General features: G+C 73.8%; 50 protein-coding genes, 2 tRNA genes, 1 pseudogene and 1 riboswitch (1 of these 54 only partly in view). Of the genes and pseudogenes, 27 read left to right on the top strand and 26 right to left on the bottom strand.

The genetic code is table 11. From position 1 onward, the window contains the following. The 3 genes from ABD335_RS02150 to ABD335_RS02140 form a co-directional block, all read right to left on the bottom strand. Nucleotides 1-1,004: the 5' portion of a hypothetical protein gene (locus ABD335_RS02150; RefSeq protein ID WP_344320261.1), read on the bottom strand. It extends 496 nt beyond the left edge of the window; 1,004 of the gene's 1,500 nt are visible here — the first part of the coding sequence; it begins with the start codon at nt 1,002-1,004; its stop codon lies beyond the left edge, outside the window. 19 nt (nt 1,005-1,023) lie between these two features. Then, a complete protein-coding gene (locus ABD335_RS02145) occupies nt 1,024-1,500 on the bottom strand; it encodes a hypothetical protein (protein ID WP_344320260.1) in 477 nt (158 codons plus the stop codon). A 90-nt stretch (nt 1,501-1,590) separates the two neighbouring features. After that, nucleotides 1,591-3,228 carry an acyl-CoA dehydrogenase family protein gene (locus ABD335_RS02140; protein WP_344320259.1) on the bottom strand — a complete coding sequence of 546 codons (1,638 nt, stop codon included), beginning with the start codon at nt 3,226-3,228 and terminating at the stop codon, nt 1,591-1,593. A 115-nt stretch (nt 3,229-3,343) separates the two neighbouring features. On the opposite strand from ABD335_RS02140, the gene ABD335_RS02135 reads away from it, so the two are divergent. Then, nucleotides 3,344-4,132: a PaaX family transcriptional regulator C-terminal domain-containing protein gene (locus ABD335_RS02135; protein ID WP_344320258.1), complete on the top strand. Its 789-nt coding sequence runs from the start codon at nt 3,344-3,346 to the stop codon at nt 4,130-4,132. Nucleotides 4,133-4,182: 50 nt separating this feature from the next. On the opposite strand, the gene ABD335_RS02130 is transcribed toward ABD335_RS02135, so the two are convergent. Continuing rightward, nucleotides 4,183-5,148: a DUF3048 domain-containing protein gene (locus tag ABD335_RS02130; RefSeq protein ID WP_344320257.1), complete on the bottom strand. Its 966-nt coding sequence runs from the start codon at nt 5,146-5,148 to the stop codon at nt 4,183-4,185. A 264-nt stretch (nt 5,149-5,412) separates the two neighbouring features. Between ABD335_RS02130 and ABD335_RS02125 the strand changes: the two genes are divergently transcribed. After that, on the top strand, nt 5,413-6,234 hold the full coding sequence (locus ABD335_RS02125) for a GNAT family N-acetyltransferase (protein WP_344320256.1): 822 nt from the start codon (nt 5,413-5,415) through the stop codon (nt 6,232-6,234). A gap of 7 nt (nt 6,235-6,241) precedes the next feature. Continuing rightward, nucleotides 6,242-7,294, top strand: a complete 1,053-nt coding sequence (locus ABD335_RS02120; RefSeq protein WP_344320255.1) for a lysophospholipid acyltransferase family protein — start codon at nt 6,242-6,244, stop codon at nt 7,292-7,294. On the opposite strand, the gene ABD335_RS02115 is transcribed toward ABD335_RS02120, so the two are convergent. The 7 genes from ABD335_RS02115 to ABD335_RS02085 all read right to left on the bottom strand — a co-directional run bounded on the left by ABD335_RS02115 (nt 7,207) and on the right by ABD335_RS02085 (nt 15,763). Next, nucleotides 7,207-8,625, bottom strand: coding sequence for a GH1 family beta-glucosidase (locus ABD335_RS02115; RefSeq protein ID WP_344320254.1), 1,419 nt, complete (start codon nt 8,623-8,625; stop codon nt 7,207-7,209). The two genes, ABD335_RS02120 and ABD335_RS02115, sit on opposite strands and share 88 nt — an antisense overlap. After that, the gene (locus ABD335_RS02110; protein ID WP_344320253.1) at nt 8,622-9,668 is read right to left on the bottom strand and encodes an ABC transporter ATP-binding protein; all 1,047 of its coding nucleotides are present in this window, start codon (nt 9,666-9,668) and stop codon (nt 8,622-8,624) included. The genes ABD335_RS02115 and ABD335_RS02110 overlap by 4 nt, the downstream gene beginning before the upstream one ends. Continuing rightward, nucleotides 9,665-10,699 carry an ABC transporter permease gene (locus tag ABD335_RS02105; protein WP_344320252.1) on the bottom strand — a complete coding sequence of 345 codons (1,035 nt, stop codon included), beginning with the start codon at nt 10,697-10,699 and terminating at the stop codon, nt 9,665-9,667. The genes ABD335_RS02110 and ABD335_RS02105 overlap by 4 nt, the downstream gene beginning before the upstream one ends. A gap of 4 nt (nt 10,700-10,703) precedes the next feature. After that, entirely contained in the window at nt 10,704-11,684 is a 981-nt protein-coding gene (locus tag ABD335_RS02100; RefSeq protein WP_344320251.1) for an ABC transporter permease, read from the bottom strand. Then, entirely contained in the window at nt 11,681-12,811 is a 1,131-nt protein-coding gene (locus ABD335_RS02095) for an ABC transporter ATP-binding protein (protein ID WP_344320250.1), read from the bottom strand. Before ABD335_RS02095 ends, ABD335_RS02100 begins: the two co-directional genes overlap by 4 nt. A gap of 152 nt (nt 12,812-12,963) precedes the next feature. Beyond that, a complete protein-coding gene (locus ABD335_RS02090) occupies nt 12,964-14,637 on the bottom strand; it encodes an ABC transporter substrate-binding protein (protein WP_344320249.1) in 1,674 nt (557 codons plus the stop codon). A gap of 124 nt (nt 14,638-14,761) precedes the next feature. Continuing rightward, nucleotides 14,762-15,763 (bottom strand): LacI family DNA-binding transcriptional regulator, encoded by a 1,002-nt coding sequence (locus tag ABD335_RS02085; protein ID WP_344320248.1) that lies wholly within the window; start codon nt 15,761-15,763, stop codon nt 14,762-14,764. A gap of 552 nt (nt 15,764-16,315) precedes the next feature. Between ABD335_RS02085 and ABD335_RS02080 the strand changes: the two genes are divergently transcribed. After that, the gene (locus tag ABD335_RS02080) at nt 16,316-17,641 is read left to right on the top strand and encodes an RICIN domain-containing protein (RefSeq protein WP_344320247.1); all 1,326 of its coding nucleotides are present in this window, start codon (nt 16,316-16,318) and stop codon (nt 17,639-17,641) included. 103 nt (nt 17,642-17,744) lie between these two features. On the opposite strand, the gene ABD335_RS02075 is transcribed toward ABD335_RS02080, so the two are convergent. Together ABD335_RS02075 and ABD335_RS02070 are read right to left on the bottom strand one after the other, a co-directional pair. Continuing rightward, nucleotides 17,745-18,071 (bottom strand): GNAT family N-acetyltransferase, encoded by a 327-nt coding sequence (locus ABD335_RS02075; RefSeq protein ID WP_344320246.1) that lies wholly within the window; start codon nt 18,069-18,071, stop codon nt 17,745-17,747. A 178-nt stretch (nt 18,072-18,249) separates the two neighbouring features. Further along, entirely contained in the window at nt 18,250-18,468 is a 219-nt protein-coding gene (locus tag ABD335_RS02070; protein ID WP_344320245.1) for a dodecin, read from the bottom strand. Between the two features lie 85 nt (nt 18,469-18,553). Further along, nucleotides 18,554-18,649, top strand: a riboswitch (ZMP/ZTP riboswitch). A gap of 30 nt (nt 18,650-18,679) precedes the next feature. Between ABD335_RS02070 and ABD335_RS02065 the strand changes: the two genes are divergently transcribed. Both ABD335_RS02065 and ABD335_RS02060 read left to right on the top strand, forming a co-directional pair. Beyond that, on the top strand, nt 18,680-20,146 hold the full coding sequence (locus tag ABD335_RS02065; RefSeq protein ID WP_344320244.1) for a glycine hydroxymethyltransferase: 1,467 nt from the start codon (nt 18,680-18,682) through the stop codon (nt 20,144-20,146). A gap of 58 nt (nt 20,147-20,204) precedes the next feature. After that, a complete protein-coding gene (locus ABD335_RS02060) occupies nt 20,205-20,882 on the top strand; it encodes a DUF1707 SHOCT-like domain-containing protein (RefSeq protein WP_344320243.1) in 678 nt (225 codons plus the stop codon). Between the two features lie 36 nt (nt 20,883-20,918). Here the strand turns inward: ABD335_RS02060 and ABD335_RS02055 are convergent, their stop codons facing one another. Further along, complete coding sequence (locus ABD335_RS02055; RefSeq protein WP_344320242.1) at nt 20,919-22,349, bottom strand: CoA transferase; 1,431 nt, start codon at nt 22,347-22,349, stop codon at nt 20,919-20,921. 133 nt (nt 22,350-22,482) lie between these two features. On the opposite strand from ABD335_RS02055, the gene mmpA reads away from it, so the two are divergent. Next, complete coding sequence (mmpA, locus tag ABD335_RS02050) at nt 22,483-22,647, top strand: morphogenic membrane protein MmpA (protein WP_344320241.1); 165 nt, start codon at nt 22,483-22,485, stop codon at nt 22,645-22,647. 12 nt (nt 22,648-22,659) lie between these two features. On the opposite strand, the gene ABD335_RS02045 is transcribed toward mmpA, so the two are convergent. Further along, on the bottom strand, nt 22,660-23,862 hold the full coding sequence (locus ABD335_RS02045; protein ID WP_344320240.1) for a saccharopine dehydrogenase family protein: 1,203 nt from the start codon (nt 23,860-23,862) through the stop codon (nt 22,660-22,662). Nucleotides 23,863-23,934: 72 nt separating this feature from the next. On the opposite strand from ABD335_RS02045, the gene ABD335_RS02040 reads away from it, so the two are divergent. Then, nucleotides 23,935-24,381 (top strand): MmcQ/YjbR family DNA-binding protein, encoded by a 447-nt coding sequence (locus ABD335_RS02040; RefSeq protein ID WP_344320239.1) that lies wholly within the window; start codon nt 23,935-23,937, stop codon nt 24,379-24,381. Between the two features lie 64 nt (nt 24,382-24,445). Here the strand turns inward: ABD335_RS02040 and ABD335_RS02035 are convergent, their stop codons facing one another. Both ABD335_RS02035 and ABD335_RS02030 read right to left on the bottom strand, forming a co-directional pair. Next, nucleotides 24,446-26,023, bottom strand: a complete 1,578-nt coding sequence (locus ABD335_RS02035) for a PQQ-dependent sugar dehydrogenase (protein ID WP_344320238.1) — start codon at nt 26,021-26,023, stop codon at nt 24,446-24,448. Nucleotides 26,024-26,232: 209 nt separating this feature from the next. Next, nucleotides 26,233-27,714 carry a tetratricopeptide repeat protein gene (locus ABD335_RS02030; protein WP_344320237.1) on the bottom strand — a complete coding sequence of 494 codons (1,482 nt, stop codon included), beginning with the start codon at nt 27,712-27,714 and terminating at the stop codon, nt 26,233-26,235. Between the two features lie 429 nt (nt 27,715-28,143). On the opposite strand from ABD335_RS02030, the gene ABD335_RS02025 reads away from it, so the two are divergent. The 4 genes from ABD335_RS02025 (at nt 28,144) to ABD335_RS02010 (ending at nt 33,944) form a co-directional block, all read left to right on the top strand. Continuing rightward, nucleotides 28,144-29,295 (top strand): CaiB/BaiF CoA transferase family protein, encoded by a 1,152-nt coding sequence (locus tag ABD335_RS02025; RefSeq protein WP_344320236.1) that lies wholly within the window; start codon nt 28,144-28,146, stop codon nt 29,293-29,295. Continuing rightward, nucleotides 29,292-30,467: an acyl-CoA dehydrogenase family protein gene (locus ABD335_RS02020; RefSeq protein ID WP_344320235.1), complete on the top strand. Its 1,176-nt coding sequence runs from the start codon at nt 29,292-29,294 to the stop codon at nt 30,465-30,467. The genes ABD335_RS02025 and ABD335_RS02020 overlap by 4 nt, the downstream gene beginning before the upstream one ends. 4 nt (nt 30,468-30,471) lie before the next feature. After that, entirely contained in the window at nt 30,472-31,686 is a 1,215-nt protein-coding gene (locus tag ABD335_RS02015; RefSeq protein WP_344320234.1) for an acetyl-CoA C-acetyltransferase, read from the top strand. A 74-nt stretch (nt 31,687-31,760) separates the two neighbouring features. Continuing rightward, nucleotides 31,761-33,944, top strand: a complete 2,184-nt coding sequence (locus ABD335_RS02010; RefSeq protein ID WP_344320233.1) for a 3-hydroxyacyl-CoA dehydrogenase NAD-binding domain-containing protein — start codon at nt 31,761-31,763, stop codon at nt 33,942-33,944. A gap of 77 nt (nt 33,945-34,021) precedes the next feature. Here ABD335_RS02010 and ABD335_RS02005 read toward each other — a convergent pair whose 3' ends face one another. After that, nucleotides 34,022-34,747, bottom strand: a complete 726-nt coding sequence (locus ABD335_RS02005; protein WP_344320232.1) for a MerR family transcriptional regulator — start codon at nt 34,745-34,747, stop codon at nt 34,022-34,024. Nucleotides 34,748-34,812: 65 nt separating this feature from the next. Continuing rightward, nucleotides 34,813-35,349, bottom strand: coding sequence for a class I SAM-dependent methyltransferase (locus ABD335_RS02000; RefSeq protein ID WP_344320231.1), 537 nt, complete (start codon nt 35,347-35,349; stop codon nt 34,813-34,815). Between the two features lie 124 nt (nt 35,350-35,473). Here ABD335_RS02000 and ABD335_RS01995 point away from each other — a divergent pair, with 124 nt between their 5' ends. After that, the gene (locus tag ABD335_RS01995) at nt 35,474-36,121 is read left to right on the top strand and encodes a TetR/AcrR family transcriptional regulator (protein WP_344320230.1); all 648 of its coding nucleotides are present in this window, start codon (nt 35,474-35,476) and stop codon (nt 36,119-36,121) included. A gap of 89 nt (nt 36,122-36,210) precedes the next feature. After that, nucleotides 36,211-36,813: a hypothetical protein gene (locus ABD335_RS01990; RefSeq protein WP_344320229.1), complete on the top strand. Its 603-nt coding sequence runs from the start codon at nt 36,211-36,213 to the stop codon at nt 36,811-36,813. Nucleotides 36,814-36,840: 27 nt separating this feature from the next. Here the strand turns inward: ABD335_RS01990 and ABD335_RS01985 are convergent, their stop codons facing one another. Beyond that, nucleotides 36,841-38,457, bottom strand: coding sequence for an ABC-F family ATP-binding cassette domain-containing protein (locus ABD335_RS01985; protein ID WP_344320228.1), 1,617 nt, complete (start codon nt 38,455-38,457; stop codon nt 36,841-36,843). 349 nt (nt 38,458-38,806) lie between these two features. Between ABD335_RS01985 and ABD335_RS01980 the strand changes: the two genes are divergently transcribed. Next, nucleotides 38,807-39,457 (top strand): nucleoside/nucleotide kinase family protein, encoded by a 651-nt coding sequence (locus tag ABD335_RS01980; protein WP_344320227.1) that lies wholly within the window; start codon nt 38,807-38,809, stop codon nt 39,455-39,457. Between the two features lie 31 nt (nt 39,458-39,488). On the opposite strand, the gene ABD335_RS01975 is transcribed toward ABD335_RS01980, so the two are convergent. Beyond that, entirely contained in the window at nt 39,489-40,280 is a 792-nt protein-coding gene (locus tag ABD335_RS01975; protein ID WP_344320226.1) for a family 43 glycosylhydrolase, read from the bottom strand. Nucleotides 40,281-40,467: 187 nt separating this feature from the next. On the opposite strand from ABD335_RS01975, the gene ABD335_RS01970 reads away from it, so the two are divergent. From ABD335_RS01970 to ABD335_RS01960, 3 genes are all read left to right on the top strand, one after another. Continuing rightward, nucleotides 40,468-40,540, top strand: a tRNA-Ala gene (locus ABD335_RS01970). A 12-nt stretch (nt 40,541-40,552) separates the two neighbouring features. Next, a tRNA-Gly gene (locus tag ABD335_RS01965) sits at nt 40,553-40,624 on the top strand. A 24-nt stretch (nt 40,625-40,648) separates the two neighbouring features. Then, entirely contained in the window at nt 40,649-42,040 is a 1,392-nt protein-coding gene (locus ABD335_RS01960) for an SDR family NAD(P)-dependent oxidoreductase (RefSeq protein ID WP_344320225.1), read from the top strand. Between the two features lie 162 nt (nt 42,041-42,202). Here the strand turns inward: ABD335_RS01960 and ABD335_RS01955 are convergent, their stop codons facing one another. Further along, entirely contained in the window at nt 42,203-43,039 is an 837-nt protein-coding gene (locus ABD335_RS01955) for a DUF1206 domain-containing protein (RefSeq protein ID WP_344320224.1), read from the bottom strand. A gap of 111 nt (nt 43,040-43,150) precedes the next feature. Here ABD335_RS01955 and ABD335_RS01950 point away from each other — a divergent pair, with 111 nt between their 5' ends. The 4 genes from ABD335_RS01950 (at nt 43,151) to ABD335_RS01935 (ending at nt 47,395) form a co-directional block, all read left to right on the top strand. Beyond that, nucleotides 43,151-44,281 (top strand): ABC transporter ATP-binding protein, encoded by a 1,131-nt coding sequence (locus ABD335_RS01950; protein WP_344320223.1) that lies wholly within the window; start codon nt 43,151-43,153, stop codon nt 44,279-44,281. Further along, the gene (locus tag ABD335_RS01945) at nt 44,278-45,126 is read left to right on the top strand and encodes an ABC-2 family transporter protein (protein WP_344320222.1); all 849 of its coding nucleotides are present in this window, start codon (nt 44,278-44,280) and stop codon (nt 45,124-45,126) included. Before ABD335_RS01950 ends, ABD335_RS01945 begins: the two co-directional genes overlap by 4 nt. 111 nt (nt 45,127-45,237) lie before the next feature. Next, complete coding sequence (locus tag ABD335_RS01940) at nt 45,238-46,011, top strand: ABC transporter permease (RefSeq protein ID WP_344320299.1); 774 nt, start codon at nt 45,238-45,240, stop codon at nt 46,009-46,011. 127 nt (nt 46,012-46,138) lie between these two features. Then, nucleotides 46,139-47,395: an alginate lyase family protein gene (locus tag ABD335_RS01935; RefSeq protein WP_344320221.1), complete on the top strand. Its 1,257-nt coding sequence runs from the start codon at nt 46,139-46,141 to the stop codon at nt 47,393-47,395. On the opposite strand, the pseudogene ABD335_RS01930 reads toward ABD335_RS01935, so the two are convergent. Continuing rightward, nucleotides 47,370-47,573: pseudogene (locus tag ABD335_RS01930) on the bottom strand (Scr1 family TA system antitoxin-like transcriptional regulator); the annotation flags it as partial. The gene ABD335_RS01935 and the pseudogene ABD335_RS01930 overlap by 26 nt on opposite strands. Before the next feature lie 416 nt (nt 47,574-47,989). On the opposite strand from ABD335_RS01930, the gene ABD335_RS01925 reads away from it, so the two are divergent. The 3 genes from ABD335_RS01925 to ABD335_RS01915 all read left to right on the top strand — a co-directional run bounded on the left by ABD335_RS01925 (nt 47,990) and on the right by ABD335_RS01915 (nt 50,119). Then, entirely contained in the window at nt 47,990-48,622 is a 633-nt protein-coding gene (locus ABD335_RS01925) for an ATP-binding protein (protein ID WP_344320219.1), read from the top strand. A gap of 70 nt (nt 48,623-48,692) precedes the next feature. Continuing rightward, nucleotides 48,693-49,388, top strand: coding sequence for an ester cyclase (locus tag ABD335_RS01920; RefSeq protein WP_344320218.1), 696 nt, complete (start codon nt 48,693-48,695; stop codon nt 49,386-49,388). Nucleotides 49,389-49,591: 203 nt separating this feature from the next. Then, nucleotides 49,592-50,119, top strand: coding sequence for a peptidase inhibitor family I36 protein (locus ABD335_RS01915; protein WP_344320217.1), 528 nt, complete (start codon nt 49,592-49,594; stop codon nt 50,117-50,119). 161 nt (nt 50,120-50,280) lie between these two features. Here ABD335_RS01915 and ABD335_RS01910 read toward each other — a convergent pair whose 3' ends face one another. Continuing rightward, complete coding sequence (locus ABD335_RS01910; protein ID WP_344320216.1) at nt 50,281-50,865, bottom strand: TetR/AcrR family transcriptional regulator; 585 nt, start codon at nt 50,863-50,865, stop codon at nt 50,281-50,283. A gap of 151 nt (nt 50,866-51,016) precedes the next feature. Here ABD335_RS01910 and ABD335_RS01905 point away from each other — a divergent pair, with 151 nt between their 5' ends. Beyond that, nucleotides 51,017-52,606, top strand: a complete 1,590-nt coding sequence (locus ABD335_RS01905) for an MDR family MFS transporter (protein WP_344320298.1) — start codon at nt 51,017-51,019, stop codon at nt 52,604-52,606. Nucleotides 52,607-52,708: 102 nt separating this feature from the next. Here ABD335_RS01905 and ABD335_RS01900 read toward each other — a convergent pair whose 3' ends face one another. Next, nucleotides 52,709-53,638: a glycoside hydrolase family 16 protein gene (locus tag ABD335_RS01900; protein WP_344320215.1), complete on the bottom strand. Its 930-nt coding sequence runs from the start codon at nt 53,636-53,638 to the stop codon at nt 52,709-52,711. 295 nt (nt 53,639-53,933) lie between these two features. Next, nucleotides 53,934-54,914, bottom strand: coding sequence for an acyl-ACP desaturase (locus ABD335_RS01895; RefSeq protein WP_344320214.1), 981 nt, complete (start codon nt 54,912-54,914; stop codon nt 53,934-53,936). 275 nt (nt 54,915-55,189) lie between these two features. On the opposite strand from ABD335_RS01895, the gene ABD335_RS01890 reads away from it, so the two are divergent. Beyond that, the gene (locus tag ABD335_RS01890) at nt 55,190-55,666 is read left to right on the top strand and encodes a hypothetical protein (RefSeq protein WP_344320213.1); all 477 of its coding nucleotides are present in this window, start codon (nt 55,190-55,192) and stop codon (nt 55,664-55,666) included. Nucleotides 55,667-55,743 lie beyond the last annotated feature (77 nt).

Raw genomic sequence — 55,743 nt, 5'->3', positions numbered from 1 at the left:
TCACGGATCTGATTCTCGACGTGGATCCTGAACCCCTCGTCGTCCGACATCATCTTGTCGACGGGGAGCTCGATGAACTCGCCGCTGTTGCCGAGGTAGTGGGCCATGTGGCGGGAGGCGTCGCCCATACCCTTCCAGTCGGCGCCCTCGACCAACAGTCTCATCTTCTGGTTCGTGACGAAGTCGTCCCAGCCGGGCTCCTTCGCGCCGTGCCGTCCGGAACCCCGGTCGGGTGCGACCTGCTTGACCGTGGGGTTCAGCAGCCCCGCCGCCAACAGGTCGTCCTTGTGCTTCGTCCACAGCTGGGCTCGTGCCTCGGGACTGAGCGACTGCCACAGTCGACGCAGTTCGGCCCGCTGCTTGTCGTTCGCGTCGTCACCCAGCGAGGCGAGCTTCATGGCACGCGGCAGCTGGTCCTCGTCGAGCGAGGTGTACTTGGCGTGTCCGGCGTTGTACGGGTCGCCGCCGTGGCTTCTCTTCAGGGCCCGGGTGACGGCGGCGTCCACCTCGGCGGCGTGGGCGACCAGGCCGGTGAGCGTGTCGGCGTACCACCGCATCATGTCCTTGGTGCGCTGGGAGGGCCCCTTCACGTCGCAGACGGCCTCCACCACCTTCACGGTGCCGTTGCCGCCATCCGTCACCAGCAGAGGCGGGTCCGGGTCCGGGGACCGGTTCGGGTTTCCCCGGCGGGCCTCGTCGGTCAGGTCCTTGGCCCGCTTCCGAAGGTGCGAGAGCTCGCTGTGCGCGTCGGCCAGGACGTTGTGGATGCTCTGCGCCTCCAGGTGCAGGTCGTCGAACTCTTTGGCGGTCTTGCGGACGAACTCCCTGGTCACGGTGGCGTCGACGCCCTCCCACCGGGCCTGCTCGGACTTCTTCAGCAGGCCGTCGCGGGCGTCGTCCTTGAGCTTGGCGAGTTCGCCGACCATGGTCTTCCAGTCATCGACCGCGGCGTTCAGCTTGCCGAGGTCCAGGGCGATGAGGTCGGAGTAGGTGAAGGCGCCCATGTTCCGCTCGCTCCCCCGGTCACTTCACGTACTTGGAGATCTCGGAGACCGACACCGCCGAGCCGTCCCGGTGCCGCATGGAGGCCTTGATCCGCTCCTCGTTCCGCGCGTGGGACTTCTTCGAGTGGTCCAGGTGGTTGGAGATGTGCGCGCACATCTGTAAGACCGTCTTGACCTGCGAGTCCCAGATCGAGAGCGTGGTGGACAGCTCGGTGCCCATGGTCATGTTGCGGCTCGACAGTTCCTTGGCGGCCTGCGCCGTCGAACCCGCCCCGCTCTTGTCTCCGCCAGCGCCGGCGATGTCCGCGCCCTTACGTAACCGGCCGTGCAAGTGGAACGCCTCGCTGCCGACGGCGCCCAGGTCGTCCTGGGTGACGACCAGATCGTGATTCGATCCGCCCGGCCCCGGGGCGGCCTGGTTGAGCCGCATCGCGGTCGCCTGCCGGCGTTCCTCGGCCGTGGCCGTCAAGGCGGACCACTCTTCGTCGAACGTCACTGGTGCCCCCCGTCCGTACTGCTCGACGCCAAATGCCCAAACTAGCAAGGACGTTGAGGCCCTGCCCCGGATATTCGGGGCAGGGCGGGGCTACTCGGTCCGGGCGCGCTCCAGGATCGCCCCGACGTCCGTGCCCGCCGGGAGGGTGCCGAAGGCGTGGCCCCACTCGCCGCCCAGCCGGGAGGCGCAGAAGGCGTCGGCGACGGCCGGGTGGCTGTGGCGCACCAGCAGGCTGCCCTGGAGGACCAGCGCCAGCCGCTCGGCCAGCAGCCGGGCGCGCGACTGGGCCTCGCTCGGGTCCTTCAGGTCGCCCAGCAGGGCCTTCACCCCGGCGGCGGCCGCGTCCAGCCGGGCGTCGGCGCCGGCGGCGGCGTCCACCTCGGCCAGGACGGCGTCCAGGGAGGCGGGCTCCTTGGCCAGGGCGCGCAGCACGTCGAGGGCGGCGACGTTGCCCGAGCCCTCCCAGATCGACAGCAGTGGCGCCTCGCGGTACAGGCGCGGCATGCCCGACTCCTCGACGTAGCCGTTGCCGCCCAGGCACTCCAGCGCCTCGGCCGCGTGCGTGCTGCCGCGCTTGCACACCCAGTACTTGGAGACGGCCAGGGCCAGGCGGCGGAAGGCGGCCTCCGACGCGTTCCCGGCGTGCGCGGCGTCCACGGCCGCCGCCAGCCGCAGCCCGAGGGTGGTGGCGGCCTCCGACTCGATCGCCAGGTCGGCCAGGACCGAGCGCATCAGCGGCTGGTCGATCAGCTCGGCGCCGAAGGCCCGCCGGTGGGCGGTGTGGTGGAGGGCCTGCCGCAGTCCGGCGCGCATGCCGGCGGCCGAGCCCAGCACGCAGTCCAGGCGGGTCATGTTGACCATCTCCACGATGGTGCGCACCCCGCGTCCGAGCTCGCCGACCGGCCAGGCCAGGGCGCCGTCGTACTCGACCTCGGAGGAGGCGTTGGAGCGGTTGCCCAGCTTGTCCTTCAGCCGCTGGAGGTGCATGGCGTTGCGGGTGCCGTCGGGCAGCACGCGCGGCAGCAGGAAGCAGCTCAACCCCTCCTCGGTCTGGGCCAGCACCAGGAAGACGTCGCTCATCGGCGCGGAGGTGAACCACTTGTGGCCGGTGAGCCGGTAGCCGCCGTCGCCCGCCGGAACCGCCCGGGTGGTGTTGGCCCGCACGTCCGAGCCGCCCTGCTTCTCCGTCATCGACATGCCCGCGATCAGGCCCGCCTTCTCCAGCGGGGGCCGCAGTCCGAAGTCGTAGGCGCGGGCGGTCAGCAGCGGCTCGTAGACGGCGGCCAGCTCGGGCTGGGCGCGCAGCGCGGGGACGGCGGCGTACGTCATGGAGATCGGGCAGCCGTGCCCGGCCTCGGCCTGGGACCACAGGTGGAACTTGGCGGCGCGCACCAGGTGGGCGCCGGGGCGGTCGTCGGCCCAGGGGGCGGCGTGCAGCCCGTGCTCCACGGCGGTGGTCATCAGTCGGTGCCAGGCCGGGTGGAACTCCACCTCGTCCACGCGGTGGCCGTAGCGGTCGTGGGTGCGCAGGCGGGGCGGGGTCTCCTCGGCCATCCGGGCCCACTCCTGGACCTCGGGGGAGCCGGCCAGCGCGCCCAGCTCCCGCACCTCGGCCTCCGCCCACGCGGCGCCGTGGCGGCGCAGCGCCTCCACCACGGCGGGGTCGTCGGCCGCGGTGAAGGACGTCAGCGGCGGGGGCTGGTTGATCACGTCGTGGGTGGCGCTCACGGCGACCTCCGGTGGAAGAAGGCGGCGGGACGGCGGTGTCCCCCCTCCGACATTACAGATCCCCGATACGCGGTGGAAGACTGTAATGCGTCCGCCGGCTAGGATGGCGCCGCTCATGAACGGCACAGACGGCACAGACGACCCCCGGGCCCCCGGCAGCGGCGACGCGTTCGCCCCGCGTCCCCTGACGGCCCGCTCGATCGTGCTCAGCACCCTGCTCGGCCACCACCCGCCCGCCCTGCCCGCCAGGGCGCTGGTGCGGGTGGGGGAGCTGTTCGGGATCGCAGAGGGCACGGTGCGGGTGGCGCTGTCGCGGATGGTCGCGGCCGGCGACCTCGTCCAGCGCGCCGACGGCACCTACGCCCTCACCCGGCGCCTGCTCGACCGCCAGGCCCGCCAGGACGACAGCCGCGCGCCCCGCACCCGCGACTGGCGGGGCGAGTGGGAGATCGCCGTCGTCACCGCCGAACGCCGCGCCGCCGCCGACCGGGGCGCGCTGCGCCAGGCCATGACCGTCCTGCGCCTGGCCGAACTCCGCGAGGGCACCTGGCTGCGCCCCGCCAACCTGGTGCGCTCCCGGCCGCCCGTCGTCACCGAGCAGTGCACGCTGCTCACCGGGAGGCCCGAGGGCGACCCCGCCGCCCTCGCCGCCACCCTGTGGGACCTGGACGGCTGGGCCGGACGGGCCCGCGCCCTGGTGGCCGCCGCCGACGCCGCCGAGGAGGCCGGGGACCTGGCCCGGCGCTTCACCGTCGCGGCCGCCGCCCTGCGCCACCTGCTCGCCGACCCCCTGCTCCCCGCCGAACTGCTGCCCGACGGCTGGCCGGGCGCGGAGCTGCGCGCCCGCTACGACGCCTTCGCGGCCGATCTGCGCGCCGTCCTCCGGCGCCACACGGCGTCCTGACGGGAGGGCGGCCCGCCCGGCGGCCGGGCGTGCGGCCGGTCGTGCGGCGGTCAGCGCGGGGCGAGGACCACCCACACCTGCCCCTCGGCGAACGCCATCCGCCCGCCGTCCGGCGTGGTGAACTCCGTGTCGCCCTCCGGCGCCGGCCGCGACCAGCGCGCCTCGTACGCCCGCCCGTCGCGCAGCACCGTCGCCTCGCCGGAGCCGACGGTCTCGGAGTAGGGGGTGACGTTGCCGCCGCTGTCCCGGAAGCGGGAGTCGCGGATCGTCACGTGCTGGACGACGACCGTCGGGGCGCCCAGCCGGTCGCCGTCGGAGGTGGTCGCGGCCCGGCCGTCCATGGACACCAGCCAGCGGTCCTCCCGGCCGGACCAGGCGAATGAGACGGTGGCGTTCGGGAAGCGGACGGTCTCCTCGGCGTCGGCCCGACCGCCCTCCGGCGCGGCACCGAAGCGGAACCCGATGTCGTCGGCGCCGCTCACCCCGTCGGGCGCGGCGTCCAGCGCGGCCTTCGGAGCCACGTAGAGGTTGTGCGGCGCGGGACGGTCCGTGCCGCGGGAGTACGCGTCGGGGGCCGCGCCGGGCGGCAGCAGGTGCAGCGGGGAGTCCTCCAGCACGGGGATCAGCCTGGACTGCACCCCGGAGTAGGCCAGCGCCGGTTCGCCGAACTGCCGCAGCAGCTCGATGTCGGACTCCCGGGCGCTGCGCACCGGGCCCACCGAGGGCGGCAGGTCGGAGGAGTACACGGCCAGCAGCCGGGTCAGCCCCGCCTCGACCTGCTCCACGTACACGATGTCGGCCCGCTCCAGCCCCGTGGGCGGACGGGCCGCCGGCACGTTGTCGACCTTCACCACGAGCACCGGCGCCGCGGGGTCCTCGACGCGCTCGCCGGTGAACGGGGAGCGCCCCTCCGGCACGCCGCCGTCACCGCCCTGGCAGCCCGCCAGCACGGCGACCGCCACCAGCAGCGCCGCCGACGCCCGCGCGAACCGCCGTCCGATCCGTCCGCTTCCCATCGCTCGCCGCCCTTCCGGCCGGGCACGCCCGCGCCGCTCGGCCCCTTCTTCCATCCCTTGACCGCGATGGGGTGTTTCATGTCCGTCCGTTCCGTCCGAAGGACGCCCTCCGGACGGAACGGGGGCGTGTGTTCAGACGGCGCACACCCCGGCTCCCCGAAGCGGTCACGCGGAAGCCGGCCGGCGCGGCGATGAAGGAGGGGAGCCGGGCGGCCCAGCGGCGGCCCGGTGAACCGTCCGCCGTCCGGACCAGGAGGGCCCGCCGTGTCCGTCCCCACCGCTCCCGCTGCCGTCCCCGTCGTCCCCCCGCCCGCTCCCGTCCCGGCCGCCGAGCGGGACACGGGCGGCTACACCGTCCACCTGGCCCGCGACGAGGCGGAGGTGCGGGCCGCGCAACGCCTGCGGTACGAGGTCTTCGCCGGTGAGCTGGGCGCCCGGCTCACCGGCTCCGAGCCGGGCCTGGACACCGACCCCTTCGACGCGTACTGCGACCACCTGCTGGTCCGCGAGCGGGCGACCGGCGAGGTGGTGGGCACCTACCGGCTGCTGCCGCCGGAGCGGGCGCGCATCGCCGGACGGCTGTACTCCGAGGGCGAGTTCGAGATGGACGGGCTGCTGGACGGCGCCGGACTCCGCGACGACCTGGTCGAGGCGGGCCGCTCCTGCGTCCACCCCGACCACCGCGACGGCGCCGTCATCGCCCTGATGTGGGCCGGCATCGCCCGCTACCTGGCGAGCACCGGACACAACTGGCTCGGCGGCTGCTGCTCCCTGCCGCTGGCCGACGGCGGAACCCTGGCCGCCGGGGTGTGGGAGACCGTCGCCGAGCGCCACCTCGCGCCCCCCGAGCACCGGGTGCGGCCCCGGCTGCCCTGGCGCCCCGACGGCGTCGACCGCGCCCCGCGCACCACCCCGCGCACCGCCCTGCCGCCGCTGCTCCGCGGCTATCTGCGGCTGGGCGCCACGGTGTGCGGCGAGCCCGCCCACGATCCGGAGTTCGGCGTCGCCGACCTGTACGTGCTGCTCTCGCTGCGCGACACCAACCCGCGCTACCTGCGCCACTTCCTCTCCCTCCTCCCGGAGTGACGGACGCATGGGACACCCGGGGGGAGGAACGGCGGCCGGCGGCCCGTGGTCACCGGTCTCGCCGTGCACCGTCGCCGCCTGCCTGCCCGGCCGCCCGGCGGTGGTCGGGCCGGCGCGGCGGGCGGCGCGCTGGGCGGCCCTGACGGCCGTGCTCACGGCCGGGGTGGCGCTGTCGCCCGCCGCGCGCCGGACGGCACCGGCCCGCCGCGCGCGGCTGGTGCGGTGCTGGACGGGCGCGATCGTGGCCGCGCTCGGCGTGCGGGTCCGCGTCGCCGGGACGCCCGCGGCCGGTCCGGCGCTGGTGGTGGCCAACCACGTCTCCTGGCTGGACGTGCCGCTGCTGGCCCGGGTCGCGCCCGGTCGGATGCTGGCCAAACGGGAGATCGGCGCCTACCCGGTGCTGGGCCGGCTCGCCGCCCGCGGCGGCACCCTGTTCATCGACCGGGAGCGGCTGCGGGCCCTGCCGGACACGGTCGGCGCGATCACGGCGGCCCTGCGCGCCGGATCGACCGTGGTGGCCTTCCCCGAGGGCAGCACCTGGTGCGGCGGGGAGCACGGCGCGTTCCGGCGGGCGGTGTTCCAGGCCGCGCTGGACGCCGGGGTGCCCGTCCAGCCGGTGGCGATCCGCTACCGGACGAGCGAGGGGCGGCCGGACGCGCGGCCCGCCTTCGTCGGCGACGACACGCTGGTGGCCTCGCTGCGCCGGGTGGTCGCCGCCCGCGGCCTGGTCGCCGAGGTGACCGTCCTGCCGCCGCTGCCGCCCGGCGCCCACCCCGACCGCCGCGCGCTGGCCCGCGCGGCCCGGAAGGCGGTGGAGGCGGTGAGGACGGTCCAGGCGGTGGAGACGGTCCGGGGGGCGGAGACGGTCCGGGGGGCGGAGACGGCGCCCGCGGGGAGGGGGCCCCGAACGGAGGAGGCGCCGGCGGACACCCCCCGGTGCCCGCCGGCGCCCTCCCGGGACCCCGCGCCCCGTCAGCCCGCGGCGGCCCGACGGGTGAGACGGATGGTGTCCCGGTACCACAGCCCGCTGTCCTTGACCGTGCGGCGCTGGGTGGCGTAGTCGACGTGCACCAGGCCGAAGCGCTTGGCGTACCCGTGGGCCCACTCGAAGTTGTCCATCAGGGACCAGGCGAAGTAGCCGCGCACGTCGGCCCCGGCGGCACGGGCCGCCGCCACCGCGCGGATGTGGCCGGCCAGGTAGGCGATGCGGTCGGCGTCGTGGACCGCGCCGTCGGCCGCCGGCACGTCGTCGAAGGCGGCGCCGTTCTCGGTGACCACCGTCGGCAGGCCGTAGTCCTTCTCCAGCCGCACCAGCAGCTCGGTCAGGCACTCCGGGACGATCTCCCAGTCCATCGCCGTGCGCGGCCTGCCCCGCGGGACGATCCGCGTCACCGGCAGACCGTCCTCGCCGGTGGTGGAGCCGTCCTCGGCGACCCCGGAGAAGACGTGGCCGGTGTAGAAGTTGACGCCCAGCACGTCCAGCGGTGTGGAGATCGCCTCCAGGTCGCCGTCCTCCACAGGCAGGGTCACCCCCCTGGCGGACAGGTCGTCCAGCACGTCCTGTGGATAACGCCCCCGCACCAGCGGGTCCAGGTAGATCCGCGCGCCCAGCCCGTCGGCGCGGCGGGCGGCCTCCCGGTCGGCGGCGCTGTCGCCGGCCGGGGTGGCGGTGCCCAGGTTGAGCGTGATGCCCAGCTCCTCGGGGGCGTTCGCCGCGGCCCGCAGCCGGCGCGCGGCCAGCCCGTGACCCAGCAGCAGGTGGTGGACGGCCCGCATGGCGTCGCCGAAGTCGCGGCGGCCGGGCGCGTGCACCCCCTGCTCGTAGCCGAGCATCGCCGAGCACCACGGCTCGTTCAGCGTCGTCCAGTGCCGGATGCGGTCGCCGAGGGCGTCGTGGGCGATCTCGGCGTAGTCGGCGAAGCGGTGCGCGGTGTCCCGCTCCGGCCAGCCGCCGGCGTCCTCCAGTTCCTGGGGCAGGTCCCAGTGGTAGAGGGTGACCCACGGGGTGATGCCGCGCTCCAGCAGCTCGTCGGTCAGCCGGTCGTAGAAGGCGATGCCGCGCGGGTTGGGCTTCCCGCGCCCGCCCGGCTGGATGCGCGGCCAGGCCAGCGAGAAGCGGTAGGTGTCGACGCCGAGGGAGGCGATGAGCTCCACGTCCTGCGGCATCCGGTGGTAGTGGTCGCAGGCCGTGTCGCCGTTCTCCCCGCCGACCACGGCGCCGGGCACGCGGCAGAAGGTGTCCCAGATGGAGGGGGTGCGGCCGTCCTCGTCGACGGCGCCCTCGATCTGGTACGAGGAGGTGGCCACGCCCCAGCGGAAGTCCGCGGGCAGTCCGGCGATGGGCTCGGCGGCGGGGGCGGTCGGGGCGGACGCGGATGTGGTGGCGGTCATGCTTCTCCAGATCGGCGGTCGTCGTTCAGCCAGCAGGCGACGCTGCGGTCGGTGTCCGTGCCGACGGGCGCCAGGTGGGGCACCCTCCGGTCGCAGGGGTCGAAGGCCTTCGGGCAGCGGGGGTGGAAGGCGCAGCCGGACGGCATGGCCTTCAGGTCGGGCGGGGAGCCGGGGATGCCGGTCAGCTCGCGGCGCGGGCCGCGCAGCGCGGGGAAGGAGTGCAGCAGCCCGTCGCTGTACGGGTGGCGGGGGTCGCGGTAGATCTCGGCGGCCCCGGCCTGCTCCACGATCCGGCCGCCGTACATGATGGCGATGCGGTCGGAGAACTCGATGAGCAGCGAGATGTCGTGGGTGATGAAGACGACCGAGAAGCCCAGCTCCTCGCGGAGCCGCACGAGCTGCCGCAGGATCTGACGCTGCATCACCACGTCCAGGGCGGTGGTCGGCTCGTCCATGATGACGATCTCCGGCTCCAGGGCCAGCGCCATCGCGATCATCACCCGCTGCCGCATTCCGCCCGAGAGCTGGTGCGGGTAGGCGCTCAGCCGGTCGGGGGAGATCCCCACCAGCGACAGCAACTCCCGCGCGCGCTCGACGCGTTCGGCCCGGGACGTCTGCGGCCGGTGGGCCTTGAGCACGTCGGTGAGCTGGGTGCGGACGGTGTGGACGGGGTTGAGGGAGTTCATCGCCCCCTGGAAGACGATGGAGATCTCCTGCCAGCGGAAGGCGCGCAACTGCTGCGGGGTCATGGCCAGGACGTCCACCGGGGCGCCCTCGCGCGGGTGGTAGCGGACGTCCCCGCCGGTGATCACCCCGGGCGGGGAGAGCAGCCGGGTGACGGCGTAGGCGAGGGTGGACTTGCCCGAACCGGACTCGCCCGCCAGGCCCAGCACCTCGCCGCGGCGCAGGGTCAGGTCGACGTCGTGGAGGGCGCGGACGGCGCCCTCCCCGACGCCGTAGTCGACGGACAGGGAGGCGATCTCCAGCACCGGGGGCGCGGTTTTCACGTCGGTGGTCACGGGGGTGGTCTCGGGCGTGCTCATGCGGGGGTGCCCTCCGTCCTCTCGGCGTCCTCGGCGTCCTGGGAGTCCCCGGGCCCCTCGGCCTTCCCGAGGGGCCGGCGCGGCGCGCGGGCGACGGGGGTGAAGCCCACCCGCATCCGGATCGCGCCGCGGACGCGGGCGGCGGTGCGCAGCCGGGGGTTGACGAACTCGTCGATGCCGAAGTTGATCAGGGACAGGGCCGTGCCGAGCAGCGCGATGCACAGTCCGGCGGGCACGAACCACCACCACGCGCCCTGGCCCAGGGCCTGGTTGCTCTGCGCCCAGAACAGGATCGTCCCCCAGTTCCAGTGGGAGATGTCCGCGACGCCGATGAAGGCGAGGGTGATCTCCGACAGCACCGCGAAGATCACCGTGCCGACGAAGCCGGAGGCGATGACGGCGGTCAGGTTCGGCAGGATCTCGAAGACGATGATCCGCCAGGTGGACTCGCCCGTGGCGCGGGCGGCCTGGACGTAGTCCCGGCCGCGCAGCGACAGCGTCTGCGCACGCAGCACCCGCGCGCCCCAGGCCCACGCGGTGAGGCTGATGACCACCGCGATCACCACGTCGCCGGAGTCCGGCAGGAAGCTGGCGATGATGATGATCAGCGGCAGTCCGGGGATGACCAGGAAGATGTTGCTGAACACGGAGAGCAGCTCGTCGGCGATGCCGCCGAGGAACCCGGCGCTCACCCCGACCAGCACGGACAGCAGCGTGGCGAAGAAGCCCGCGACGAAGCCCACCACCAGCACTCCCCGGGTGCCCACCAGCACCTGGGAGAAGATGTCCTGCCCGGTCTGGGTGGTGCCGAACGGGTGCTCCAGGGACGGCGGTTGGAGGACGTCGTCGCTCATCGCGGACGGGTCGTAGGGGGCCAGCCACGGCCCGGCGACGGCGAGCAGGACGAACAGGCCCAGGATCGCCAGCCCGGTCGCGGTCTTGCCGTTGCGCAGGAAGCGCAGTCGGTCGCGGCGGGCCACGGGGGGTGTGGCGGCGCCGACGACGGCGCTGTCGGTCGCCTGGACGGCCATCGGGTCAGCCCTCCTTTCGGGTGCGCGGGTCGAGGAGCATGTAGAGGAGGTCGGCGAGGAGGTTCGCGGCCAGGACGGCGAGCGTGATGATCAGGAACACGCCCTGCATCAGCGGGTAGTCCTTGGCGTTCACGCCCTGGAAGAGGACGTAGCCGATGCCGGGGTAGGAGAAGACCATCTCCACCAGCAGCGTTCCGCCGACGATGAAGCCCAGGGAGAGGGCGAAGCCGGAGACGTTGGGCAGGATCGCGTTGCGGGCGGCGTAGGAGAACATCACCCGGCGCTCCGGCAGGCCCTTGGCCTGGGCGACCGTCACGTAGTCCTCGGAGGAGACGGTCACCATCATGTTCCGCATCCCGAGGATCCAGCCGGCCATCGCGCTGAGCACGATGGTCACGCCGGGCAGCACCGCGTGGTACAGCGCGCTGGAGAGGAACGCCGCGTCGAGGCCGGGCACCAGGCCGGTGTCGTAGCCGCCGGCCGCCGGGAAGATCGGCCACTGCACGGCGAACAGGGTGATGGCGATCAGGCCCAGCCAGAAGTAGGGGATGGACGAGATGAAGGTGGTCACCGGCAGCAGCCCGTCCAGCCAGGAGCCGCGCCGCCAGCCGGCGAAGATGCCGATGCCGGTGCCGATCAGGAAGCTGATCAGGGTCGTGGTGCCGACCAGGGCCAGGGTCCACGGCAGGCTCTGGGCCATGACCTCCGAGACGGGGGTGGGGAAGAAGGTGAACGACAGCCCCAGGTCGCCGCGCGCCAGGTTCGCCCAGTAGTCCAGGTACTGCTGCCACAGCGAGCGGTCCTGGTCGAGCCCGAAGAGGGTCTCCAGGGAGGCGATGGCCTTGCTGGAGAGCTGGCCCTGGTAGCGGGCGATCAGCGACTGCACCGGGTCGCCGGGCATCAGGCGCGGAACGAGGAAGTTGATGGTGATGGCCGCCCACGCGGTCAGCAGGTAGAAGGCCAGGCGCTGGAGGACGAACTTCACGACGCGGCCTCCGATCCGGTGCCGGACGCCTTGGAGATCCCGCCGCGCGTCTCGGCGGCGGGGACGGCGGCCGGGGTGTCGTACAGCCAGCAGGCCGCCCACTGCCCGTCGTCGAGGTCGAAGCGCGGCGGCGTCCGGGTGCGGCAGCGCTCCATCGCCATCGGGCAGCGCGGGTGGAAGCGGCAGCCGGGGGGCGGGGAGATCAGGCTGGGCGGCTCGCCGCCGGCCGGGTCGACGTCCTCGTCCTCCGCCTCGGCCCCCTGGCCGGCCGGGCCGCCCGTGACCCGGTCCGGGTCGGGGGCGGAGGCCAGCAGCAGCCGGGTGTAGGGGTGGGCGGGGCGCTGGGTGACGGTCTCGCTGTCGCCGCCCTCGACCATCCGGCCCGCGTACATCACCAGGGTCGTGTCCGCGAAGTAGCGGGCGGAGGCGATGTCGTGGGTGATGTAGAGGATCGCCAGGTCCAGCCGCTCCTTGAGGTCGCGCAGCAGGTTGAGGACCCCCAGCCGGATGGAGACGTCCAGCATCGAGACCGGTTCGTCGGCCAGCAGCACCCGGGGGTCGGCGGCCAGGGCGCGGGCGATGGCCACCCGCTGGCGCTGTCCACCGGACAGCTCGTGCGGGAAGGCGTCCAGATAGCGCCCGGCGGGGGTGAGCTGGACGCGCCCCAGCAGCTCGGCCAGGGCCCTCTCCGTCTCCTGCCCGCCGTTCCCGGCCCGGCCGTGGATGCGCAGCGCCCGGGTCAGGTGGTAGCGGACGGTGTGCACGGGGTTGAGGGAGGCGAACGGGTCCTGGAAGACCATCTGGACGTGCCGGCAGTACGCGCGGAACGCCCGCCCCCGGCCCGCCCGCGCGGGCTTCCCGTCCAGCAGGATCTCCCCGGAGGTCGCCGGGTAGAGCTGGGCGAGCAGCCGGGCGACGGTGGACTTGCCGGAGCCGGACTCGCCCACCAGCGCGGTGACGGTGCCGCGGCGCAGCCGCAGCGAGACGTCGTCCACGGCGTGGACGGCCCGACGGGGGCCGCCGAACAGCGAGCGCGGGCCGCGCCGCACGGGGAAGTGTTTGCTCATCCCGCGGGCTTCCAGCACCACGCGCTCGTCGGCGGGGTGTGCGGTGTGTTCTTCGGACATGGCTGGTTCTTCCTGCCGGTGGCTGTCGTTCCTGCGTCCTGTGATCGCTTGGTCATCGCCTGGTCACCGCTGCGAGCGGGTGGGGTCCGCCCCGCCGCCGTCGCGGGGATGGTCGGGTCGTGCGGCGGGGCGGACGGCTTCCTCGCTCCTCGTCAGGAGGCGGGCCGCAGGTGCAGGACGACGTCCAGCGCGTTGGGCTGGGTGGGCTGCGGCGGGGCGTACGGGTCGGACTCCGACGGCCAGCCGACCCAGTTGCGGGTGGTGTACTCGGCGCCGATCGGGGCGGCGGCGGTGGCCACGAGCGGGACCTCCTCGACCATGATCCGCTGGAGTTCGTTCAGCGCCTCGGTGCGGGTCTCCTCGTCGCTCGCGTTCGCGTACTCCTCGAGGGCCTTGGTGGCGTCCTCGTTGCGGAAGCGACCGAAGTTGCCGCCGGGGGAGGCCTTGCCCAGCGGCTGGTACAGCTCGCCGTCCATGACGTTCTGGTACATGTCGTACGGGGTGGCGCCGCTGTTGGTCCAGCGCAGGCTGGCGTCGAAGTCGCCCTTGTTGAGCGCGGTGGTCCAGGCGTCCACCGTCTGGGTCTTGACCTTGGCCTCGATGCCGATCTGCTTGACGTTGTCCTTGATGATCGACAGACCGGTGAGGTAGTCGGACCAGCCGGCCGGGTCGGTGAGCGTCATCGTCACGGGCTTGCCCGAGGGGTCCTTCAGGACGCCGCCGGACAGGGTGTAACCGGCCTCCTTCAGCTCCTTCCTGGCCGCCTCGACGTCCACCGTCTGCTTCTTGCCCTTGTACTCGGGCGCGAGGAAGGGCTCACCGGCCGGCAGCGGCATGCCCGTGACGCTCTCGATCTTCGGGTAGAGCGTGGCCTGCGCCCGCACGTGGATGGCCTCGCGGTCGATCACGTGGTTGATCGCGCGGCGCAGCGCCGGGTCGTCGAAGGGCTTCCTGGCGGTGTTGAACCACAGGCCGTGGACGCCCAGGCCGGAGGGGAACCAGAGCTTGTTGTGCTTCGGGTCCTTGGCGACGTAGATCTTCTTGTAGTCGGGGGTGAAGACGAAGGACCACTCGCAGGACCCGTTGGCCAGGGCCGTGGTCTGCGCGTTGTTGTCGTTGTAGGAGGTGTAGCGCAGCTCCTTGACCTTCGGCTTCTCCTGCCAGTAGGTGTCGCGGGCGGTGAGGGTGACGGTCTGCGGCGTGAAGCTCTTGAGCGTGTAGGGGCCGGTGCCCACGGGCTCCTTGTTGGGCCAGGTCTCCGGGTTCTTCACCTTCGACCAGATGTGCTCGGGCACGACGAAGGTCGTCAGGATCTTGCTCTGGTTGACGAACTGCGACTCGGGGAAGGTCAGTTCGACGGTGTCGCCCTCGCTGCTGATGTCGCCGTAGGGGATGGCGTTGGTGTTCAGCGCCTGGTTCTTCTTGATCAGCTCGAAGGTGAACTCCACGTCCTCGGCGGTGAACTTCTCGCCGTCGGACCAGGTGGGCCCGGACTGGACCGTGAGCGTGAGCTTCTTGTAGTTGTCCGACCACGTCCACTCGCTGGCCAGCCAGGGCGTGCCCTTCTCGGCGGGACGGACGCCGTTCACCATGACCAGCGGCTCGTAGATCATGTGGCGGTAGCCCAGGGAGGCGCCGGCGGAGGTGCCCAGGAACGGGTTGCTGTTGTTGGTCTGCGGGCCGTTGGGCATGCCGACGGTCAGCACGCCCTTCTCCCCCTTGGCCTGCGGGCCGGTCTGGCCGGCGCCGGCGGTGCAGCCGGCGAGCAGGACGGTGGTGCTCAGGGCCGCCGCGGCTGCGGCTCTGGTCCGGGCTGGGACTCTCATGGCGTCTCCTCCATGGGCTTTCCGGTTGTCGCGATGGGTGAGGGTCCTGTCACCCACCGTTCTGAGAGCGCTCTCAAGACAGGTGGGGTACGGCTGTGGTTCTCGTCTCGGGGAGGGGGTGGGTCTATGGGTGCGGAGCCGAGGCCCGGACCACCAGTTCGGTGGGCAGGGCCACGGACGTCTCGGGCGGAGGGTGCCCGCCGACGTGGGCGAGCAGCAGGTTCGCCGCCGCCTCGCCCATCGCCCGCAGGGGCTGGTGGACGGTGGTCAGGGGAGGATCGGTGCAGGCGGCGAACGGGATGTCGTCGAACCCGATCACGGCGACGTCCTCGGGCACCCGCCGCCCGGCGGCGCGCAGGGCCCGCAGGGCGCCCGCCGCGCCGAGGTCGTTGTGTGCGAAGACGGCGTCGACGTCGAGGCCCTCGGCGAGCAGCTTCTCCACCGCCTCCTCGCCGGACCGCTCGGTGAAGTCGCCCTCCACCGTGCGGCGCGGGTCGTGCCCGACGCCGTGCTCCTCCAGGGCGCGCACGAACCCCGCCAGCCGCTCGCGCACGCAGCCGAACCGCGGCGGACCGGTGATCACCAGGGGCTTCCGGCGCCCCAGGGCCAGCAGGTGACGCGCCGCCAGTTCGCCGCCGAGACCGTTGGTGGTGGACACGGACGGGAACGCGGGGTGGCGGGCGCGGTCGTCGATCAGCACCACGGGCAGGCCCGCCCGGTGCATGGGGACGACGGCGCCGATCTCGTCCTCGGGCTCGACCACCAGCAGTCCGTCGAACGCCCGGGCCGAGACCTGCGCGGCGAACCGGGTCATCGACTCCCTGCCGCGGTTGCAGGTGAACAGCAGCAGCCCGTATCCCGCCGCCTCCACGGCGTCCACCGCGCCCTGGAGGACCTCGGACATCCAGGGCCAGGTGAGGGAGGGCGCCAACATGCCGACCGTGCGGCTGCTGCCCCGGGCCAGTCCGACGGCCCGCGAACTGGGCACGTAGCCCAGGCGCGCGATGATCTCGCGCACCCGGTCCGCGGTGCCGGCGTCCACCTCGGCCTTGGCGTTGAGCACCCGGGAGACCGTCGACTTGCTGACCCCGGCCGCACGGGCGACGTCGGCGATGGTGACGCGCATGGGCACTCCTCACGGGGGTTCGGCGCGGCGGCGGGCCGGGACGGGCGGACGGGCTGGACGGGCGAGGGCGGGGCCGGGCGCGGCGGGCACGACGCAGGGTCGCGACCGCGCTCCGGACACGGGACGGAACCGGTCCCGGGACCGGTACCGGGCATGGGCAGGGAGTCAAACGGTCGCGAGCGACGGCGTCAAGACTTCACGTCGGAATTGAAGCAGATCGTTTGAGAGCGCTCTCAAGAGCGCTCTCTCGTTCAAAACTTGAAGGGATTGGTCTCGTCCAAGCACTTGACGAGCCGCTTTCGGCGGGAGTTGACTCACCGTTTGAAACGAGCCTGGAAAGCGGGAGGGCGGCGCGTCGAGCGCTGCCCGACCGCCCTCACCGGCGTACGCCCCCACCGCGGACGAGGTGAGTCCACGCCCCACGGCACCCCCGGCCCACCCCGCCTCCCCGAGGTACCGCCGGTCGCCGTGTCGGGTTGTCATGGACGCCTCGTCTTCGGCGGTACGGCACCCCACCACCGGAACTCCCGGCCGACAGACGGAAGTGAACCCATGAGAACCACCCCCCACACCCATGGCCGCCCACCCCGCTCGCGGGGTTCGCGGCGCCGCACCCGCCCCTGGGCGTCGGCGGCCACGCTGCTGGGCCTGGCCCTGACCCTGACGTTCACCGGCGCGGCCTCGGCGGGGCCCGCGCCCGACGGCGCCGCTCCGAAGGCCGCCGAGGCCGAGCCGATGGCGGTGCTGTTCGAGGACACCTTCGACGGCCCCGCCGGATCGGCCGTCGACGGCCGCAAGTGGCAGATGGAGACCGGCGACAACAGCGGCAACAACCACGAGCGGCAGTACTACACCCCGGGCAACGCCAACGCCGCGCTCGACGGCAACGGCCGGCTGGTGATCACCGCCCGCAAGGAGAATCCGGGCAACTACCAGTGCTGGTACGGCCGTTGCGAGTACACCTCCGCCCGGATGAACACCGCGGGGAAGTTCACCACCACCTACGGGCGCATCGAGGCCCGCATCAAGATCCCGCGCGGCCAGGGCATGTGGCCCGCGTTCTGGATGCTGGGCGCCGACATCAACAACCCCGGTGTCGGATGGCCCAACAGCGGCGAGATCGACATCATGGAGAACGTCGGCTACGAGCCGGGCACGGTGCACGGCACCATCCACGGCCCCGGCTACTCCGGCGGCGAGGGCATCGGCGCCGGGTACACCCTGCCGAACGGCCGGGCGTTCGCCGACGACTTCCACACCTTCGCCGTCGACTGGGCGCCGAACTCCATCACCTGGTCGGTGGACGGCCAGGTCTACCAGCGCCGCACCCCGGCCGACCTGGGCGGCGACCGTTGGGTGTTCGACAAGCCGTTCTTCCTGATCCTCAACCTCGCCGTGGGCGGCGACTGGCCGGGCCTGCCCGACGGCAGCACCGTCTTCCCGCAGCAGATGATCGTCGACCACGTCCGCGTCACCGGCGGCGACAGCGGCGGCGGACGCACCGGGCGGATCACCGGCCTGGCGGGCAAGTGCCTGGACGTGGCCGGGGCGAACACCGCCAACGGCACCCCGGTGCAGATCCACGACTGCAACGGCAACGCCGCGCAGCAGTGGACCATCGGCACGGACGGCACCATCCGGGCGCTGGGCAAGTGCCTGGACGTCTCCGGCGCCGGAACGGCGGACGGCACCCCCGTCCAGATCTGGGACTGCAACGGCACCGCCGCCCAGCGGTGGGTCGTCACCGCGGCCCGGGACATCGTCAACCCCAACGCCGACAAGTGCCTGGACGTGAAGGACAACAGCTCGGCCAACGGCACCAGGACGCAGATCTGGACCTGCGCCGGAACGGCCAACCAGAAGTGGACCACGCCGTGATCCGACCCTGAGGTCCCGTCCCCGGGACCCGGACCGTGTTCCCTTCCGGCCGCGGCCGGCGGGCGGTCGGCGCCGAGGCGCCGCCCCCGTCGGCCGCGGCCGTTCAGGTGTCGCCCGGATGCTCCGCGTCCGACACGACCAGCTCCCGGTACTCCGGGTGCAGGTCGATCCACTTCTCCATGAAGGCGCAGGCCGGACGGACCCGCAGGCCGCGCCGTCGCGCGTCCTCCAGAGCGGTCCGGGCGAGCCGGTCGCCGACGCCCCGGCCCAGGAAGGGCCGGGACACCACGACCCTCGGGTAGGTCACCAGACCGTCGGTGCGGAGGTAGTCCGCGAAGCCGATGAGCGTCGTGCCGATCCGTGCCTCGAACCGACCGCGGGCGGGTGAGTCGCTGATCGTGACCGGGCTGTTGGTGGCTGCCGAGGGCATGCTGCGTTCCTCCCGGAGTGACCGCATCACGTGGTGTTCCGGTCGGCCGAGTGCCACGCGGCGGTGCCTCCTATCCCTTCCGGGGCAGGGCCGGAGGCGTGAATCCGGGACGCGCGCCCGGGGAGGGGCGGCGGGACGGCCGCGCGGAGGGAGTCGGCGCGGGAGGGGAGCGGACGGGTCAGCCCTCCCCGTCCTCCAGCCGGAAGCCGACCTTCAGGCCGACCTGGTAGTGCTCGATCGCGCCGTCCGCGATGTTGCCGCGGACCTGCGTCACCTCGAACCAGTCCAGATGGCGCAGGGTCTGCGAGGCGCGCTCGATCCCGTTGCGGATCGCCTGGTCGACACCCTCGTGCGAGCTGCCGACGATCTCGGTCACCCGGTAGACGTGGCTGGTCACGGTGGCCTCCTGTGGGGGGTTGGTCGCGAAGGGTTCCCTCCGTCCACCGTGCCCCAGGGCGGGGTGGCGCGCGAGTGCTAGGCTCCGACCGGGCCGTGACTGGCGCGTAGGGATGGGATCGACCATCGGGAAGCGGCCCTCGCCCCCGTGCGAAGAAGAGCCGTGCGCCTGGGCCACCCACACCGTCGTCGAGGACGTCAAGGAGGGGCCCATGGCCGCCGAACCCGCCCCGCACACCACCACCGCCGCGACCACCGCCTCCACGGCCTTCACCAGCGCCCTGGAGGTGATCCGGGAGGTCGAGCCGCGCGTCGCCGACGCCATCGGCGCCGAGATCGCCGACCAGCGCGCCTCCCTCAAGCTGATCGCCAGCGAGAACTACGCATCCCCGGCCGTGCTGCTGGCCATGGGCAACTGGCTCAGCGACAAGTACGCCGAGGGCACCGTCGGCCGCCGCTTCTACGCCGGATGCCGCAACGTCGACACCGTCGAGGCGCTCGCCGCCGAACACGCCCGCGAGCTGTTCGGCGCCGCTCACGCCTACGTCCAGCCGCACTCCGGCATCGACGCCAACCTGGTCGCCTTCTGGGCCGTCCTGGCCCGGCGCGTGGAGAGCCCGGCGCTGGAGCGCGCCGGGGCGAAGCACGTCAACGACCTCACCGAGGAGGACTGGGCGGCGCTCCGGCGCGAGCTGGGCGAACAGCGGATGCTGGGCATGTCCCTGGACGCGGGCGGCCACCTCACCCACGGCTTCCGCCCCAACATCTCCGGCAAGATGTTCGCCCAGCGCAGCTACGGCACCGACCCGGCCACCGGCCTGCTCGACTACGACGCGGTGCGCGCCGCCGCCCGCGAGTTCCGTCCGCTCATCCTGATGGCCGGCTACTCCGCCTACCCCCGGAAGGTGAACTTCCGGATCATGCGGGAGATCGCCGACGAGGTCGGCGCCACCCTCATGGTCGACATGGCCCACTTCGCCGGCCTGGTCGCCGGCAAGGTCTTCACCGGCGACTTCGACCCCGTGCCGCACGCCGACATCGTCACCACCACCACCCACAAGTCCCTGCGCGGCCCGCGCGGCGGCATGGTGCTGTGCGACGAGACGCTGGCCGAGCACGTCGACCGCGGCTGCCCCATGGTCCTCGGCGGCCCGCTGCCCAACGTCATGGCCGCCAAGGCCGTGGCGCTGGCCGAGGCCCGGCGGCCCGCCTTCCGCGACTACGCCCGGCAGGTGGTGGAGAACGCCGCCGCGCTCGCCGAGGGCCTGACGCGCCGCGGCGCGACCCTCGTCACCGGCGGCACCGACAACCACCTGGTGCTCGTCGACGTCTCCGGCTACGGCCTCACCGGTCGCCAGGCCGAGGACGCCCTGTTGGCCTCGGGGATCGTCACCAACCGCAACGCCGTGCCGCGCGACCCCAACGGCGCCTGGTACACCTCCGGCATCCGCGTCGGCACCCCGGCGCTGACCACGCGCGGGCTCGGCACGGCGGAGATGGACGAGGTCGCCGACCTGATCCACACCGTCCTCACCGCCGCCGAGCCGGGCACCAGCGCGGCCGGCGCCTCCTCCAAGGCGCGGTACGTCCTGGAGGAGAAGGTCGCCGAGTCCGTCGCCGGACGCGCCGCCGACCTGCTGGCCGCGCACCCCCTCTACCCGGGGATCGACCTGACCTGACCGATCCGGGCCCGCTCCGGACCGGTCCGGAGCGGGCCCGGGCGCGTAGCCTGCCGGTATGAGCGACGACCTGCCCGAGATGCGGGCCTCCGACGCCGACCGGGAGAGCGTGGCCGAGGTGCTGCGGGAGGCGCTGGCCGAAGGACGGCTCGACATGGAGGAGTTCCAGGAGCGGCTGGACTCCGCCTACCGGGCGCGCACCCAGGGGGAGCTGGCGCCACTGGTGAGGGACCTGCCCCGAGCCGCCGAGCCGCGGGAGGCCGAGCGACCCGGCCGCCGCTGGGCCGACCGCTTCGGAGGCACGGCCACCTCCCGCGGCGGAGTGGCGGTCATGGGCGGCTTCGTGCGCAAGGGCCCGTGGACCGCTCCCCGTCGCTTCACCGGCTTCGCCTTCTGGGGCGGCGGGGAGATCGACCTGCGCGAGGCCCGCTTCGAGGACCGCGAGGTGGAGATCCGCTGCTTCGCCGTCATGGGCGGCATCAACGTGATCGTCCCGCCGGAGGCCGAGGTCGACGTGCGCGGCATCGGCGTCATGGGCGGCTTCGACCACCGCGCCGCCGGCCTGGGCGAGCCGGGCGCGCCGCGGGTGGTGGTCAGCGGCTTCGCCTTCTGGGGCGGGGTCGGGGTCGAGCGCAGGCCCGGCCGGCGGGAGCGCAAGCACCTGAAGCCCGGCCACGGGTACGGTCACGGCCACGGGTACGGCCACGGCGGCCGGCCGGACGACGAGGACGGCTGACCCGGCGCCCGACCCTCGGCCCGCCCGTCCCCCGGCTCAGCGCCACACGGGCTCGTCCGCGCCCGGCCGCCCCGGCGGCCGGGCCCAGCCCTTCGGACCGCCTTCGTACCGCACCGGAGGGACGGCGTGGCGCAGCCGCCGCCACGGGGGCGCCTCCCCGCCGGAGGTCGGGGGAGGGCCGTCGGTCTCGGTGAGCCAGTCGGCGGGGTCGTACGGCTCCCACGGCCCGTCCGGCTCCTCGGGCGCCTCCAGCTCGCGCAGCAGCCAGTGCGCGGTCCGGGCCAGCGTCGGGCGCACGCGCCGGGTGCCGCCGTCCTCCCGCTGCTCGGTGAGCGACCGCAGCACCGCGGCGGCCAGCAGATAGCCCGTGCCGTGGTCCAGCGCCTGCACCGGCAGCGCGCCCGGACGGCGCTCCGGGTCGGTCTCGTCCGCCTCGGCCACCGCGATGCCGCTCGCCGCCTGCACCAGGCTGTCGAAGCCCCGCCGACCGCCCCACGGCCCGGTCCCGACCCCGCCCCAGGCGCTCAGCTCCGCCACCACCAGGCCCGGCCGCCGCTCCGCCAGCTCCCCGGCCGACAGCCCGAAGCGGTCCAGGGCGCCGGGACGGTAGCCGGTCACCACCACATGGGCGGCCGAGAGCAGCTCCTCGAAGGTCCGGCGGCCGGAGCGGGAGGCGAGGTCCAGCAGCGTCGAGCGCTTGCCGAACCCGGTGTCGGCGTGGGCGTCCGCGCTCTCGGGCAGGTCCGGCGAGTCGATCCGCAGCACGTCGGCGCCCAGCAGCGCGAGGGTGCGGGTGGCCACCGGACCGGCGATGACCCGGGTGAGGTCCAGCACGCGCGGACCGTCCGGAGGCGCCGGCAGCGGCAGCGGCGGGGCGCCGTCCAGCCGCTCGCGCCCCACCAGGGGAAGCCCGGCCACGGCCGCGCCCTGGGGGTGCGCCGCCCACTGTTCGGGGGTGCGGACGGCGACGGCGAGACCGCCCGCGGCGTACACCGCCTCCTCCGCGTCCTCGGCGCGGCGGCCGGCGAGGACGGCGGCGACGGCGTCCACCAGGGCTCCGTCGTCCCCGCGATCGGGCACGCCGAGGGCGGCCAACAGCCGGGCCCGGTGGTGCGGGTAGTTGGCGTGGGTGCGCAGCCACCCGCCGTCGGTGCGCCAGAACCGGGACAGCGGCGCGAACGTGGCGGCCGGACGGCCGTCGATCCGCAGCAGGCGCTCGCCGGCGAACGCGCTCGCCACCGCGCCGTCGTCCACCCGCACGGCCGGGACGCCGCCGCCCGAGCGCCGGGCCGCCAGTTCGGCCGCCGCCAGGGCGCACACCGCGACGGTGGACCGGGCCAGCTCCCGCACCGGCAGCCGCGCCGGCAGCACGGTCGCCGGGTCGCGGGGGAGAAGGCGGACGCGTTCGAGGAGGGCGGGTTCGCCGCCCAGCGCGGCCCACAGCCGGGCCCGGGACCGTTGCTCCATGTACGCACTGTACGCACGGTGCCGCTCGGGTCGTCCGACGTGCGATGTCAGTACCCGTGACTACGTTGATCGACAACACGTCCGAGTACTTGTACGGATGTTTGAACGCCGTCGTGGACGGCACGTTGGAGGCATGGAGCAGATCATGGAGAACACCTACGCCCACCCGGAAGCGACCTCCGTCCCCGCCGGCTTCGAGCGCGGTCTCGCCGTGGCGTTCGCACTGGCGGGCACGCTGGCCGTGGGCTGGCTGGTCGGCATGGTCTACGTCATAGCCACCTGGGCGCTGGGCGGCTGACCGGGCCGCCCCTCAGGCGCGTCCTCCCGAGGAGACGGTGCGGAAGACGATCCCCGCCCGCACCAGCCGCTCGATCAGCGCGTCCCCCATCGCGACCGCCGTGGTGACCTGCCCCGAGGTCTCGGGCAGCTCGTCCAGGGCCAGGCACAGCGCCGACTCCGCCAGCATCTTGGCCGTCTCCCCGTAGCCCGGATCACCGCCGGACACCTCGGTGACCACCCGCCGACCGCCGCCCTCCCCGAAGAAGCGGACCGTGAACCAGCTCTTCGCGCGCCGCTCCGGACTCGGCCCCTCGCCCGGCGCCAGCCGGGCCGACAGCGTGTGGCGGACGGCCGGAAGCAGGGCGAGAGCGGAGAGCGCCCCCATCCCGACGATGCCGCCCACGGCGACGGGCAGCCGGCGGACGCCCGCGTAGTGGCGGTAGCGGAAGTCCGGCCCGTAGCGCTCCAGGGCGGCGGCCGACCGGGCGACGACCCGCGGGTCGAGGGTGGGCAGCGGCACCGCCCACAGCCCGGCCTTGGCGCTGCGGCGCGGCCGGTCCAGCGGCGCGCTGATCCGCCGCCCGACCGGACGGGGCTCGACCCGCCGCCGCTCCCGGGCCGCGGCCTCCGTCTGCCGCCGCCGGGAGACGGCGGCCAGCGCGGAGGCGAGCGTCCCGCCGGAGATGGTGCCGGAGGCGCGGACGTAGCCGTCGATCCGCAGCGGCACCCCCTCGGGCAGCCGCTCGACGGTGTACAGCACACCCAGGTCGTGCGGCACCGAGTCGAAGCCGCAGGCGTGCACCAGCCGTGCCCCGCTCTCCCGGGCCCGCTCGTGGTGGCGCAGGTACATCAGGTCGATGAACTCCGGCTCGCCGGCCAGGTCCACGTAGTCCGTCCCGCTCTCGGCACAGGCGGCCACCAGCGGCGCGCCGTGGCGGATGTACGGGCCGACGGTGGTGGCGACCACGCGGGTGCTCTCGGCGACCTCGCGCAGCGAGCGGGGATCGCCGGCGTCGGCGTGCAGCAGCGGCAGGTCGGCGCAGGTCGGACGGGTCTCCGCCAGCCGCTCGCGCAGCCGGAGCAGCTTCTCGCGGTTGCGTCCGGCCAGCGCCCAGCGGAAGCCCTCGGGGGCGTGCGCGGCCAGGTACTCGGCCGTCAGCCCCCCGGCGAAACCGGTCGCGCCGAACAGCACCAGATCGTGGTCGCGGTCGGGGCCGCGGTCGTTCCGTGACACTCCTGCCTCCTGGGTCGGGGAAAGCGGGCGGGCGGTACGGGATCTGTCGGTGCCCGACCCTACGGTGGACCCATGGACGACCGTGCGACGGGACGGAAAGACGGTACCGGGCGGGACGCGGCGGCGGTGCGCGCGAGGGTGCGGGAGTTCGCCCTCGAACTGCCCGGCGCGTTCGAGGACTTCCCCTGGAACGAGTGCGTGATCAAGGTCAATCGGAAGATCTTCGTCTTCCTCTTCCTCGGACACCTGGTCGCCGGGCGGGGCGACTCCCCGCCCACCGTCACGGTGAAGCTCACCCACCCCGAGACCCACGCCCACGCGCTGTCGGTGCCGGGCGCCGTCCCCACGGGGTACGGGCTCGGCCGGGCGGGCTGGGTGACGGTGCCGCTGGCCGGGACGGACGCGCCGCCGGCGGAGCTGCTGTGCGACTGGGTGGAGGAGAGCTACCGCACCGTCGCGCCGAAGCGCACCGTCGCGCTGCTCGACGCCGAACGCACCCCGCCGCCGCCCGGCGCCTGAACGGCGGCGAGCGGCGGCGGGGGCGGACGGGAGTGCGCGGTGGGCGGGAGGGCGCTGCGGGCGGTCAGCCGCCGATGGCGCAGGCGTCCCCGTTGAGGGTGAACTCCTCGGGCGGGGAGGTGTCACCGGTGTGGCGGGCCACGAAGCCGACGGTGACACTGCCGCCCGGGGGGATCGTCTCGTTGTACGAGGCGTTGAACACCTCGACGGTGTCGGCCTCGGCGAAGGTGCCGTTCCAGCCCGAGATGATGTCCTGGCCGTCGGGGAGGGCGAAGGAGAGCGTCCAGCCGGTGACCGGCTCGGTGCCGGTGTTGGTGATGGTGATCTCGGCGGTCAGGCCGGTGCCCCAGGTGGTCGTCTCGTAGTCGACCCGGCAGGTGGGGACGGGCTCCTCGGCCTCCTCGAAGACCACCCGGTGCAGCCCGCCGGGCAGGTCGTTGACGGCGTAGAACTCGCCCTCCGGCGTGGTGCCGATCGCCGTCACCTGGGTGGCCGTCTTCCCGATCCGGGCGTGGAGGTAGCCGCCGTCGCCGTCCTCACGGAGCGCCCACACGGTGGACGAGCAGTAGTCGGTGGCGATGTAGGTGCCTCCCACCAGGTCGGCGAACTCCTTGCCGCGGTAGACGTGTCCGCCGATGACCGCGCAGTTGCCGTCGGTGCCCAGGGGGTAGGTGAAGACCGGCTCGGTGTACTCCGCGTCGGGCAGGCAGTGCTCCTGCTCGAACACCTCCAGGCCCTCGTAGCAGGACCAGCCGAGGTTCGCCCCGCCCTGTCCGGGCGCGAGGTGGTTGATCTCCTCCCAGCGGCCCTGGCCGACGTCGCCGATCCACAGCGAGCCGTCCGCGCTGTCGAAGGAGAACCGCCAGGGGTTGCGCAGCCCGTACAGCCAGATCTCCTCACGGGCGCCTTCGACGCCGACGAACGGGTTGTCCTCGGGGACGCAGTAGGGGAGGTCCCCGCAGCTCCTGCCGACGTCGATGCGGAGGATCTTGCCCAGCAGGGTGTCCAGCCGCTGTCCGCTGCGGAAGGGGTCTCCGGACCCGCCGCCGTCGCCGATGCTCCAGTAGAGGTGGCCGTCGGGACCGAAGGCGAGCTGGCCGCCGTTGTGGTTGCTGTACTCGGCGTGCTCCTGGGACAGCAGCACGTCGAGTTCGCCGCCGTCGAGCCGGTAACGGGCCAGGGTCACCGCGCCGTCCGGCAGCGCGGTGTACGCCAGGTACAGCTCCTGGCTGTCGGCGAAGTCGGGCGGGAGGGCGATGCCGAGCAGCCCGCGCTCGTTGTCCGAGGCGTCCACCACCGCGCCGATGTCGAGCAGCGGGTCGGCCGCGAGGCCGGTGTCCGGGTGGTAGACGCGGACGCGGCCGAGCTTCTCGGTGATGAACAGCCGCCCCGTCCCGTCGTCGGGCGCGACGAGGGCGGTGGGGCGGCGCAGCCCGGAGGCGACCTGGACGGTGGACGCGGTGACGTCCTCCAGGGGCACCGAGGCGGTGCCGGTCCGCCGCTCACCGCCGTCCGCGGCCCTGTCCGCCGCGGCGGCGGGCGGCGGGGGCGCGGCGGGCGGGGAGGCGGACGCGGCCGGGGGAGCGACCAGGGCCAGTAAGAGCGCGAGCAGTAACGAACCGGTCCAGCGGCGTCTCGACATGGGATCTCCAGGGTGTGGGGGTGTGGTGGCACGCCGGAACCGGGGCCGGACGCCGAACCCGCCGGTTGCCGCCGGTCGCGTCCGGCCGGAACCGGTGGGGCCGACGCGAACTCCCCGTTCCGATGTGCCTGTCGGGACCGTACCGACTCCCCCCGGTCCCCACCAGGCTCCCTCCGCGACATCCGGCTCCGCCGCCGGACGCCGTCCGGTCACCGTGTGATCAGCGACGCGAAGCCGGCGCGCACGTCGGCCTTGGACGGGGTGATGTACCGGTCCGGCGGCGGGCCGGAGTCGTCGTCGCCGAAGGTGTAGTAGGTGAGGAATCCGGGGCAGCTCGTGCCGCCGATCTCCACCGTGCGGTCGGCCACGAGCTTCCCGGTCCGCAACTCGTAGGCCTTCACGGGAATCCCGATCTTGTGGAACGTCACGTTCGTGATGCCCCGCCCGGAGGACCCGGGCTCGTAGGGGCACGTCCGGACGGGGGTCCCGAACTTCGATTCGCCCACGCAGACCACCAGGACGGCTTCGGCGGGGTCGTCCGTCCGCCACGTGTCGGGGAGTCGGTCCGTGTACTCGGTGGGGCCGCCGAACAGCGCGCGGTTGGTCTTCCCCTTGCGGTAGGGGGCGGCGCCGCCGTACTTCGCCGGTGTGGAGCAGTACGCGGGCTGCTCGCCCTCCGCCGCCGCGAGGAGGCTCCTGACGTTCGCCAGCTCGATGGCCCTCGTGGCGCGCGTGACTCCCTTGCGGGCCCGGTCCGTGCGTGCGTCGTCGGGGTGGCGGTCGAGCAGTCGCCGGTAGTGGTCCCGTGCCTCCTCCCAGCGGCCGGCGTCCGCGAGGGCGTCACCGCATCCGACGAGTGCCGCGGGCTCCGTCCGCGCGACGGCCCGCGCGATGGTGTCGGCGTACCGGTCCAGTGCTTCCTGGCCCGGGTGCCGCCGGCCGAGCCAGTCGGTGATCGTGACGGTGCGGCAGGGATCGTCGGCGGGCAGGTCGTCGAGGAAGGCGTTCAGGGCCACCCCGACCGCCTTCTCGTTGCCGGGGTCCGCGAGGGCCGAGGCGAGGACGTCGAAGCCCTCCTTCAGGCCGCTGTCGACCGCGGTGGCCTCGGTGATCTCGATGGTGTGGGGTGCGCCGCCCTCGCCGTCCAGCTCCGATTCGAGCCGGAGTCCGGCCGCCAGCAGTCGGTCGCAGACCTCGGCGATCCCGTCGCCGCGGGCAACCGGGACGGCGCCGACCACGCGGTGGTGGAGCCGTACCTCGTTCCGGAGGACCGGCACCTCCGAGCAGTCGCCCCTCGCGTGGGCCTCGGCGATGTCCCGCTCGATCCCGGCGGCGTCGAACCGCGCGAACCCCACGGGCAGCAGCACCGCGCACGCGGCGCCGAGCGCGAGCAGGCGCTGCCCGCGCACCACGGTCCGGTCCCGGCGTCCGCGCGCCAGGAACCACCCGTGCGCGACGACGGCCACCCACCACAGGAGCAGAACGACCTCGCACCACGGCCGGGCGACCCGGAAGAGGACGGAGACGAGCACGAGGGTGATCGCTCCGGTGGCGACGGCGAGCTCCCGCCGGCCCAGCATCAGGTAGCCCACGCCGAGCAGGGAGGCGTTGCCGAGGGCGGCGGCCAGGGGGCCGTGCGTCCGGGCCCCGGTCGGCTCGGGCTCCGACACGGCGTGGATCGGGTGAACCATCCTGTTCCTTTCCCGCCTCCGGAACGGGCGCGGACGTTCCGGGCTCGTCCGCCCCGTTACGGGGCGCGTCGCGGTTCCGCGCACCGCCGTCGCGGTCGCGACGCGCGGACGCACGGCGTCTTCTCGCGGTGGGTCCACCCCCAGACAAGCGGCCGTTCGGTTGTTCAGCCGGCCGGCGCGGGCCGTGAACAATCCCGCCCCCGCGGACCGGCCCTCCCGCGGCCGGGAGCCGTCCTTCCGGCCGGTCGCCGGCGCTCACGAAGCGTCGGGCCCGCCGCCCGGGAAGGGGAGCGGACGCGCCTCCGGAGGGCGGGTGCGACCCGCTCCCGCGGGGGTTGTGGAAAGTGGAACGCGTTCTTAGCATCCCTGGTGTTACATCATTGGTGTCATACGGTCGCGACGGAGCGGCCGGGACGGCTGGGGGTCCCCATGGCGGCAGGCAGCGGACACGGCCCGCTCGCCGGAGTGCGGGTGGTGGAACTGGCGGGCATCGGCCCCGGCCCGTTCGCCGCGATGCTCCTGGGCGACCTCGGCGCCGACGTCGTCCGCGTCGACCGGCCCGGCGGGCAGGCGCTGGGCATCGACCCCGCCCGCGACGTCACCGGCCGCAACAAGCGCTCGGTGGTGGTCGACCTGAAGTCCGAAGACGGCCCCGCCACCGTCCTGGACCTCGTCGAACGCGCCGACGTGCTGATCGAGGGCTACCGCCCCGGCGTCGCCGAGCGCCTGGGGATCGGCCCGGAGGAGTGCCTGGCCCGCAACCCGCGGCTGGTCTACGGGCGGATGACGGGCTGGGGCCAGGACGGGCCCCTGGCGCACAGCGCCGGGCACGACATCGGCTACACCGCGATCACCGGCGCGCTCGGCATGATCGGCCCGGCCGACGGGCCGCCCGCGATCCCCGCCAACCTGCTCGGCGACTACGCCGGCGGCTCGCTCTACCTGGTCGTCGGCGTCCTCGCCGCCCTCCACCACGCCCGCGCCGAGGGCGGGCGCGGCCAGGTCGTCGACGCCGCGATCGTGGACGGCACCAGCCACCTGACCGCCATGATCCACGGCATGGTGGCCGCCGGCGCCTGGCGAGACCGGCGCGGCGCCAACCTGCTGGACGGCGGCTGCCCCTTCTACGGCGTCTACGAGACCGCCGACGGCGGCTGGATGGCCGTCGGCGCGCTGGAGCGGCCCTTCTACGACGAGTTCGCCCGGCTGCTCGGCCTGGACGGGGACGCGCCCGACCGCGACGACCCCGCCCGCTGGGGCGAACTGCGCGAGGCCGTCGCCGCCCGCTTCCGCACCCGCACCCGCGCGGAGTGGACGGAGGTCTTCGCCGGCTCCGACGCCTGTGTCGCCCCCGTGCTCTCCCTGCGCGAGGCCCCCGCCCACCCCCATCTGGCCGCGCGCGGCACCTACACCGACCACGCCGGGATCACCCAGCCGGCCCCCGCCCCCCGTTTCTCCGCCACCCCCGGCGCGCTGCGCCGTCCGCCCGCCGTCCCCGGAGCGGACGCCGCCGAGGTGGCCCGCGACTGGGGTCTGCCGTCCCTCGTCCCCGCGTCCGCCCCCGAGGAGGGCTCACGTTGAAGCGCCGCATCTTCACCGAGGACCACGAAGCCTTCCGCGAGACGGTCAGGACCTTCCTGGCCAAGGAGGTGCTGCCGCACTACGAGCGGTGGGAGCGCGAGGGCGTGGTGGACCGCTCCGCCTGGCTCGCGGCCGGCCGGCAGGGGCTGCTGGGCACGGCCGTCCCCGAGGAGTACGGGGGCGGCGGCCAGGACGACTTCCGCTACGGGGTCGTGCTCGCCGAGGAGTTCGCGAAGGCGGGCGCGCCCGGCCTGGCGATCGGCCTCCACAACGACGTCATCGGCCCGTACCTGACCTCCCTGGGCACCGAGGAGCAGAAGAGGCGCTGGCTGCCCGGCTTCTGCTCCGGCGAGACGATCACCGCCATCGCCATGACCGAGCCCGGCGCCGGCTCCGACCTCCAGGGCATCCGCACCACCGCCGAGGACCGCGGCGACCACTGGCTGCTCAACGGCTCCAAGACCTTCATCTCCAACGGCATCCTCGCCGACCTGGTGATCGTGGTCGCCAGGACCACGCCCGAGGGCGGCGCGAAGGGGCTCGGCCTCCTGGTCGTCGAGCGCGGCGCGGAGGGCTTCGAGCGCGGCCGCAACCTCGACAAGATCGGCCAGAAGTCCCAGGACACCGCCGAGCTGTTCTTCCACGACGTGCGCGTACCCAAGGAGAACCTGCTGGGCGAACTCCACGGCGCCTTCGGTCACCTGATGGCGCATCTGGTCCAGGAGCGGATGTCCATCGCGGTGGCCGCCATCGCCGGGGCCGAGCACCTGCTGGAGATCACCCGCGCGTACGTCACCGGGCGCGAGGCGTTCGGACGGTCCCTCTCCCGCTTCCAGCACATCCGCTTCGAGGTCGCCGAGATGGCCACCGAGTGCGCGGTCACCCGCGCCTTCGTCGACCGCTGCGTCGAGGACCACGTGCGCGGCGAACTGGACGCCGTCCACGCCTCGATGGCCAAGTGGTGGGCGACCGAACTGCACAAGCGCGTCGCCGACCGCTGCCTCCAACTCCACGGCGGCTACGGCTACATGACCGAGTACCCGGTCGCCAGAGCGTTCACCGACGGACGCATCCAGACCATCTACGGCGGCACGACCGAGATCATGAAGGAGATCATCGGCCGCTCGCTGCTGCCCCGACCCGCCTCCCCCGAAAGCTCCGAAAGGCCCTGAGACCGTGACCACCGACGCGTACATCTACGACGCCATCCGCACCCCGCGCGGGCGCGGCAAGGCGAACGGCGCCCTGCACGGCACCAAGCCGATCGACCTCGTCGTCGGTCTGATCCACGAACTGCGCCGCCGCTTCCCCGACCTGGACCCGGCCGCGATCGACGACATCGTGCTCGGCGTCGTCACCCCGGTCGGCGACCAGGGCTCCGACATCGCCCGGATCGCCGCCATCGCCGCCGGACTGCCCGACACGGTGGCCGGCGTCCAGGAGAACCGGTTCTGCGCCTCGGGCCTGGAGGCGGTCAACCTGGCCGCCGCCAAGGTCCGCTCCGGCTGGGAGGACCTGATCCTGGCCGGCGGCGTGGAGTCGATGTCCCGGGTGCCGATGGGCTCCGACGGCGGCGCCTGGGCCATGGACCCGATGACCAGCTTCGAGAGCGGCTTCGTCCCCCAGGGCATCGGCGCCGACCTCATCGCCACCATCGAGGGCTTCGGCCGCCGGGACGTGGACGAGTACGCCGCCCTGTCGCAGGAGCGCGCGGCGACGGCCTGGAAGGAGGGCCGCTTCGACCGCTCGGTCGTCCCCGTCACCGACCGCAACGGCCTGGTCGTCCTGGACCGCGACGAGCACATGCGCCCCGGCACCACCGTCGACTCCCTGGCCGCCCTCAAGCCCTCCTTCGCCGCCATCGGCGAGGCGGGCGGCTTCGACGCGGTGGCGCTGCAGAAGTACCACTGGGTGGAGCGGATCGACCACGTCCACCACGCGGGCAACTCCTCCGGCATCGTGGACGGCGCGGCGCTGGTGGCCATCGGCAGCCGCGAGGTGGGGGAGCGGTACGGGCTGACCCCGCGCGCCCGGATCGTCTCCGCCGCCGTCTCCGGCTCCGAGCCGACGATCATGCTCACGGGCCCGGCCCCGGCCTCCCGCAAGGCCCTGGCCAAGGCGGGGCTGACCATCGACGACATCGACCTGGTGGAGATCAACGAGGCGTTCGCGGCCGTCGTCCTGCGCTTCGTGAAGGACATGGGCCTGTCCCTGGACAAGGTCAACGTCAACGGCGGCGCCATCGCCATGGGCCACCCGCTCGGCGCCACCGGCGCGATGATCCTCGGCACCCTCGTCGACGAACTGGAGCGCCGCGACCTGCGGTACGGCCTGGCCACCCTCTGCGTCGGCGGCGGCATGGGCATCGCCACCGTCGTCGAGCGGCTCTGACCCGCCCCGGCGGCACCGCGCCCACCCCCGACCGTCCCGACGCAGCAACCCTCAACGGAGAACGAGAACCCACCATGGCAGCCCCCTCCACCATCCGCTGGGAGCAGGACGACACCGGCGTCGTCACCCTCACCCTGGACGACCCCGACCAGTCCGCCAACACCATGAACGCCGCGTTCATCGACTCGCTCGCGGCCACCGCCGACCGGCTGGAGGCGGAGCGGGAGAACGTCCGCGGCGTCATCGTCACCTCCGCCAAGAAGACCTTCTTCGCCGGCGGCGACCTGAACGACCTCCTCGCCGTGCGGCCCGAGCAGGCGCGGGAGGTCTACGAGCGCGGCATGGCCGTCAAGCGCGACCTGCGCCGCATCGAGACCCTCGGCAGGCCCGTCGTCGCCGCGATCAACGGCGCCGCGCTCGGCGGCGGCCTGGAGATCGCGCTGGCCTGTCACCACCGGATCGCCCTCGACGCCCGCGGCTCCCGCATCGGACTGCCCGAGGCCACGCTCGGCCTGCTGCCCGGCAGCGGCGGCGTGGTGCGCACCGTGCGCCTGCTGGGCATCACCGACGCCCTGCTGAACGTGCTGCTCCAGGGGCAGCGGTACGTCCCGCGCGCGGCCCTGGAGAAGGGCCTGGTCCACGAGGTCGTGGAGACCGAGGAGGAGATGCTCGCGCGGGCCCGGGCGTTCATCGACGCCCACCCCGAATCCGTCCAGCCCTGGGACGTCAAGGGCTACAAGATCCCCGGCGGCACCCCCGCCCACCCGAAGTTCGCCGCCAACCTCCCGGCCTTCCCCGCCAACCTCGCCAAGCAGCTCGGCGGCGCCCCCTACCCGGCCCAGCGCAACATCCTGGCCGCGGCCGTCGAGGGGGCCCAGGTCGACTTCGAGACCGCCCAGGCGATCGAGTCCCGCTACTTCACCGAGCTGGCGACCGGACGGATCGCGAAGAACATGATCCAGGCGTTCTTCTTCGACCTCCAGGCGGTCAACTCCGGCCGCAGCCGCCCCCGGGACGTCGAACCCCGGACGGTGCGGAAGGTCGCCGTGCTCGGCGCGGGCATGATGGGCGCCGGCATCGCCTACGCCTGCGCCAAGGCCGGCATCGAGGTCGTCCTCAAGGACGTGACGGTGGAGGCCGCCGAGAAGGGCAAGGCGTACTCGGCCGGTCTGCTGGACAAGGCGTTGGCCAAGGGCCGCACCACGCCCGAGAAGCGCGACGCGCTGCTGGAGCGCATCACCCCCACCGCCGACCCCGGGGCGCTGGCCGGGTGCGACGCCGTGATCGAGGCGGTCTTCGAGGACACCGCCCTGAAGCACAAGGTCTTCCAGGAGGTCCAGGAGATCGTCGCGCCCGACGCGCTGCTGTGCTCCAACACCTCCACCATCCCCATCACCACGCTGGCCGAGGGCGTGACGCGGCAGCGGGACTTCATCGGACTGCACTTCTTCTCGCCCGTCGACAAGATGCCGCTGGTGGAGATCGTCCGCGGCGAGCGCACCGGGGACGAGGCGGTCGCCCGCGCCTTCGACCTGGTGCGGCAGATCGACAAGACCCCGATCGTGGTGCGCGACTCCCGCGGCTTCTTCACCTCCCGGGTGATCGGCCGGTTCATCAACGAGGGCGTGGCGATGGTCGCCGAGGGCGTGGAGCCGGCCTCGGTGGAGCAGGCCGCCGCCCAGGCCGGCTACCCGGCCAAGGTGCTGGCCCTGATGGACGAGCTGACCCTCACCCTGCCGCGGAGGATCCGCGAGGAGGCCCGGCAGGCCGTGGAGGCCGCGGGCGGCACCTGGGAGCCGCACCCGGCCGACGCCGTCGTCGACCGGATGGTCGAGGAGTTCGGCCGCACCGGCCGCAGCGGCGGCGCGGGCTTCTACGACTACGTGGACGGCAAGCGCGCGGGGCTGTGGCCGGGGCTGCGCGAGCACTTCACCCGCCCCGGCGTCGAGATCCCCTTCGAGGACATGAAGGAGCGGATGCTCTTCTCCGAGGCCCTCGACAGCGTCCGCTGCCTGGAGGAGGGCGTGCTGACCTCGGTGGCCGACGCCAACATCGGCTCCATCCTGGGCATCGGCTTCCCCGGCTGGACCGGCGGCGTGCTCCAGTACGTCAACGGCTACGAGGGCGGCCTGCCCGGCTTCGTGGCGCGTGCCCGCGAACTCCAGGCCCGCTACGGAGACCGGTTCGCGCCGCCGAGGCTGCTGGTGGAGACGGCGGAGAAGGGCGAGACCTTCACCGACACCCCCGCCGGCGCGTAGGCCCCGCCGCGTCCCTCCGGCCGGCGCCCGGCCGGAGGGACGCCTCCCACGCGGGGGTCCGCCCCTCGTCGGGGAGGTCACCCCTCGTCGGGGAAGGAGGCCCGCAGCTCCTCGCGCATCGACCGCTGGAAGGCGGTCACCAGCGCCTGCACCACCATGGGCTGCATGTGGGCCGACAGCTCCCGCATGGTCTCCACCTGCTCCGGGTCGTCCTCCCCCCGCCGGTAGGGGTCCCAGACCTCCTCCTTGAACATCCTGCTCAGCTCGCGGGCCGCCTGACGGCTGTGCTCCAGGACGACCGCGCGGGCCGCGAGGAGCGTCTTGAGCGTGACCGGCACCTCCAGCAGCCGCACCCCCAGGTGGAGGATCACCGGGTCGACGCGGAAGACGTCCGGGGCGTCGGTGCGGGTGAGGACGTTCATCGCCTCCAGCCGGTCGACGTCGTCCTCCGTCAACTCCCGCCCGGCCCGCCGCTCCAGCTTCTCCCGGGTGGTCTCCTCCTCGGTGTCCGGCGCCCAGGAGGCCACCAGGGCGCGGTGGAGGGCGAGGTCCTCCGGACTGAGGTCGGGCGGAAGCTGCCGCAGGTAGCGTTCGATGGCCGCCAGGGTCATCCCCTGGTGCTGCAACTCCTCGATGAGCGCGAGCCGGGACAGGTGCTCGGGCCCGTACCGCCCCACGCGCCGGGGGCCGATCTCCGGCGGCGGCAGCAGCCCTCGGGTGGAGTAGAAGCGGATCGTGCGGACGGTCACGCCGGCGCGTGCCGCCAGCTCGTCGACGGTGAGGGAGGCAGCCGGGTCCTTCATGTCGGACAGTATTGCTGTCTCACCGATGTTGTGAAACCTCCGCGGAAGTCCGCGGGATCCCGTCCTCAGGGGCGGACGGCCGTGATCCAGTGGGCCATGGGGAACACCCGGCCCCGCGCGAGGTCGACGAACCCGGCCCGCGCGACCATCGCCGCGTGCCGCTCGGCGTGCCCGCGGAAGTCCGCCACCAGCAGCCGGCCGCCGGGGCGCAGCACGCGGAACATCTCGGCGAAGGCGCGCTCGCGCCGGTCCTCCGGGACGTGGTGGACGGCGAAGCTGGAGACGACCGCGTCGAAGGAGCCGTCCTCGGCGTCGAGTTCCTGGGCCACGCCCAGGGCGAAGGAGCTGTTCTCGCCCCGCCGCTCCGCCCGCCGGCGGGCGTACTCGACCATCTGCCGCGACGGGTCGACCCCCAGCACGCTCCCGCCGGGGGAGACGGCGGCGGCGACCGCCCGGGTCAGCGCGCCCGTGCCGCAGCCGACGTCCAGCACCCGGTCGCCCGGGCCGACCCCGGCCCGCTCGGCGAGTCGGACGAACATGCGGCGGCGGATCCAGGGCAGCAGGAGCGAACCGGCCAGCTCGTAGCGCCGGGGATGGGTCATGACGATGCCGGGCTCGTCTCTTCCGGGACCTGACACGGTGCCTCCAGGAAACTTAGTGGCGACTAAGAAACTTCAACTTAGTCGCCACTAAGAAATGCGGCAAGGGGACGGATACGATGGGGCGATGCCCCAGCACGAACCCGTCGCCGCACCCCGCAGGACCCGGCTGCGCGCGGCCGATCGCAGGGCCTCGATCCTGGACGCCGCCACCCTGGTCTTCGCCGACGTCGGCTACCGCCGGGGGAGGACGGCCGAGATCGCCGCCCGCGTCGGGGTCAGCGAACCGGTGGTCTTCCAGAACTTCGGCTCCAAGGCCGACCTCTACGCCGCCGTGCTCGACCGGGCGACCGAACGCGCCCGCGCGGGGCTGCGGGAGGAGCTGGAGACCTGCTGCGGCGGCTCGCCGGCCACCCTGCTCGACCACGTCCTCGCCCCCGGCCACATCGACCGGATGCACGCCCGCGGCACCCTGGGCGCCCTCCTCGCCGACGCCGCCGCGCTCACCGAGGAACCGGCCATCGCCGAGGCGTACCGCCGCGGCACCCGGCGCATCGCCGAGGAGTTGACGGCCGTCCTCGCCGAGGGACAGCGGGCGGGGGAGATCGCCCCGGACACCGACCCGGCCACGGGCGCGTGGTGGCTGCTGTCGCTCGTGGCCTCCCACCGCTTCCGCCGCACCGCCGTCCCCGAGGACTCCCGCGCGGACGTCGAGGACCGGCTCGCGGAGGCGACCCGCCGGCTGCTCACGGCCGACCGGCCGGGCCCGGACTGACGCGCGCCCCGGACGCCGGCCCCGACCGCCCGGCGCGTCCCGCCGTGGCAATCGCCCTCAACTCGGCACCTTTCGGGCAGCATTGGGGCATGACACCCGAACACCCGGCCCTCGCCCCGGTGCGCGGCGGCCCGCCACCGGCCGAGGAACGACGGGCCCTGCTGATCGGCGGACGCGCCTCCGTCCTGCGCCGGCTCGCCGCCGCCCTGCGGCAGAACGGCATCGGCGCGGAGATCACCACCGAGGTGCGGGACGTGCCCGCGGAGGAACTGCGCCCCTACGGCGCGGTCGCCTTCGACCCGGCCGTGACGGAGGGCGACCGGGCGGCCGTCCGCGAGGCGTTCGCCCGGGCGGGGGTCGACGCCGTCTTCGTGGACGGCCCGACCCCGGTCGTCCCGGTGCTGGCCGCCCGGATGGAGCAGGCACTGGACCGCACCCCCGCCCACCGCCGGCCGCTGACCTCCCTGGCGGCGGACGGCCACGCCGTCACCGTCGAGGTGGGCGCGGCCTGCCACGTCGAGCTGACCGTCCACCGGCTCGACCGGCTCCACCGCACCCGCACCCGCGTCCTGCTGGACGCCCCGCTGGAGGCGGGGCGTCACAGCGCCGCCCTGGACGGGAAGGAGGCCCGCGGGCGGTCCTTCGCCGTGGCCCGGGGCGGAGGGAACGTCCTGGTCACGGCGGTGCGCTGACCGGCCCGGCCACCGCCGCGGGCCCGACTACAGGGGCTCGACGTCGGACAGTTCGCCGTCCAGCCGCAGCCAGCGCGTGATCCCCAGGTCCCGCAGGAACGGGACGTCGTGGCTGACCACGATCAGCGCCCCCTCGTAACCCTCCAGCGCACCGGTCAACTGCCGGACGCTCGCCATGTCCAGGTTGTTCGTCGGCTCGTCCAGCAGCAGCAACTGCGGCGCGGGCTCGGCCAGCATCAGCGCCGCCAGCGTCGCCCGGAACCGCTCGCCGCCCGAGAGGGTCCCGGCCCGCTGGTCCGCCCGCGCGCCCCGGAACAGGAAGCGGGCCAGCCGCGCCCGGACGTGGTTCTCGGTCGCCTCCGGGGCGAACCGGGCCACGTTCGCCGCGACGGACAGCTCGTCGTCCAGCACGTCCAGCCGCTGCGGCAGGTACCGCAGGGGAACGTGGACCACCGCCTCGCCCGCCACCGGTTCCAACTCCCCGGCGATCGTGCGCAGCAGCGTGGTCTTGCCCGACCCGTTCCGCCCGACCAGGGCGACCCGCTCCGGGCCGTGCAGGCGCAGCTCGGCACGGGCCCCGCCGCGCAGCTCCAGCTCGCGCAGGGTCAGCACGGTGCGCCCGCGTGGCACGGCGGTGTGCGGCAGGTCGACGCGGATCTCGTCGTCGTCCCGGACCGCCTCGGCGGCCTCGTCCAGCCGCTCCCGCGCCTCCTTCAGCCGCTCCTCGTGGAGGATGCGATGCCTGCCCGCCGACTCCTGGGCGGCGCGCTTGCGCGCACCCGCCACGATCCTGGGAAGACCGGCGGTGGCGGCGGCCTTCCTGCCCTGGCGCGCCCGTTTGGCCAACTTCTCGTGCGCCTCGATCAGTTCGCGCTTCTGGCGCCTGACGTCGGCCTCGGCCGCGCGGACCGCCCGCTCGGCCGCCTCCTGCTCCACCGCCAGGGCCTCCTCGTAGGCGTCGATGTTCCCGCCGTACCAGCGGACCTCGCCGTCGCGCAGGTCGGCGATCCGGTCGACGTGCCGCAGCAGCTCGCGGTCGTGGCTGACCACGATCAGCACCCCGTTCCAGGAGTCCACGGCGTCGTACAGGCGGCGGCGCGCGGTCAGGTCGAGGTTGTTGGTGGGCTCGTCCAGCAGCAGGATCTCCGGCCGGGCCAGCAGCAGCGCGGCCAGCCGCAGCAGGACCGCCTCCCCGCCGGAGACCTCGCCGATGGTGCGGTCCAGGTCGATGTGGTCCAGGCCGAGCTGGTCCAGGACGGCGCGGGAGCGCTCCTCGACGTCCCAGTCGTCGCCGACGGCCGCGAAGTTCTCCTCGCTCGCGTCCCCGTTCTCGATGGCGTGCAGCGCGGCACGGGCCCGCGCCACGCCCAGGGCCTCGTCCACCCGCAGGGCGGTGTCCAGGTGGACGGTCTGCGGCAGGTGGCCGACCTCGCCCGCGGTGCGCACGGACCCTTTCGACGGGGTCAGCTCGCCCGCGATCAGCTTCAACAGCGTGGACTTCCCGGCGCCGTTGAGCCCGACCAGACCGGTGCGGCCGGGACCGACCGCGAGCTGGAAGTCCTCCAGGACCGGGGTGCCGTCCGGCCAGGCGAAGTGCAGCCCGGAACAGACGACGGACGCGGCGGACGGTGCGGAAAGCGGCATGTGGGCCTCCGGTTGCTCTCGTGGTGTGGGGGAAGGGGCAACACGCGGAGGCACCGGGGAACGCCGTGCGACGACGGAGAGAGGGAGGGGAGAAGCACGAAGGCCCCGGACACGTCCGGTCCGGAAGGGCGGCTCACAACCCGAGGTCGTCACACGCACGAAGAACCACGCGGGGCATCCCCGCGGATCCGGTGCCTCATGACCTCAGGCGAGCAACGGCCTCTCCGATCGACGACGACAGGGCCGTGGAAAACGCTACGGCACACGGCGAGGGGGCCGCAAACGGTTTTCCCGCCCGCCGCCCGTGGCGGCCGGCGCGCCCACCGGGGAGTGTGCTGTGCTGCGGACCATGACCGACCGTGCCCACCGCGACATCCGCCCCGTCACCTGGCCCCGCCTGACCGACGCCGTCGCCGACCGCCTCGCCGCGACGGCCCCCCACGACGGCTCGCCCTGGCTCCGGGCGGCCATCGACGGCGCCCCGGCCGCCCGGCCGGGACGGTGGGCGGACGACCTCGCCGAGGCGCTGCGGCTGCGCGGCCGTCCGGTGCGGCGGGTGAGCGCGGGAGGCTTCCTGCGTCCGGCGTCGCTCCGGCTGGAGCACGGGCACCACGACCCGGACGCCTACTACGACCTGTGGCTGGACACCGGCGCCCTGTGGCGGGAGGTGTTCGGCCCGCTCGGGCCCGACGGCACCGGCCGGATCCTGCCCGACCTGTGGGACCCGGTCGTCGACCGCGCCACCCGCAGCCCCTACGTCACCCTCCCGCCCGGCGGCGTGCTGCTGCTGGACGGGCCGCTGCTGCTCGGCCGCGGCTTCCCCCTGGACCTCACCGTCCACCTGCGCCTCACCCCGGCCGCCCTGGCCCGCCGCACCCCCGAGGACGAGCGCTGGACGCTGCCGGCCTTCGCCCGCTACGAGGACGAGGTGCGACCGGAGGAGACGGCCGACGTGGTGGTCCGCGCCGACGACCCCCGCCACCCGGCCTGGACCGGCTGACGGGCGGCGGGCCGGGCGGCGGGCGGTGGTGTCACTCGCGGCCGGCGAGGGCCGGGGTGCCGGAGGGCTCCCGGAGGACCGTGGAGGTGGAGACCGGAGTGCCGAGGTCCGGGGTGCCGTCGGCGTTCCGGTTCACCTTCTGCACCCGGGTGGTGCGGGTGCCGCCACAGCCGTCCGACGGGCCGGAATGGGCGTGGTGGGCCATCCGGACCTCCTTGCCGTCGGGCGAGGGGAAGAAGAAGTTGTGGCCCGGCCCGTACACCCCCGCCGCGGCGTCGCGTCGGAAGACCGGGTCGGGGAACTCCCGCCACGCGCCCGGGGCGAGTGGGTCGCTGCCGGCGCTCTCCAGGACGTGGACGTGCTGGTGGTCGATGTTCCCGGAGACGCCCGCGCTGTAGGTCGGGTACCAGCGCGGGCCGTTGGGCCCGTCGAGGCGGTGGAGTTCGGGCGCCCGGAAGTTGCGGCAGCGCGAGGCCACCGTCTCGCGGTGGACCGCGGTGGGCGTTGCGGTCCGCAGGCCGCCGACGGTGGGGGAGCGGCGCATCTCCCGGTGGGAGGCCCAGGTGGTGCCCAGGTGGTGGTAGTGGCCGTTGTACCGGACGATCGTCGGGTCCGCGCCGTTCCGGTCGACCACCGGGTCGGTGAAGGTCCCGGCGGCGGCCGTCGCCGGGGCGCTTTCGGCACGGGCGGTGGGGGCGCCCGGCCGCACCGGGGAGGCGAGGAGCGCGAGGAGCGCCGCCGCGATCAGCGGCAGCGTCCGGGAGCGTGGTCGTGTGGGGGCATGAGCGGCTCCGGGTTCGAAACATCGAACGCCACTCGCCATTCCGGGCGACCGTGGAGCCGCCGCACACACCCGTCGAGCCTTCGGGCGGGCGCGGCACGAGGAGGCCGGGCGCTTTCGAGACACGGATGCGAGGTGGGAGCCGCGTCCCCGGAAACCGACGGGCCGAACGGGAGCGCGTCCCGCCGCGAGGGGCGGGCAAGGGGCGGGGTACCATCCCGTCCACTGCCCGGACGTAGCGCAGAGGCAGACGCGCTCGCATGGCGTGCGAGAGGACGCCGGTTCGAATCCGGCCGTCCGGGCAGGTCCGAACCGTCCCGTGGCGCAGCGGCGAACGCGCCCGCCGCCCAAGCGGGATGACACCGGTGCGAAGCCGGTCGGGGCCGCCGGGGGAAGGGACGTCACGCGGTATGGACGGGGCCGGGGGGATCACCGACGACGAACTCGCGGCGTTCGACCGCACCGTCGCCAGGCTGCGCGCCCTGCCCGCCGACGACCCGGTGCGGCTGCGTGCCGAGCGGGTCGCCGAGTCCTTCGCCCGCGACGGGCGGCTGCGCCGCCGGAAGGACCGCCACCGGCACCGGGCCGCCGTCGACGCGGCCGTCACCGCCGCCACCGCCACCGGATCGGCCACCCGGCGCGAGGACGCCCCGCTGGACGAGCCGGCGGAGCGGAGGGAGCCCGGCGTCTTCGCCCGTCCTCGCCGCTGCTACACGTGCAAGCGCCCCTACCGGCGGGCCGACGCCTTCTACCACCTGCTGTGCCCGGAGTGCGCCGCCGACCACTCCGCCCGCCGGCGGATGCGCACCGACCTCACCGGCCGCCGCGCCCTGCTCACCGGCGGCCGGGTGAAGATCGGCTTCCAACTCGCCCTGATGATGCTCCGCGACGGCGCCGAACTGATCGTCACCACCCGGTTCCCGAACGACGCTTTGCGCCGCTTCGAGGCCGTCGAGGGCAGCGGGGAGTGGCTGGACCGCCTCACGGTCGTCGGGATCGACCTGCGCGACCCGCGCCAGGTCGTCGGCCTGTGCGAGCGGCTCCGCGCCGACGGCCGCCCGCTGGACATCCTGGTCAACAACGCGGCCCAGACGGTGCGCCGCCCGCCCGAGGCGTACGCCCTCCTCGCGGCGGGGGAGCGGCGCGCCGCCTCCCGCGGACCGCGCGCCGGGGTGCTGTACGCGCCCGGCTACCGGCCGATGCCCGGCGCGTCCCTGCCGCGGGCCGCGCTCGCCCCCGCCCTGCCCGGACGGCACCCCTCCGCCGGGCCGGACGCCCCGCCCGCGGTGGACGAGGCCGGGCTGCTGCCGGACACCGCCCCGCGCAACTCCTGGTCCGCCCGGCTCGGCGAACTCGATCCGGCGGAGGTGCTGGAGACCCAACTCGTCAACGCCCTCGCCCCCGCCCTGCTCTGCGACCGCCTGCTGCCGCTGCTGCTGGCCTCCCCGCACCCGCGCCGGTACATCGTCAACGTCACGGCGGTGGAGGGCCGGTTCGCCGTGCGGAACAAGACCGCCGGCCACCCGCACACCAACATGGCCAAGGCCGCCCTCAACATGCTCACCCGCACCAGCGGGCCGGAACTCGCCGCCCACGGCGTCCACATGTGCGCCGTGGACACCGGCTGGATCACCGACGAGAACCCGGCCCCGAAGAAGGCCCGGCTCGCCGAGCGCGGCTTCCGCACCCCGCTCGACGTGGTCGACGGCGCGGCCCGCGTCTACGACCCCATCGTGCGCGGCGAGGCCGGAGCGCCGGTCTCCGGCGTCTTCCTCAAGGACTACCGGGAGGCCGAGTGGTGACCGCCGACGGACGGCCGGCCGCGGGCCTCGCGGGAACCGGCCCCGTCACGCCGCGCCCGGCGGCCGACGCCCTGCGCGTCTCTCCGCAGGCGGTCACCGGCGCCTGACGGGCCGCCGGCCGGCCCCGGTCGCCCACCGGGTCCGGAACCGGTTGTTCCGGCCTCATCCCCGGTGCCAGCGGGCCAGGGCGAACAGGAACAGGCCGTGCAGCATCAGCCCGAGGGCGACCGCCGCCAGCAGCCACGGTCCCGCCGGCGTCCCGGCGAGGGCGCGCAGGGAGTCGTCCAGCCCCTTCGCCTCGTCCGGGTCGTACCGCACGGCCGCCTGCACGACGAAGCCGCCCGCCACCGCGAACACCAGCCCGCGCGAGACGCCGCCCGCCACCCCCAGCGCGTCCACGGCGCGGCGCAGCCGCGCGGGCACCGGCCCCAACTCCTCGCGGAACGCGTGCCGCAGCGCCCGCACCACGCTCCACACGCCGATCCCCACGACCGCCAGGCCCAGCGCACCCGCGAGCCAGCGGCCCACCGGCAGGTCGAACACCCGGGAGGTGAGGTCGCGGGACTGCTCGTCGCTGGAACCGCCGCCCCCGGAACCGGCGGCGAAGGCGATCGCGGACGTCGACAGGACGGCCAGCACCGCGCACCGCGCGGCGGCCCGCAGCCGCTCCTTCGGCTCGTGGCCGTTCGGACGCGCCGCGCCCAGCAGCGCCTCCGTCAGCCGCCACAGGGCCAGTCCGGCGAGCCCGACGCCGACCGCCCACACCAGGAACCCGCCGAACGGCTGCCGGGCCAACTCCCGCAGCGCGCCGCCGCTGTCCGCCTGGCGCCCGTGGTCGCCGAAGGCCATGCGCAGGGCCAACGCGCCGATCAGCAGGTGGACCACGCCGTAGGCGACCAGCCCCCAGCGGGCGGCGGCCTCCATGGCCGAGCCGCCCGCGACCCGTCTCGCGCCCCGGCGTACCGATGGCGCCGATGTCACCGATGTCGTTGTCCTCATGCCGCGCCGTCTGCCCCGGGACGGCGCCGCGACGCAGCCGGGCCGGAAATCGATTGCTCCCGTCCGCGGACGTCGGGCAGCCTCGATCGGACCGACGGACGGAGAAGGACCTTGACGACGTTGGCACACGGTGGGGAAACGGCGACCGGGGGAATCGTGGCCCGGGGCCTGACCAAGACCTTCCTGTCCGCGGTGCGGCGGCCCGGCCTCGCCGGCGCGCTGCGCTCCCTGGTCGACCCGTTACGGGTGGAGAAGACCGCCGTGCGGGACGTCTCGTTCAGCGTGGCGCGCGGGCAACTGCTCGCCCTGCTCGGGCCCAACGGCGCCGGCAAGTCCACCACCATCAAGATGCTCACCGGCATCCTGACCCCCACCTCGGGCGAGGCGCGGGTGGCGGGCGTGGTGCCCTACCGCGAGCGGGAGCGGAACGCGCGGAACATCGGGGCCGTCTTCGGCCAGCGCACCCAGCTCTGGTGGGACCTGCCGGCCCGCGAGTCGTTCACGATCCTGCGGGACGTCTACGGGGTGCCGGAGGCCGAACACCGCGCCCGGCTGGCGGAGTTCGACGCCCTGCTGGAACTGTCGGAGTTCTGGGACACCCGGGTGCGCCACCTCTCCCTCGGCCAGCGGGTGCGGTGCGACCTCGCCGCCGCGCTGCTCCACGACCCGCCGGTCGTCTTCCTGGACGAACCGACCATCGGCATGGACGTGGTGGTCAAGGAGCAGGTCCGCACCTTCCTGCGCCACCAGGTGGAGCGGCGCGGGCGCACGGTGCTGCTGACCACCCACGACATGACCGAGGTGGCCCGGCTCGCGGAACGGGTGGTGCTGATCAACCACGGCCGGATCGTGCTGGACGGGACGCTGGAGGAGATCCGGCGGCGGTTCGGCGGCACCTGGCAGGTGCACGCGACGCTGGACCCCGCCGAGACGGACGGCCCGCCGCCGCCCGGCATCCGGCTGGTGCGGCGCGAGGGGCCGCGCGTGGTGTTCGGCCCCGACGGCGACGCGCCGCCCACCGTCCACGAGGCGCTGCGGGCGATCGTCGAGCGCCACCGGGTGACCGACCTCGCGCTGGAGGAGAACGACCTGGAGGACGTGATGCGCGCCGCCTACCTGCGCCGTGACGACCGGGACGGCCACGGGGACGGCGACCGGGACGGCGGGGGAGAGGGGGGAGAGGGGGACGGTCGGGCCACCGGGGACGGCACCGCCTCGCGCGCCGGACGGAGCGCCCGATGACGCCCCCGCCCCACGCCCCGGCCGGCGCTCCGCCCCACGCCCCGCCGAGCCTGCCGTGGCGGGCGGCCTGGATCACCCCGCTGGGCGAACTGCTCTCCCCGCCCCGGATCACCGCCACCGCCCTGCGCCTGGCCGTCCAGGTGTTCCTGGTGGTCTGCCTGTGGCGGGGGCTGTACGCGCGGACCGACGGCGCCGTCGCCGGGCTGGACGAGGAGCAGGCCGTCGGCTACGCCGTGCTGGTCGTGCTCCTCACCCGCGTCCGGGAGCTGGACCGGCACGCCGGGCGGGACACCGTCCTCCAGCACCTCCACCACGGCACGATCGTCTACTGGTTCCTGCGTCCGCTGTCGCCGCGCCGCTACCACGCGCTGCGCGCGCTGGGCGACCAGCTCTACGGCTTCGCCTGGGTGGCGGTCGGCTATCTGATCTGCCGCGCCGTGGGGGTGCTGCCCCCACCGGCCTCCGCCGCGGCCGGGGCCGCGTTCCTCGCCGGGACGCTGCTGGGCCAGCTCGTCCTGTACCGCGTCATGCTCCTCGTCGACCTGCTGTGCTTCTGGACGCTGCGCGACGGCGCCGCCCTGCAGATCGTGCAGTTCGTGCAGAACCTGCTCTCCGGCGCGTTCGCGCCGCTGTGGTTCTTCCCCGAGTGGTTCCGCGTGATGAACGCCTTCCTGCCCTTCCAGGCGACGCTCAACACACCGCTCTCCCTCTACATCGGTCGCATCCCGCCCGCCCAGGCGCCCGGGGAGCTGCTGGTGCAGACGGCGTGGGCGGTCGGACTCGCCGTGCTCACCCGATGGCTGTGGCACCGCGCGGCCCTCCGTGTCGTCTCCCAGGGAGGGTGACCGCCCGTGACCCCCGCCACCGGACCCGTCCCCGCCGCACCCCCTCCTTCCGGCTCCGCCCCCGTCGGACGGCTCCGCCGCCCGGCCCGCGCCTGGTACGTCGCCTGGCGGATCACCCTGCTCAACCTCCGCGCCCAACTGGAGTACCGGGCCGAGTTCCTGCTGACGATCGCGTTCGGCATCGCCTGGCAGTCGTCCGTGATCGTCTTCGCGGCGGTACTGCTCCAGCGGTTCCCCGGCATGGGGGGCTGGAGCAGCGAGGACGTGCTGCTGATCGTCGGCATGCGGATGCTGAGCCACGCCCTGTACGTGCTGGTCTTCGGCCGGGTCCACAGCCTGTCGTTCCTGGTGCAGGAGGGTCTGGTCGACGCCTGGCTGCTCCGGCCGATGCCCGTCTACCGGCAGGCCCAGCTCTCCAGCTTCCCCACCAACGGCCTGGGCGACCTGGCGGTGGGCGTCACCATGTTCGCCTTCGCCGTCCAACAGGCCGAGGAGCCGTGGACGGCCGGGCGCGTGGCGTTCCTCGTCGCCGGGGTGGTGGGCGGCATGTTGGTCGAGTCGGCGGTGGGCACCGCGATGTCCTGCGCCGCGTTCCGCTTCCCGTCCACCTTCTACTGGAGCAGTTGGGTGGAGGAGCTGATGGCGACCTTCGGGGGCTATCCGCTCTCCATCCTGCCCCGGGCGGTGAGCGGCGTGTTCACCTTCGTCCTGCCGCTGGCGTTCATCGCCTACTTCCCGGCCGGGGTGCTGACCGGACACGGCTCGTCGCTCGGCGTGCCGGTGTGGCTGGCGGCGCTGTCCCCGCTGGTCGGCCTGGCGCTCTTCGTGGGCGCGCGGCTGCTGTGGAACCGGAGCCTGCGCCACTACACGGGGGTCAACGGCTGAGCGGGGCGGGAACCTTGACGGTCCATTGGTCCAGTCCTATGGTCTCCCTCCACCCGCATGTTCACATCACAGGCGCCTGTTCGTGTACGTGAACATCGGCAGCCCCCCACACCCCGAAGGGACCCTCATGCCCGGACGCCCGCCGACGTCGAGAAGGCCGTCGAGAAGGCCGTCGAGAAGGCGAGGACTGCTCGCCCTGCTCGTCGCCCTGCCGACCGCGCTCGTCGCGACCCTCCTCGCGGGAACCGCCCCCGCCGCACCGCCCACCCGTCCCGCCGAGGCGGCCCCCGCCGCGGCCCCGGCCTCCTTCGTCCACCCCGGAGTGCACGTCGGCCGCGCCCAGCTCGACTTCGTACGGTCGAAGGTGCAGGCCGGCGCCCAGCCCTGGAAGAGCGCCTTCGACCAGATGACGGCCTCCAGGTACGCCTCGCCGTCACGGGTGCCCAAGCCGCGCGCCGTCGTCGAGTGCGGCTCCTACTCCAACCCCAACCTCGGCTGCACCGACGAGCGCGAGGACGCCATCGCCGCGTACACCAACGCGCTGGCGTGGTACATCACCCGCGACAACCGGTACGCGCACAAGGCGATCGAGCTGATGGACGCCTGGTCCGCCGTGATCCGCGACCACACCAACGGCAACGCGCCGCTCCAGGCCGGCTGGGCGGGCTCCGTCTGGCCGCGCGCCGCCGAGATCATCCGCCACGCGTACGGCGACTGGCCGGGGGCCGGACGGTTCGCCACCATGCTGCGCGAGGTCTACCTCCCCGAGGTCGTCGGTGGCTCCGACAGCAACGGCAACTGGGAACTGACGATGATGGAGGCCGCCGTCGGCATCTCCGTCTTCCTGGAGGACAGGGCGAGCTACGACCGGGCCGTGAACCGCTTCCTGGGCCGCGTCCCGGCGTACATCTACCTGGAGTCCGACGGCGCCCTGCCCAGGACCGCCCCCGGCAGCCGGCGGGACACCCGCGAGGAGATCATCGAGTACTGGCACGGGCAGACCACCTTCGTCGACGGGCTCAGCCAGGAGACCTGCCGCGACTTCACCCACACCGGCTACGGCATCTCCTCGATCTCCCACGTCGCCGAGACCGCCCGCATCCAGGGCCAGGACCTCTACCCGCAGGTGGGAGAGCGACTGCGGCACGCCCTCGGCCTCCACGCCACGTACGAACTGGGCACGGCGGTGCCGTCCTGGCTGTGCGGAGGCTCGGTCAAGCGCGGCCTCGGACCGATCACCGAGGTCGGCTACAACGCCCTGCACCACCGTCTGGGCCACTCGATGACCAACACCCGGACCCTCACCGAGAGCCGCCGCCCGGCCGGCACCAACAACCTCTTCGTGGCCTGGGAGACCCTCACCCACGCCGAGAACCCCGCCTGAGACGGACCCCCGTCGTCGTGTGCGCGGACCGGAACCGGCCCGCGCACACGGCGGTCAGCCCTTGGTCGACCGTCTCGTCGTCCGGCGGCGGGCAGTGACCGCCGATCAGCGCCCGGGCATAGCCCTCGGTCTGCAACAGACCGGGAATCGTCAGCGGCGCGTAGGAGTGGAAACAGACCGCGTCCTTCTCCCCAGGCCGCGAAGTCTCGGAACCGCGCGGGGAGGCGAGCCCGGTCCAGGTCCTCCTCGACGGCCTTGAACACGCCGCCCGCGTCGAGCACCCGTTCCGCGCCCTCGTCCTCGATCGCCGCCCGCCACCGCCGTTCCGTCTCGGCCGTGTCCGTGCCCTCCCGGTGTCCTTCCCCGACTCACCGGGCTCAACGGCCGGTCACGGCCACCGTCACCACGGGCGCGCCGTACGGCACGCCCGGTGGTGCCGTACAGAGGTGCCCTGTACGGGGCGGCTCCCCTCGGAGGACAACAGATTGGACCGTCCAGATCAGTCCGGCGTACCGTGCCGTCGTTCCAACGCCGTGGAGGGCCCGGTCACGGTCCCGCCCGTTCACCCCGCCCGGTCCCGCCCGGAGAGCCGCCATGCCCGCCTTCCGCATCGCCTCCGAGGTCGCCGACGCGCCGTACGAGGCGCCCGGAGGCCCCGTACCGGCGTCCTCGTACCGGCCGTGGGCCTGGCCGGAGAGCGACCGGACCGACACGCTCTGTGGCGTGACACCACCGATCGCTTCCGCCGAACTCCCCGCCCCTCTCCACACGTTCATCCGGCTGCTGCCCTCGACGCCGCGCGGGGCGCGGCTCGCGCGGCTGATGGCGGCGCGGCACCTGGCCGGCCGGGGGTGGCCGCGGGACCACGAGGTGGCGGAGGCCGTCGTGTCGATCGTGGCCGAACTCGCCGCCAACGCCGTCACGCACGGGCGCGTGCCCGGACGGAAGTTCCAACTCCGGATCAGTGTCGGGCGGGGGCCGTCGGGGACCGGCACGCTCCGCGTCGAGGTCGCCGACGCCCACGGCGGGCGGCGGCCGGACCCGTCCGTTCCCGTGCCCGTGCCGGAGCCGGAGGAGGAGTCCGGGCGGGGCCTGCTCCTGGTGGACGCCCTCGCCTCCCGCTGGGGCGTCGTCGACCGGCTGTACTGCGGCAAGACCGTCTGGGCCGAACTGGACCTCGCCCGGCCCCGGACCGAGGAGGAGGGGGAGGGCGGCGGAGATCGGTGAACGGGCATGGGGGACGGAACGGTTATAGCCTGGAAATGCCTTCGTACGTTCCGCCAGGGAAGGCGACATCATGACATTCGTCCAGGTCATCGACTGCAAGACCCACCAGGCCGACAAGCTGGACAGGCTGATGGACAACTGGGTCAAGGCGACCCAGGGCAAGCGCACGGCCACCCATTCCATCGTCGGCCGGGACCGCTCCGACTCCGCGCACGTGGTGGAGATCGTGGAGTTCCCCTCCTACGAGGAGGCGATGAAGAACTCGCGGCTGCCCGAGACCGACCGGATCTTCCGGCAGTTGGTGGAGATCTGCGACGAGGCGCCCACGTTCACGGACCTGGAGGTCTCCCGCGACGAGCAGCTCAACACCGGTGTGGCCCGCACCTTCGTCGAAGAGGTGATCAACCGGAGGAACTACGACGTGGCGGACGCGCTGTGCACCCCCGACTACAAGGAGCACGACCCCGCCCTGTCCTCCTACGGCATCGGGCTCGCACGGGCCAAGGAGGAGAACCGGGAGATCCTGGAGGCGTTCCGTCCCAGGCTCACCGTCGAGAGCATGATCGCCGAGGGCGATCTGGTGTCCGCGCGGCTGTCCTACACGGGGCGTCACGTCGGCCCGTTCAAGGGCATGGAGCCCACCGACCGGGAGGTCATGGGGACCGGCCACGTCACCTTCCGCTGCGAGAACGGGAAGATCGCGGAGGGCTGGTGGAACTGGGACGACCTCGGCCTGCTGCGGCAGATCGGCGCCGTCGACGTGTAGTCGGCGCGTCGGCGCGGAGCGCCGGCACCGCGGGGATGCCGAGCGGGAAGTGACGCCACGTCACCTCGTTGTCACCCACACGGGTTCCTTTCGCCCCCTTTCATGGTGAACCGTCGGCCGGGTCCGCAAGGATGACGGCGACCGTTTTCACCAAGCCGTCACTCCTCCCCGGAGGAGCGGCGGCGACCAGAAGGGGGAAATCCATGCGCGCACGCCTGGCGCACTTCGTCGGTGTCGCGGCCGTCGCGGCGGGACTGCTCACGGCGGTCCCGTCCACCGCCGCCGCGGACGCCACCGCGACGGGAGCGGTGGCCCGCTACGAGGGCCGGAACATCGACCTGCTCCGGGACGGCTGGCAGGGAGCGCACACCTGCGTGGCCACCACCCCGGAGGACGTCGACTGCTACGACACGGGCAGTGAGGCCGACGCCGCCCTCGGGTACGACAGGACGGCCGACGCGAAGGGCCTGCCCGCCTGTGCCCGGGGCTGGCTGTGCATCTACGAGCACGCCAACGGAGGCGGACGCCGGCTGATCTTCAACGACGAGTACTGGCACGACCTCAACGAGTACGGCTTCGCCAACCAGGCCAGCTCGTGGCGGAACCGCCAGAGCCGGGGCGACTCGGGTGGTCTGAAGATGGGCAACGGGCAGCAGATCTGGCTCGGCGCCCCGGAGTACAGCTCCAACCTCGGCGGCTACAACGACCGCGCGCGCTGGGTCCACGGCTGACGGACCCGCGCCACCGGCCCGTGAAACGGCCGGGCCCCCGGTGAGTGCCACCGGGGGCCCGGCCTCCGTGCTGTCCGGGGACGTTCGGGGACGGGGACGGTCGGGATGGGGGATCGAGGGGATCGAGGGGGCGAGGGCCGGGGAGGGCGTCGGGAGAGCCGTCAGGAGAACGGGGCCGCCATCTCCTCGAGGATCTCCTCGATCACCTCGACGGGATCGCGCGTCTGCTCCTCCTCGGTCCACAGGTGCATGCCGATCCGCGCGGCGGTGAGGAACGCCGCCGCCACGATCTGGGGCCGCACCCCCTCGGGGCCCCGCCGCTCGGCCACGGCGAGGGCGAGGTCGCGTTCGAGCGCCGCGTGGTTGGCGAGCTGCCGGGCGAGGACGGAGGGGTGACGCTTGGCCAGACGGGTGCGCACGGCCCACTCGGGGTCCGGACGCCCGTGCCGGTGGGACAGGACGCGCAGCGCCCGGCGGAGGGCGGTCCAGGCGGGCTCGTCGGCGGGGCGGGCCCGTACGGCCTGGACGAACGCGCGGATCTGCTCCTCCTCGCCGTAGAGGAGGGCGTCCTCCTTGCCGGCGAAGTAGTTGGAGAACGTCCTGCGCGAGATGCCGGCCGCGTCGGCGATGGCCTCGATGGTGACGTGCTCGAAGCCGTGCTCGACGACGAGGTGCAGGGTCGCCTCGTGTACGGCCTGCCGGGTGGCGGCCTTCTTGCGCTCACGCAGTCCCAGGGTGTGCTCCATGCCGCCATCATCCTACGGCCGGTAAATCTTGCCCAATGGGCAAGTTTGCATACTCGGTATGTAAAGTGAGGAGGTCTCCCGTCCCTCTCTTCCTTCCTCCCGGAGGTTGTGCGTGAGCGCACACACGGCCGCGCCCGCGGAAGCCGCGCCGATGGACCACCGCGATGTCCTGCGCTCGTTGAGCGGGCTGCTCGTGGTGTTGTTCGTGGCGATGATCAGCAGCACGGTCGTCTCGGTGGCGCTCCCGCAGATCGTGGGGTCGCTGAAGGGCTCCCAGTCGCAGTACACCTGGGTCGTCACCGCGACCCTGCTGGCCTCCACGGCCTCCACCCCGATCTGGGGCCGGCTCGCCGACCTGTTCAGCAAGAAGCTGCTGCTCCAGATCGCCATCGGCCTCTTCGTCGTCTCCTCGCTGGCGTGCGGGTTCGCCCAGGACACCGGCCAGCTCATCGCCTTCCGCGCCGTCCAGGGCCTGGGCATGGGCGCGCTCCAGACCCTGGTGCAGGTGATCATCGCCGCGATGATCAGCCCCAAGGAGCGCGGCCGGTACAACGGCTACCTCGGCGGGGTCATGGCCGTCGCCACCGTCGGCGGTCCGCTGCTGGGCGGCGCCATCACCGACGTCTCCTGGCTCGGCTGGCGCTGGTGCTTCTTCATCGCCGTCCCGTTCACCCTGATCGGCATGGTGCTGCTCGCGCGGACCCTCCACCTGGACGAGGTCCGCCGCGCCGACGTGCGGATCGACTACGCCGGGGCCGTCCTCATCGCCGCCGGCGTCGGCCTGTTGCTGCTGTGGGTCACCTTCGTCGACCACGACTTCGGCTGGATCTCCTGGCAGACCGGCGCCATGGTCGGCGGCAGCGTGGTCCTGCTGGGCGCCGCGGTCGCCGTGGAGACCAGGGCCGCGCAGCCGATCGTGCCGCTGCACGTCGTCAAGCGCCGCGACCCGGCCCTCGCCATCCTCGCCGGCCTCGCCGTCGGCATGGCCATGTTCGGCGGCGCGGTCTTCCTCGGCCAGTACTTCCAGATCGGCCGGGGCCACTCGCCCACCGAGGCGGGCCTGCTCACCATCCCGATGATGCTCGGCGTGCTGCTCTCCTCGACCGCCTCCGGGCGCGTCATCTCCAAGACCGGCAAGGTCAAGCCGCACATCCTCACCGGGTCCGTGATCCTCACCCTGGGCTTCCTCGTGCTGTCCACCATCGACCACGAGACCTCGCTCGTCGCCGTCTCGCTCGGCATGTTCGCGGTCGGCATCGGCGTCGGCATGTCGATGCAGAACCTGGTGCTGGTCGTCCAGAACACCGTCCCCCTGAGCGAACTGGGCGCGGCCAGCGGAGCGGTCACCTTCTTCCGCTCCCTGGGCGGCACCATCGGCGTCTCGGTGCTCGGCGCCGTCCTCGCCAACCGGGTCACCGCGGACATCGCGAGCGGGCTCGCCGGGCTGGGGGTCGACACCGGCGGAGGAGCGGGGAGCGGGTCCACCCTCGACCTGGAGGGCATGCCGCCCGCGGTCGTCGAGATCGTCCGCGCCGCCTACGGCGACGGCACCGGCCACATCTTCCTGGTCTCCGCCGGGATCGCCGTGGTCGGCGTGCTCGCCACCCTGTTCCTCACCCCCGTGACGCTGCGCGACAGCGTCGACCTGGCGCCGGCCGCCGGCGAGGGCGAGGCGGACGGCGAGGACGGGACGGACGGCGGGGTCCGAGCGGGGGAGGCCCGCGAGACCAGGGCCGGCTGACGCCGCGCCGGCGGCGCGCACGACGAGGGGGCACGACGAGGGAGAGGGCCGGGCCCGGCGGACCGATCGTCCGCCGGGCCCGGCCCTCGGCGCTCCCGGAGGTCAGCGGGGGAGCGTGGTGGAGTCGACGTAGGCGGAGATCGCCGTCCGGGGCTGCTCGCGGGCCGGACCGTCGAGCGGGTCCCAGGCGTCGGTGTGCCAGACGTTCTGGAGGAAGGCCGACGGCTTGTCCGGGATGCGGGAGGCCGGGCCGCGGTACTCCCAGAGCACGTTCTTCCGGCCGCTGTTGTCGTAGCCCCAGAAGGTCACCGAGTCCGGCTGCCAGTCGAACATGAAGGTGCGGAACTGGGTCGAGGAGTCGAAGCCGGGGACGGGCGTGACGCTCGCCGGGCTGTTCTCGCCGGGCAGTTCGGGTTGGCAGGGGCCGCCGAGCACGTGCATGTAGCAGTTGTGGAGGACCTTCCCGGTGCGCATGTCGATCGCGCGGGAGATCTTCCGGACGGCGCCCGTGGCGCCGTCGTAGTCCGTCCAGATGGTCAGCCAGACGACGTGGGGCTGGGCGCAGAGCACCTCGATGTCGATCTCGTCGTTGTCCGGCAGGCCGTTGCCGTTGCCGTCCGTGTGGTCGGAGGAGTAGGTGAAGGTGCCGGTGACGACGCCGAGCCGGCCCTGCCCGGTGCAGTCCGCCGTCCTGATGCGGGTCCCGTAGGTGCCGTAGCGGTACGTGGCGTCGTTGCTGGAGATCTCCACGCCCCTGCCCGGACCGACGCCCGGGCGGGCGTCGAGCGTGAGGCGCAGCGCCCGGCCGTCGTCGGGGCCGTTCATCGACACGACGCCGACGCTGCCGCCGGACGCCGACGTCTGCGAGAAGTGGGGCGAGTCGCCCGTCCAGTGCTCCGTGACGGGCGCGGCCACGGCCGATTGGGCGAAGAGGACGCCGGCCGTCACGCCCGCCGCGACGGCCGTGAGCAGGCGCAGGCGACGGACGTTCCGGCGGGGCGCGGACGGGGGTGGGGGTGGCGTGTGGTGCACAGGTCTCTCCCTGATGCGGGCTCATGTGGACGACGCCCGGCGCGACTTCCGCGAGCGCGGCACGGGAGGGTGCCGGGGGAGCGGCGACAGGCGGTGTGAGAGCGCTCTCAGAATCGACCGCGGGGGTGCCCGTGTCAAACGGGGCAGGCCAACGACCGTGAAACCGACGGGAGTCGGGCGACCACCGCGCCGTCCGCCGCGCCCGTCACCGCCCGTCACCGCGCGGGGCGCGCTCCCGCGCCGACGGGCGCGGCCCGCGCCGGCAGGTCCGGCGCGGGCCCGACGCGGACGCGGATCAGGAGCCGGCCGCCGCCTCGCGGGCCGCCAGACGGGCGCGGCGGGCGGCCAGGCGCTCGTCCAGCCTGCGGGCCTCGCCGTCCAGGCCGTCCAGGAACAGGCCCAGTTCCTCCTGTGCCTTCAGGCCCTCCGGGCCGAGGCCGCCGATCTCCAGGACCTTCAGGAAGCGCAGCACCGGCTGGAGCACGTCGTCGTGGTGGATGCGCAGGTTGTAGACGCCGCCGAGCGCCATCCGCGCGGCGGCCCGCTCGAAGCCGGGGATGCCGTGGCCGGGCATCCGGAAGCCCGTCACCACGTCGCACACGGCCCGCATGGTCTGGTCCGGGGCGAGTTCGAAGGCCGCCCGCAGCAGGTTCCGGTAGAAGACCATGTGGAGGTTCTCGTCGGTGGCGATCCGGGCCAGCAACCGGTCGCAGACCGGATCGCCGGACAGCCGGCCGGTGTTGCGGTGGGAGATGCGGGTGGCCAGCTCCTGGAAGGCGACGTAGGCCACCGAGTGGAGCATCGAGTGCCGGTTGTCGGACTCGAAGCCCTCCGACATGTGGGCCATCCGGAACCTCTCCAGCTCCACCGGGTCCACGGCGCGCGTGGTCAGCAGGTAGTCGCGCATCACGGTGCCGTGCCGCCCCTCCTCGGCGGTCCAGCGGTGCACCCAGGTGCCCCAGGCCCCGTCGCGGCCGAAGAGAGTGGCGATCTCGTGGTGGTAGCTGGGGAGGTTGTCCTCGGTCAGCAGGTTGACCACCAGGGCCGTGCGGCCCACGTCGGAGATCTTCGACTGCTCCGGCTCCCAGGGCTCGCCGCCCAGCGGGCCGTCGAAGTTCCGCCCGTCGCTCCAGGGGACGTACTCGTGGGGCATCCACTCCTTGGCGACCTTCAGGTGCCGGTCGAGTTCCCTCTCCACCACCTCTTCCAGTGCGTACAACAGACGGGCGTCCGTCCACTGCTCGGTGCCGGAGGTGGGGGGAAGGGCGAGGGTCATGGGAACTCCACGGGGGACGGGGACAGAGGGGCGTACCTACGGAAACGTAGGTTACGAAACCGTAGGTTATCGGCCCCGGTTACGGCAAGGCCGGTGCTGTGAGCAGGGCATACGCCGGAAGTCGGCCGTTCCGCGAAACTTTTCGGACGTACGGGAGGCCGAAGGGGGTCGGGAGGGGACGCGGCGGCATCCGGGAGGGAAGGCAACGGGAAAGGACGCGGCGCCGGGCCGGCCCGGCGCCGTCGGCGGGGGGAGCCCGTGACGGGGGAGCGGCGATGTTCGACGTCTGGGAGAGACACGTACTGCGGCACCTGGAGGCCGTTCTCGCGATGTGCGGGAAGCTGGTCGCGCGCGAACGCGAGCGCGGGCGGCGGGCCGTGGTGGAACCGGTGGACGGCGTGCTGGAGTGGACGCTGCCGTGGGGCATGGAGGACGGCACGGGCGCGGTCCGCCTCACCCTGGTGGCCGACCCCTGGACGTGGGGCGAACCCCTGCGCGTGCGGGTGGTGGTGGCCGCCGCGGTGCGGCCGTTCGCCCCCGGGGGGCCCGCGGCGGTGGAACTGCCCCGCCACGACCCCGAGAAGCCGCCGGGCGCCACGGTCGAGCCGCCGTCGGGGCTGACCTGGCGGATGGCCACCTACCTGCTGGAACACACCCGCGGGGACACCGGGTCCCTGCGCGGGGAGCGGGCCGGGGCGGTGAGCTTCACCGTGGTGGTGGCCGGGCCGGAGGAGACGGACGGGCCGCGCTGACGTCCGCCCGGAACGCCGGTGGGGACGGCGCCGAACGCCGTCCCCACCGTGATCCGCCGACCGGGCGCGCCGACCGG

The organism is Streptomyces macrosporus (assembly GCF_039533145.1).
In the GTDB taxonomy this organism is placed as follows: Bacteria; Actinomycetota; Actinomycetes; order Streptomycetales; family Streptomycetaceae; genus Streptomyces; species Streptomyces macrosporus.
This window is presented reverse-complemented; position numbering and strand designations above follow the sequence as displayed.

Bases quoted from the DNA above. Each gene is read 5' to 3' on its own strand.
- ABD335_RS02135 (WP_344320258.1), top strand. From the start codon at position 3,344: ATGAACGGCACAGACGGCACAGACGACCCCCGGGCCCCCGGCAGCGGC.
- ABD335_RS02130 (WP_344320257.1), bottom strand. From the start codon at position 5,148: ATGGGAAGCGGACGGATCGGACGGCGGTTCGCGCGGGCGTCGGCGGCG.
- ABD335_RS02120 (WP_344320255.1), top strand. From the start codon at position 6,242: ATGGGACACCCGGGGGGAGGAACGGCGGCCGGCGGCCCGTGGTCACCG.
- ABD335_RS02115 (WP_344320254.1), bottom strand. From the start codon at position 8,625: ATGACCGCCACCACATCCGCGTCCGCCCCGACCGCCCCCGCCGCCGAG.
- ABD335_RS02110 (WP_344320253.1), bottom strand. From the start codon at position 9,668: ATGAGCACGCCCGAGACCACCCCCGTGACCACCGACGTGAAAACCGCG.
- ABD335_RS02105 (WP_344320252.1), bottom strand. From the start codon at position 10,699: ATGGCCGTCCAGGCGACCGACAGCGCCGTCGTCGGCGCCGCCACACCC.
- ABD335_RS02095 (WP_344320250.1), bottom strand. From the start codon at position 12,811: ATGTCCGAAGAACACACCGCACACCCCGCCGACGAGCGCGTGGTGCTG.
- ABD335_RS02090 (WP_344320249.1), bottom strand. From the start codon at position 14,637: ATGAGAGTCCCAGCCCGGACCAGAGCCGCAGCCGCGGCGGCCCTGAGC.
- ABD335_RS02085 (WP_344320248.1), bottom strand. From the start codon at position 15,763: ATGCGCGTCACCATCGCCGACGTCGCCCGTGCGGCCGGGGTCAGCAAG.
- ABD335_RS02080 (WP_344320247.1), top strand. From the start codon at position 16,316: ATGAGAACCACCCCCCACACCCATGGCCGCCCACCCCGCTCGCGGGGT.
- ABD335_RS02075 (WP_344320246.1), bottom strand. From the start codon at position 18,071: ATGCCCTCGGCAGCCACCAACAGCCCGGTCACGATCAGCGACTCACCC.
- ABD335_RS02065 (WP_344320244.1), top strand. From the start codon at position 18,680: ATGGCCGCCGAACCCGCCCCGCACACCACCACCGCCGCGACCACCGCC.
- ABD335_RS02060 (WP_344320243.1), top strand. From the start codon at position 20,205: ATGAGCGACGACCTGCCCGAGATGCGGGCCTCCGACGCCGACCGGGAG.
- ABD335_RS02055 (WP_344320242.1), bottom strand. From the start codon at position 22,349: ATGGAGCAACGGTCCCGGGCCCGGCTGTGGGCCGCGCTGGGCGGCGAA.
- mmpA (WP_344320241.1), top strand. From the start codon at position 22,483: ATGGAGCAGATCATGGAGAACACCTACGCCCACCCGGAAGCGACCTCC.
- ABD335_RS02040 (WP_344320239.1), top strand. From the start codon at position 23,935: ATGGACGACCGTGCGACGGGACGGAAAGACGGTACCGGGCGGGACGCG.
- ABD335_RS02035 (WP_344320238.1), bottom strand. From the start codon at position 26,023: ATGTCGAGACGCCGCTGGACCGGTTCGTTACTGCTCGCGCTCTTACTG.
- ABD335_RS02030 (WP_344320237.1), bottom strand. From the start codon at position 27,714: ATGGTTCACCCGATCCACGCCGTGTCGGAGCCCGAGCCGACCGGGGCC.
- ABD335_RS02025 (WP_344320236.1), top strand. From the start codon at position 28,144: ATGGCGGCAGGCAGCGGACACGGCCCGCTCGCCGGAGTGCGGGTGGTG.
- ABD335_RS02010 (WP_344320233.1), top strand. From the start codon at position 31,761: ATGGCAGCCCCCTCCACCATCCGCTGGGAGCAGGACGACACCGGCGTC.
- ABD335_RS02005 (WP_344320232.1), bottom strand. From the start codon at position 34,747: ATGAAGGACCCGGCTGCCTCCCTCACCGTCGACGAGCTGGCGGCACGC.
- ABD335_RS02000 (WP_344320231.1), bottom strand. From the start codon at position 35,349: ATGACCCATCCCCGGCGCTACGAGCTGGCCGGTTCGCTCCTGCTGCCC.
- ABD335_RS01995 (WP_344320230.1), top strand. From the start codon at position 35,474: ATGCCCCAGCACGAACCCGTCGCCGCACCCCGCAGGACCCGGCTGCGC.
- ABD335_RS01990 (WP_344320229.1), top strand. From the start codon at position 36,211: ATGACACCCGAACACCCGGCCCTCGCCCCGGTGCGCGGCGGCCCGCCA.
- ABD335_RS01985 (WP_344320228.1), bottom strand. From the start codon at position 38,457: ATGCCGCTTTCCGCACCGTCCGCCGCGTCCGTCGTCTGTTCCGGGCTG.
- ABD335_RS01980 (WP_344320227.1), top strand. From the start codon at position 38,807: ATGACCGACCGTGCCCACCGCGACATCCGCCCCGTCACCTGGCCCCGC.
- ABD335_RS01975 (WP_344320226.1), bottom strand. From the start codon at position 40,280: ATGGCGAGTGGCGTTCGATGTTTCGAACCCGGAGCCGCTCATGCCCCC.
- ABD335_RS01960 (WP_344320225.1), top strand. From the start codon at position 40,649: ATGGACGGGGCCGGGGGGATCACCGACGACGAACTCGCGGCGTTCGAC.
- ABD335_RS01955 (WP_344320224.1), bottom strand. From the start codon at position 43,039: ATGAGGACAACGACATCGGTGACATCGGCGCCATCGGTACGCCGGGGC.
- ABD335_RS01945 (WP_344320222.1), top strand. From the start codon at position 44,278: ATGACGCCCCCGCCCCACGCCCCGGCCGGCGCTCCGCCCCACGCCCCG.
- ABD335_RS01935 (WP_344320221.1), top strand. From the start codon at position 46,139: ATGCCCGGACGCCCGCCGACGTCGAGAAGGCCGTCGAGAAGGCCGTCG.
- ABD335_RS01925 (WP_344320219.1), top strand. From the start codon at position 47,990: ATGCCCGCCTTCCGCATCGCCTCCGAGGTCGCCGACGCGCCGTACGAG.
- ABD335_RS01920 (WP_344320218.1), top strand. From the start codon at position 48,693: ATGACATTCGTCCAGGTCATCGACTGCAAGACCCACCAGGCCGACAAG.
- ABD335_RS01915 (WP_344320217.1), top strand. From the start codon at position 49,592: ATGCGCGCACGCCTGGCGCACTTCGTCGGTGTCGCGGCCGTCGCGGCG.
- ABD335_RS01910 (WP_344320216.1), bottom strand. From the start codon at position 50,865: ATGGAGCACACCCTGGGACTGCGTGAGCGCAAGAAGGCCGCCACCCGG.
- ABD335_RS01905 (WP_344320298.1), top strand. From the start codon at position 51,017: ATGGACCACCGCGATGTCCTGCGCTCGTTGAGCGGGCTGCTCGTGGTG.
- ABD335_RS01895 (WP_344320214.1), bottom strand. From the start codon at position 54,914: ATGACCCTCGCCCTTCCCCCCACCTCCGGCACCGAGCAGTGGACGGAC.
- ABD335_RS01890 (WP_344320213.1), top strand. From the start codon at position 55,190: ATGTTCGACGTCTGGGAGAGACACGTACTGCGGCACCTGGAGGCCGTT.